Source organism: Methanosphaera sp. WGK6 (assembly GCF_001729965.1).
In the GTDB taxonomy this organism is placed as follows: Archaea; Methanobacteriota; Methanobacteria; order Methanobacteriales; family Methanobacteriaceae; genus Methanosphaera.
Genome location: NZ_JRWK01000003.1, coordinates 1 through 57,671 on the forward strand (window position 1 = coordinate 1; position 57,671 = coordinate 57,671).

The following is a 57,671-nucleotide window of genomic DNA, read 5'->3' on the forward strand; positions in this document are numbered from 1 at the left end:
TAATTTTAATCACATTGTAATCTATTTTTTTTTATTGAATTTATTTTTGAAGATATTTAATTCCAGTTGTATTTATTTTAGTAATGTTTGTTTTTTCTATAGATGTATCTGGTGTATAAGATAATGCAAATGCAGTATTACCTAACATAGCCATGGATGAACCTATGCTTTCTTCATCTAATATTTCTAAAATTTCTTGTAGTTCTGAGTTTATTAGTTGTGTGTCGTTGGCAAATATTCTTGATAATTTAATGAAATTAGTGATGTGTGGATTTGTTAAAATTCTTTTCAGTAAAATACTTCCACTTTTATTTATACGTTTTTGATGAAGGGGATTTTCAATAATTTCACTAGTTTCAAGTAAACCAATAGTTTTAGTTATAACATATATAGGGCGGGTGATTGGAATTTTATCAATTACTCCATATGATGGTGCACCTTCTTTTAATCTAATGACACAACCTCCATAAATTTCAGATATCACATCACCTAATCCACTTGATTGTGATATTTCAGCAAGATGGGCTATTTCACCTGCTTGTTTATATGTAATATTAATTCCAAGTAATACAGGTAATGTAAAACTAATACCTAATGCAAAACCAGCACTAGTTCCAAATCCTGCACTAATTGGTAATTTACTTTCATGATTAATAGTAATATCATATGAAGATAAATTTAAGTTATATTTCTTCTTAATAATTTCAATAGTTTTTAAACTTATTGTATTTAAAACTTCTTTCTTATTATTTGTATATATATTAATATTTCCAGTTCCATCACTAATTTTTGTATGGGTTATAACACCATCATCTAATGTAATACCAGCACCTTTTGATCCTTTTAAATAGGGATTATTGTTTGGAATAATTTCAAAAAAACCTGTAATATGTGCAGGTACAAATACTTTAATTTCATTAATCATATAATTATTTATATCTTTTCATATTCATAAATAAAATTATATAATAAAATTTTCATAAAATCATAGTAAAAGTAATTTAATAGAGGAAGATATAATGTCTGAAAATAAAAGAATAGATTTACATACTCATAGTATTTTTAGTGATGGTGAATTATTACCATCTGAATTAGTGAGAAGAGCTGATGTTTTAGATCATAAAGCAATAGCAATAACGGATCATGTTGATGCATCAAATATAGAAGTAGCAGCTCAAATAGCAAAAGCAGCAAATGATATAAGAGATTATTGGGATATTGATGTGATACCTGGGGTAGAAATTACACATACACCTCCTGAAGTAATTGATAAACTAGCAAATAAAGCAAGGAAGTATGGTGCTGAAATAGTTGTGGTTCATGGTGAAACACCAGTGGAGCCAGTAAAAGAAGGAACAAATAAAATGGCTGCAGAATCACCGTCTGTAGATATTATTGGACATCCTGGATTAATTACAGCTGATGAGGTAGAAATAGCAATAGACAATGATGTTTCTTTAGAAATAAGTGCTAGGGGTGGGCATTGTCTTGGTAATGGGCATGTAGCAAAATTAGGTTTAGAATTAGGAGCAAATCTTATTGTAGATACAGATACACATGCACCAGGGGATTTAATTACTTATGGATTAGCAGAAGTTGTAGCAAAAGGTGCTTCAATTCCTGAAAAAGAAGTTTCAAAAGTATTGAAAGATAATCCAGAAAAAATCCTTAAAAAACATGGATTATTATAATTTTTTTTATTTGTATTGTACCGTATATTTTAATAATATATCTTTATCAATAAGAGTATATGATTTTAGATTTAACTCAACACAGTTGTTCTTATTAAAACCTAAACCATCAACTAATGTTTTTGAATTAGAACCTCCAAGAATTTTAGAACCAATACAGATAGATACTTCATCTATTAATTCTTCTTTAAACATTGAAAAATTGAGGGTAGAACCTCCTTCTAATAAAATGCTTTTTATATTTAATTTATAAAGTTTATTTAGTGCTTGTTTTAAATCTACAGAATTGGTACCTGATATTATAATAGTACATTTTTCTTCTAATTTTCTAATTCTTTCTAATGGTGCTTTTTGAGATGCTATGATAATAGTTTCAGCTTGATTGTCTAATATTTTTGAATTAAGGGGGGTTCTTGCATTACTATCTATTATAATTCTGACAGGATTGTCTGTTTTTTCAGAAGGTATTTTATGGATTGTTAATTTAGGATTATCTACTATGACAGTATTTATACCAACCATTATCCCATCATATTTTTTACGTAATTGATGTACACGAATCAAATCATTTTTACCAGAAATTTTCATGGAACTATTTTCAGTTGCAATTTTACCATCAACAGTCATAGCAGAATTTAATAGAACATAAGGTTTCAAAATAATCACTCATAATTAACTTTCAATGCTTTTAATGTGTTGATAATATTTTCACCATTGCGAACAGCATTTATTAAAACTTCTTTAAATCCTTCTTTAATAAGTTCATCATTTTGAATAATCCATAAAATTAAATCAGGATGTTCTGTTAAAGTTAAGTTACTAAAAATAATTTCTTCAGGATTATTATTTGTATATATAGCAATATGTTTGTTATTTTCATACTTCACTGCTTTTATAGTAATTAATATATCTTCATTTTTTACACTAAAATAATCTCCAACTTCCACTATATCTATAACAGATTCTTCAATTTTTAATAAATCTTTCTGAATTTTAGTTTCATATTGATGTCTTTTATCAATATACATTTTTAACATGTCATTTATTTTCATAGTATCACTTTTATAAATTATACACTGTTTTAGCATTCTGTTCTGTTTGTTTTTCAATATCTATAAAATCAATATTCTTGGTACGTTCAATACGTTCGATTGTTTTCCTAATATTTAATGGTTGATTATTTTCTTCTTTTATTGGGGATAAATAAGGACTATCTGTTTCAGTTAACATATTTTCAAGAGGTACCTTTTTTATATTCTTTTTATGTTTTTTTGAAAAAAGAGCATTAGTTGCAAATGATATGTAATATCCATAATCTACAGCTTCCATTGCGGTTTCTTTTGTTCCACTAAAACAATGGAAAATGACATTTGGAATTTCAGTATATTTTTTTACAATATCTAAGGCATGTTGTTCTGCATTACGTACATGTAATACAATAGGCATATCATGTTCTGTTGCAATAGTTAAAAGTTTTTCAAAAACAGTATGTTGTCTTTTAAGTTCATTTTCTGAACGTTCTTTTGAAAAATCAAGACCTATTTCTCCAATAGCTTGTATATTGTCTAAATTATCAATAATTTGATTTATTGTTTTATTAATAGTTTCTTTATTGTCTTTTCCAGTATATTCTGGATGATACCCCATAGTTGTTTTTATAAAGTTCTTATCTGATTGGGATAATGTTAGTGATCGTTCATTACTTTCATAACTAGCTCCGGAATCAATTAAAAATTTAAATTCGGGTTTTGTATTTTTAATTATTTCATCTCGTGTATTATCAAAAATGGGGAAGTTTAAATGACAATGTGCATCTATCATATTTATACTCTCCTATTATCTTCCAAATCTTCTTTGTCGTTCTGTGTAAGATCTTATTGCTCTTAAAAAATCTACTTTTCTTAATTCTGGCCATAAACTATCTGTGAAATATAGTTCTGAATAAGATGATTGCCATAATAAAAATCCACTTAAACGTTCCTCTCCACTTGTACGAATTACAAGATTAGGGTCTTCTAATCCAGCTGTATATAAATTGTTATTTATTAATTCTTCTGTGATATCATCTGGATCTATTTTACCTTTTTTAACATCTCTTGCTATTTTTTTAAATGCATCTACAATTTCAACTCTGCCATCATAACCCATAGCAATATTAACTAATCTATCTTTGTATTCTTTAGTGGATTCTTCAGCATTTTTAATAGCATCTCTAACTTTTTCAGGAAATAAATCTAATTTTCCCACAGCTTTAAGACGTACTTTATTTTTATGAATTTTTTTATTTGTACTAATACTCAAAAAACTTTCAACAAACAAATCCATTAAATCAGATACTTCTTTTTCTGTTCGATTGAAGTTTTCTGTTGAAAAAGCATATACTGTTACTATATCTATACCTAAATCTATACACCATTCTAGGACATTTTCTAGAGTATCAACTCCTCTTCTATGTCCTTCTATAGCATTCATATTTCCTTGTATTTTTGAATATCGTCTATTTCCATCCATGATTATTGCCACATGTTTTGGCATTTTAGTTTTATCTAGATTTCTGGAGATATACCATTCATATAAGGAATATAATGGTTGTAGTAACATCATCTTTTTCAAACTCCCCTTTTTAAATTTTAATATATTATAATATGTCTTAATTCAAATAATAAATTTTTTCATTTTTTCAATGAATTAATAATTGTGGATACTAATTTAATTGAATTAACATACCCTTGTACGCTTTGTGAACGTGATGTGTCAATATATATATTTGGCTGTTTTAAGGTAATTGCACCATAACTTGTTACACCTGATACTAGAACTAAACTTCTAAAAATTATATTTCCTATAATACCGTCAGGAGCAACAATTATATTTACTTGATTTTTTATGGCTTCTTCAATTAATATGTAGTAATGTTTGATATCATAATCGTTTTTAAGTTCTTCTACTATAATATCACATTCACGAATTGTTTTATCTATTTTGGGACTACGACCTTTATCTTGTTTACGTCCTCCAGAAATAAGAGCTATTTTAGGAGTATTGCCTGTTTTTGATATAATTTTAGAACATTCTTTTATAATTTCTTTTTTTTCATCAATAGTGTCACATTCATCAATTCCAACAGGAGTTAACATGAATTTATGATTATTAATTTCAAGTATTGATGCACGAAATAGATTAGGATATTCTTTTTTAAGTTCTTTAATTACACTTGATTCAAGTGATCCTCTTATAACACCATCAATAGTGGGGTCATGAATATATTTAATTAAATCTTCATTAGTTTCTGCTATTTCAAAATCAAATGAAAATTGTTTTATAGCCTCTAATACATTTTTATTTTTTCCAAGTCCGATTGCAATCTTCATTTCTTTAAACCTATTATTTTTTTATATTTAATTTATATTACTTTTTTTCTAAAATAGATATTTAGTTAAGAAGTTAACATAATTTTATTTATTATTTTAATATTTAGAATTTTTATTAAAAATAGAAAAGAGGAGTGGAATGTAATTATTCTTATATATTTTTTAAAGATATTTCAATGGATTCAATAGTTTTATCAATATCTTCCATACTATGTGCACAGGATAAAAATGTACATTCATATTGGGATGGTGCAATAAATACTCCATTTTCTAATAAATTATGGAAATATTTTAAAAATCCTTTTGTATCAGTGGTTTGTGCTGTTTTATAATCATAAACTTCTTTATTTGTAAAATAAATTTGAGTCATAGATTCAACACCATTAACTTGATAATTAATGTCTAATTTATTTAAAATGGCTCTGATTTCATTACGGAAGTATTCTCCTTTATTATGTAAATCTTTGTAGAATTTATCATCTAATATTTTAAATGCAGTTAATCCACCATTAATTGACATAGGATTTCCACTAAATGTACCTGCTTGGTAGATAGTTCCACTTGGAGTGAATTGTTCCATGTATTCTTTTTTACCTGCAATAGCACCTATTGGGAATCCACCACCAAGAATTTTACCAAAAGTACATAAATCTGGTGTTACATTATAATATTTTTGAGCTCCACCTTTACTTATTCTGAATCCAGTAATTACTTCATCAATGATTAATAAAATATCATTTTCTTCAGTTATTTCACGTAAAAAAGTCAAATAATCATCTTTTGGTGGAACACAACCTATATTACCCATAATGGGTTCTATAATAATGCATGCAATTTCTTCTTTATTTTCTTTGATGATTCTTGTTAATTCATCTTCATCATTAAATGGTACAAGTATTGTATTTTTTGTAGTGTCTTCTGGAATTCCTGGAGAATCTGGCTTTCCAGCAGCTCCAGAACCTGATTTAACCAGTACAGCATCATGAGCTCCATGATAAGCTCCTTCAAATTTAATTATTTTATTACGGCCAGTTATTCCTCTTGCTAAGCGTATGGCACTCATGGTAGCTTCAGTTCCAGAATTTGTAAATCGAACCATTTCTGCAGATGGAACACGTTTAATCACTTCTTTTGCAAGAGAAATTTCTTTTTCAGAAGGTACTCCATAATCAGTTCCTAATTGTAATTGTTTTATTGATTCTTCAACAATTGTTTCATTTGCATGACCAAATATTATAGGGCCATAACCTAAACAATAATCTATAAATTCATTACCATCTTCATCATATATTTTTGATCCTTTTGCACGTTTTGCAAAAAAAGGATATGGTTTATATGCACGTATTGGTGAATTAACACCTCCGGGTAAATAGTTCACTGCTTCTTCGTATAATTTTTTAGATTTATCGAAATTCATAAGATGTCTCCTAATCTTTTTTCCTAATATTTAATAGTGAATTTATAATTGCTACAGCAATAGGTGTTCCACCTTTAGGGCCTGTAGTTATAGTGTAAGGAATATTTGTTTGAGATAATGCTTCTTTTGAATCAGCTGCTCCTACAAATCCTACTGGAACTCCTGCAATTGCTTTAGCATCCATTTGACCTTCTTCAACCAGTTTTATAACTTCAAATAGTGCAGTTGGTGCATTACCTATAGCAACAACTCCTTTAAATCCATCATCTGCTGCAATTCTCATAGCTGCTGCGGAACGAGTGATTTCTTCTTTTTTAGCAAGTTTAATAGCTCTTTCATCTCTAATATAACACATTACTTTACCATTATATCTAGTAATTCCTGATTTAACCATATTAATGTCTGTTAATATGTCTTCATTATTATCAAAACAATTTAGTGCCGTTTCAACAAATGTTGGTGATATTTTAACAAGTTTTGCATATTCTGGATCTGCTGTAGAATGAACAACACGTTCTACAATATCTTTTTCTTCATATGTTAAATTTTTAGTTTCATCATCTATCAGTGATTTAATAATTTCTCTACTTTTATTAGCAATATCATAACCTGGTTTTGTTGATGCTCCCATATTATACATGAATTTCACATCCTTTCAAGTATTAATCTTGATTTTTTATAATTCTATAATTATATATTATAAGCTATATTTTAAATATTATAATATACTAATTAATTTAAAAATAATAGTATATTGAAAAAAAATTAAGAAAGATATAATAATTTTTGGATTTATTTTTAAAGAAACTTTTTTGATAATATGATAATATTAAGACGTAATAAAAAAATAGTAGAATTGTATCCTATAGGTTCTGCAAAAGGTGCATTAAATAATCAGAGAAAACCTCTCTTTTATAGTTATTTTAAACTTCAAGAAATCGATGGAAAAATAAGACCACAACGTTTCATTATACAACAAGATAATATAGAAACATTAAAATCACCTAAGGATGTTATTAGAACTTTAAGAAAACAAAATGTTTTATTAGCTACTGAAGATGAAGAAATAGAATCTATGTTAAATTCACTAAATATTCCTTTTAAATTAACCCATATTTGTAGACATTGCACATTTGAAGGTAATATAACTATATTGAAGAAATCAGCTTCATATAATTTGTATGGTGAATATATATGTAAAAATTGTGCTGAAAAAGAAATTAAACGAGTAATGGACTTGAAAGGATATAATAAAGCTGCATTTCCTGGATTTAAAAAGTTATTGGAAAAAACTCATAATCTAGAAAAAGTTTTACAAATATTTAATCCTAAATTCAATCCTATTCAAAATGATGATTTAACAATTTATGATAAAATAACTGTTAAAAAAACAAAATATTCTAAAGTAAAGGTTAATCAACTTCCAATACCTAATAATTTCAAAAATATTTTATCAAAAAAAGTAAAACAGTTATTGCCTGTTCAAATTTTAGCATTAAAATCAGGACTTCTTGAAAATAAAAACTTAATGATTGTTTCAGCAACAGCATCAGGAAAAACACTTGTTGGTGAATTAGCAGGAATACCTAAGGCAATGGAAAATAAAAAATTCATATATTTAACACCTCTTGTTGCATTAGCTAATCAAAAATATAGGGATTTTAAAAAAAAGTATAAATCTCTTGGATTAAATGTGGCAATTAAAGTAGGTTCAAACCGTATAAAAGCTAAAGGTGAGTTAACAATTACTAATAAATCTGTGGAAAATGCAGATATTGTTGTAGCAACATATGAAGGTCTTGATTTTTTATTACGGTCAGGAAATCATAATCAATTAAAGAATATAGGGACTGTTGTAATTGATGAAATTCACATGCTTGATGAAGAAGAAAGAGGACCTAGATTAAATGGACTTATTAAAAGATTAATGAGTATTTTTCCAGATGCACAATTAATTGGATTATCAGCTACTGTTAAAAATTCTAAACAAATAGCTGATAATTTTGGAATGAAACTTGTGGAATATAAGGAAAGACCCGTACCTCTTGAACGTCATTTAATATTTACAAAAAATGAGTATGATAAAAAAGATTTGTTAGGTAGATTATCTAAGAAAGAATTTGATACGAAATCCTCTAAAGGTTATAGAGGTCAAACAATAATATTCACTAATTCACGAAAAAAAACACATAAAATAGCTCAACAAATTGAGAAAAAAGGAATAACAACTGCAGCATACCATGCAGGGTTATCTTACTCAAAAAAAGTTAAAATTGAAAAAGATTTTGCTAATCAAGATATTTCAACTGTTGTAACAACAGCAGCGCTTGCAGCAGGAGTTGATTTTCCAGCTTCACAAGTACTATTTGAAACATTGCGCATGGGAAATAAATGGTTAACTAGTAATGAATTTTCACAAATGTTGGGACGTGCTGGAAGACCTTCATTTCATGATATGGGGAAAGTTTATTTACTTCCAGAATTAGGTAAGGAATTTACTGATGGTTCTGAAGAAGAAATGGCTATACAATTATTGGATAGTGATGTGGATAATATCAAAGTGGAATATGGAGAAGATGATGCATATGAACAAGTATTAGCGGATATTTCCGCTATATATTGTGCAGATATTCATAAAATTAAAAAACGATATAATAAAATAGATTCACCTGTTTTATTTGATGAAGTAATTGATGTTTTGGTTGATAAAAAACTTATAAAAAATAAAAAAGGAGATAAATGGATATATTTACCTACAAAATATGGTCGAGCAGTATCAATATCTTTTTTAAACATATCTAAAGCAGAATACATTAAACAACATTTAAAAAAGGATCCATTAATAACTATTGAGAAAATTGAACCATTTATCAATGCATATTTAAGTAATAGATTGATGACTAGATTATCATCAGCATTAAAAACAAATATTAGTTCAAGACTATTTGCAGATTCAACAAGAGATATAATTACATCAGGTGAAGTAATAGCAAAACTAGATTCACAATATGTTGATAAATTAGTAGAATTACAAATGGATTTTTTATCCTGTAATTGTAAGGAAAGGCCATTTTGCAATTGTTTTGAAACAAATATTTCTGATAAAATTATACGACAAAGATTACATGGTTGGAGTCCAAATAGGATAAGTAAGTTTTTTATGACTAATTATAATATTCAAATATATTCTGGGGATATTTTCACATGGTTGGATCAAGTAATACGATCATTAGAAGCTATTTCGAGGATTAGTTTAGCTTTTAATAATAAAAAAACAAGTAATCAATGTAAACAATTAATTAAAAAAATAGAACTGGGTAAATAATCATAATAATGATTTAATATCTTTTATTATTTTTTTTTCAGCATTTTCTAATAGTAATTTACCTAGTTTTTCATCAACTACAAAACCTTCTTTTTCTATATGTTCTGCTTCTTTATTGATGATAGGTTCATTATCTCTTGCTAATTTAAGACCAACCATTCCTACTTCTGGATTTTTATTAAAATCATTATGTTCTTCTAGTCTAGTTTCATCAAGAAAGCCCAATACTTTCCCCATGGATAATTCACCAGTACATGCATGAGGACCTTCATTTTCAATTATAGAATTATTAAATATAATTTGAAGATTTGTTTCTTTTGAAATTATATCCATATCATTTATAATTTGATTATTGCCTCCATGTCCATTTACAATGATGACTTTTTTGATATTTAACTGTTCTTTACTATTTTTTAGTTGAGGTATTATTTGATTATAAATTAAATCATCTTTTGACAAATGAATTCCATGTTTCACATAGTCAAATTCAGTAGCAGCATAAAATATTCCTAAAAATGTAGCACCTGTTTTTGTAGCAACATTCAATGCTACATTTGCAGCAATTTTTGAATCAGTATCTATAGGTAATGCACTTCCATGGTTTTCTCTATGTGAACCTAAAGCTATTATACCAATTTCATGTATTTTTTCGGATAGTATTTTTCCTGAATTATATTTTAATTTAAACTTATTTTTGCTCATTACCTATCTTCCTATATTTCTAATTCCCATATTGGGTCTCCAACATAGTGTAAATTTTTAATAGCTTTTCCTTTATTATTTTCTATCATTTCTTGACCAGTAATCATACTAGTTCCAATAGCTAATGGTTTTTTATGTGTTTCATCAATTATAATGATTGTATCTCCTGGGACTATTGTTTTATCAGCATCAACAATTCCTGGTGACATAATATCTGCACCTTTTATTACAAAATTAATAGCACCCATGTCTACTACTGCATATTTTTCTGTGATTTCTAGATTTAATGTTGCTTTAAGTGTAGGTATAATTTTATCATCTGTCTGCATTAATAGAGGTTTTCCATCAATTAATAAAATATCAGGTAATTCTTCAATTTTAACTAGTTCTACTTGTGATTTTTTAGGTATAATTTCTCCATAATTTCCTAATTCTTTTTTAATTTCTTTTATTTTTTTATTTTTTAAGAAATTCCGTTTTTTAATTTTCAATTTGATAATCTCCAATTTTTATAATTTGTTATCATTTAAATAAGGTTATTTATTTTTGTCATCTGTTGTTTTAATTTTAAAATTATATTTTAATCATGTTTTTTATCAAAATATATTTTCTTTTTTCTATTTTTAATCAGTAAATTATATGTTATAGTATGGCTAAATATATTAGTAATGATAGATAATTATTTGTTTAATTATATGTATAGATACATTTAAATATAATTCGAAACAAATAAGAATATATATTATTGATAAGGTGATTAATAGTGAACGATCAAAAAAATAATAACAATACATCTAGACCATTAGATGCATTAGGACAAGCTTTAAATTCTCAAGTTCTTATTAAACTTAAAGGTGGAAAAGAATTCAGAGGAGCTTTACAAAGCTTTGATATGCATATGAATTTAGTAATCAATGATGCAGAAGAACTTGTTGATGGGGAATCTGTTCGTAGATTAGGCGTAGTTTTAGTTCGTGGAGATAACATAGTATACATATCACCAGGATAATTAATTAAAGGACACTTAGTAGTTTAAATCTATTAATATTAATCGTCCTTATTAGAAAATACTCTAATTATTTAATTAGTGAGTATTGAGGTATAACGATCGTATATCTAATAGAATAGAGGAACTTTTCTATTCTTCTTTTTTTACCTTTTTTTTGAAAAGGTTTATTATATTCATTTATTATTAAACAAATTAATATTGGAGGAAATAATAGTGAAAGGAACACCATCATTTGGGAAACGTAACAAAAAAAATCACATAAGATGTAGAAGATGTGGTAGGAATGCTTACAACCCAACTAAAAAATACTGTGCTTCTTGTGGATTCGGAAGATCCAAAAGATTAAGAAAATACAGTTGGCAAAACAAAAAACCTATAACAGGTAAAAGATTAAAATAGATAATTTATAATTTTCAATTTAAATTATCTTTTTTCATTATTAAACTATTTTTTTTTAAAATTAAATTTTATTTTCAATGGATTCCATATTTATTTTATAATATATTTATTTAAAATAGTAAAATTAGTATATTACTTTAAACAAATATAAACAATATAAAATAAGAAGTTGGAAATTTAGATAATTACATTTTTTTATTAAATTATAAATTAACTTAATAAATAGTGTATTGATTAATAACATTTTTCATAAAAAATTGTACATTATTTAACAAAAAATATAAGGCAGGTGTCATATATGGCAAACGTTAAAATCATAGAAACTGCATTACGTGATGCTCATCAATCTTTAATAGCTACACGAATGAGAACAGAAGATATGGTTCCTATATTAGAAGATATGGATAAAGCAGGATATTTTTCATTAGAAGCTTGGGGAGGAGCAACATTTGATACATGTATCCGTTTTTTAAATGAAGATCCATGGGAAAGACTTAGAACATTTAAAGAACATTTAACGAAAACTCCTATTCAAATGTTATTAAGAGGTCAGAACTTAGTAGGATACAAACATTATGCTGATGATGTGGTAAAAGAATTTATTGAAAAATCCTATGAAAATGGTGTAGATGTTTTCAGAATTTTCGATGCATTAAATGATTCACGAAATATGGAACAATCTATTAAAACAGCAAAAGCACAAGGAGCCTATGTTCAAGGAACAATAAGTTACACAATTAGTCCTGTACATACAATTGATAAATATGTTGAATTTGCAAAAGAATTAGAAGCTATGGATTGTGATGCAATAACTATAAAAGACATGGCTGGATTAATAACACCGGGTGTTGCAAAAGAATTAGTAACTACATTAAAAGAAGAGGTTGACTTGGATATAAATTTACACAGTCATTGTACAAGTGGTATGACTCTTATGAGTTATGAAGCTGCTGTTGAAGCAGGAGTAGATATGTTAGATACTGCAATATCTCCATTTTCTGGAGGAACATCCCAACCACCAACAGAGAGTGTAGTTGCAGCATTACAAGGAACACAATATGATACAGGTATTGATTTAAAAGTATTATCCCTGATAAAAGATTATTTCTCAGATTTAAATGAAAAATATAATGCTTTATTTGATCCATTAGCTTCTAAAATTGACGCTGATGTGTTAATTTATCAAGTTCCTGGTGGAATGTTATCTAACTTAGTATCTCAACTTAAACAACAAGATGCAATAGACAAATATCAGGATGTTTTAAAAGAAATACCTAACGTAAGAAAAGATTTAGGATATCCTCCATTAGTAACTCCAACAAGTCAAATAGTGGGTGTACAATCAGTGATGAATGTATTGATGGGTGAACGATATAAAAATATCACTAAAGAAGTAAAAGAATATCTTAAAGGATATTATGGAAGAGCACCTTCTGAAATCAATCAAGAATTATATAAAAAAGCTAATGGTGATGAAAAACCAATAACATGTAGGGCAGCAGATTTATTAGATCCTGAATTAGATGAAGCACGTAAAAAATTAGAAGCAGAGGGCTTAATGAAAAAAGAAGAAGATCTTTTAACATATGTGTTATATCCAACAGTTGGTGAAAAATTCCTTAAAGGAGAAGCTGTAGCAGAAGAAATACCAGAACCTAAAGTTGAATATACTGCTTCAAGCATACCTACATCATATGATGTTGAAGTTGATGGTGAAGTATTCAATGTCAAAGTATTACCAACAGGTTATATGGAGATGGAACCTTCATCCAAACAAATTAAAACATCTATTGAAAATGGTTTAACTTCAGCTATGCAAGGTATGATAGTTAAACTTAAAGTTAAAGTAGGTGATAAAGTAAATGAAGGAGATACAGTTGCAGTTCTTGAAGCTATGAAAATGGAAAATGATGTAAAAGCAGATAAAACTGGTCAAGTAACAGATATTTTCATTGCTGAAGGAGATACTGTTGAAAAAGATGATGTTTTAATGGTTATTGAATAATCATCTTTCTCTTTTTTTAAACTTTTTCTGAGGTTATTTTGTATATAAAATTGATGTGATGTTATTAAGGTATTTTGGAAGTTTACCATTTATTAATAATAATTCAATGTCAAATAAATCTTTTAATATTTTTCTACTATCAATTCCTAATGATGCTAGTGAATATCTTCTTATCTCAGGATGAATGCATTTATCATATATTTCTTTACAATTATGAGCACAATAATTACAAGGTCCACTTAAACTTTGGGCTTTCGTATAATTAGATTCATCTGCAATAACTTTATCTACTACTTTTTGTTTTTCTTTAAAGAAAGTTTCATTTAACAGATTATTTAATTCTTCTTTTGAATATTCATTAGAATAATCTTCTTTTTCAAATATTAATTGAGTAACAATAATATCAATATAATCAAAATTCAGAATATAATCCTTAACGTTAATATCAAGGGGTGAACAAGAATAATTAGAATTATATCTTGAACATTCTTTACAGTATCCTTGCACTATGTCCCAGTTATAAAATCGTTTATGAAATTCGGGGGTAGGTAATGTTTTATAAAATTTTTTAATTTTATAATTTATTTTATTCATTAAATTTTAGTCTCCTTATATTTCATATTCAGTAGGGTCATTAATATTTGCTTGAATAAATGCTCTTTTTCTTCTTTTACAGGATTCACAAACACCACAATGTTTTTCATGTCCTGTATAACATGAATAACTTAAATTCATGGGAGCATTATATTTTTTTCCAGTATTTACAATATCTTCTTTTGTCATATCAATCAAAGGAGCTTTTATTTTGATATTATCAAATGATCCATATTTTATAGTTTCATTAAATGCATTTAGATATTCTTTTGAGTTATCTGGAAATGTCCGGGCTTCTTCATAATCCCAACCAACTATTATTATTTCTGCTTTTATACTTTCAGCATAAGCTAATGCAATACTACAAAAAATAGTATTTCTTGCAGGAACCCATACTGATTTTGCAGTTTCTCTAGTAATATCTAAGTTATCTAGATCTTTCTCCAATATTTTTGGAATTTCATCATTTGTTGTCAGGGTTGAATTACTTATTTTATTAAGCCATGGTAAATCAATTATAATATGTTTCATATTTAATTTTGAACATATTTTTTTTGCATGACTTACTTCTTTTTCGAGACTTTGTTGTCCATAATTAAATGTTAGTGCTGTTAAATCATATTTTTCAGAATAAATAGATGTGGCTACAGTTGAATCTAATCCTCCTGAAAGAACAGTAATTCCTCTAGGTTTTGACATTTTTTATTCACTTCTTAGTTTTCTTTTATAGTCTTGTTCTACTATATTCATTAAATCTTTTATAGGGATATTTGTTTTATCAGCTATTTTTTTAATATCCTCATATTCTGGAGTACATTTTATTATTTTATCATCAATATATCCAATTTTAAATCTTATATTTTCAAGAGTATCATTAATATTTATTTCATGATAAACATTTTCTCTTGTTGCTACACCTCTATGGATTGTAGGTATCATACGAACACCTAATGTTCCAGTTTCTTCCATAATAATCTTAACTAAATGTTCTGCATCACTGTTGCGACTAATAACTTTTACAATATGGCCTGGTCTATTTTTTTTCATCATAGTAGGTATAATACTAACATCTCTTGCACCTTCACTAAGTAATTTATCATATAAATTACCTAAAACTTCTCCCGTTAATGTATCTATATTTGTTTCGAGTATTGTGATTGTATCTTTTTCAACTGTTGTTTCAGCATGGACTAATCGTAATGCATTAAGAACTTTTAAGTCTTTTTTACCAGCACCATATCCAATTTTCTTTTTAGTAAGATAGGGGTATGATGAAACAAATTCATCCGTGATATTAACAAGAATTGCACAGCCAGTGGGTGTTGCAAGTTCTGTGTTTTCAAGTCCACCTATTGTTGGAACATCTGTTAATATATTAAGGACTGCTGGGGCTGGGATGGGTAGTATTCCATGTTGTGTTTTAACAGTACCTTGTCCAGTTGCAACAGGTAATGCATATATTTTTTCTTCATCTAATTTAAGTAAATGATATGCATATGATGCTCCAATTATATCTGCAACAGCATCTGCACAGCCTACTTCATGAAAATGTAATTCATCTAATGTTTTTCCATGTACTTTAGATTCTGCTTGGGCTATTGTTTTAAATATTTTTTTAGATAATTTTATTGTTTTTGAAATAAGTGTATTGTTGGGATAATTTTCTTCTGTTATTTCATCAATTTTTTTTATAATTTCAGTATAGTGTCTAGGACTGTTATCTGTAGTTTGAATATTAGCATATGTGGATATAACTCCTGATTTGGATTTTTTATTTATTTCTATTTCAATATCTCCAAATTTTGTTGCATATGTGTTAATTACTTTTTTTATTTTTTTTCATCAGCACCTAAATCAATAAAAGCTCCTATAAACATATTTCCTGCTAAACCTGATGTTTGAGCATCTATTATTAATACCATTATTTATTCTCCATACTTCTTGTCATATATATATAATTAATTCTATATGCTATTATATATGTATTTTTCAATTTAAATTAATCATATGTTTATTTTCTTAAGTAAATTTGTATTTTTAAATAATAATTCAATAATAACTTTTTATCTGATTATTAATAAAGTATAAATTAGTATAAGTGTATAAAGAATGAATTAAGAATTAAAAGAGATGTTAGTTATGGAAATTAACATGAATGGGATAAAAACTTATGAGAAAAATAATGGATTAATTATAGAAAGTGAAGTACCATTATATATTTTAGCTAATCGAGAAAATTATGATTTTAAATATGCAACAAAATTTGATAATCATTATTATAATACTCCTGATTTGGAACGAATTGTTGTTCAAAGAAATGGTATAGTAATTATAAGTTCTGTAGAAAAAATTCAAAATAAATTTTTCACGAATATCAGTGTATTATTGGATGTTGAATTAGATAATTTAACTTTAATGAATATTTTTCGTACAGTTACAGAAACAATTTCAACAACATCATGGGATACAGATGCAATAGGTAAGGATAAACTTGATAATGAATTAGGTAATTTTTATAATACGATATTCATAGCTTGTAAATCTAAATCAGATGTACCATTACCTTTTGATATTTCATTATTTTATGAAATTAAGGAATTAGTTGATGAAGCCTTAAGAAAATCTTTAAATGCATTAGGTTATCCTAGAAATATTATAAAATACATGGAAGATATTGGAGTGACATTAGAAAATATGGAAGATGCTGCTATGGAATTAGTAGTTGGTGTTGATGAAGATGAAAAAATAATTAGGGAAAAATTTCGTAAACAATTATTACATTCATTAGAAGATATTAATGTTATCTCTTATTTGGTAGCAGCAATTAGATTAGAAGAAGATTATGAACATTACAGAATAAGGGAAGTAAATGTGGATGATGATCCAGCTTATTTATATATGGATGAAATAATGGGTATGGCTATAGCAAATCAAATAGCAGGTACTAAGGCAATTTTTAACTTTAAATTATATGATGAAAAAAAACCCGGAATTTTAAGTGTTTTAGGACCATCTGTGGATGATATAATTGGTGGTTTAATTGCAGGATGTATGTCCAAAATATTTGAACCTTAATTTTAAATAAGTGATAATATGAGTACAGAAAAAAATAATTTTAATAGAAAAGCAAAAGTTAATCCATCACTTAATGGATTTTTAGGATTAGTTTCATTTTCAACAAGAATTCCTATTAAACGGTACATAACTATTGAGGAAATGGCAAGTAGTGTTATAATATGGCCTTATATTGGTTTAGGTATAGGTATAATTGCAGCAATAATAGTATTTATATTAAATAATATTTTGGGTTTTACAAGTATACTAACAGCAACATTAATTTATTGTTTTTTAATATGGTTCACAGGTTTTAATCATGTGGATGGTGTCATGGATATGGGTGATGGGTTAATGGCTCATGGTGAACCTGAAAAACGATTAAATATTATGAGAGATTCTATGGTGGGTACTGGTGGAATAGCCACATTTTTTATTGTAGCAACAATTACAATTGCTGCATTATCTTCAATTTCTTTAAATTATATAATTCCTTCTGTTATTTTAATGGAACTGTGTGCAAAATTATCTATGGTAACATCAATGGTTTTTGGAAAAAGTGATAAAAAAGGTATTGGAGCAGAAATTAAAAAAGGAATGGACTACAAAGTATTAGTATTTACGATTATAATTTCATTAATAATAGGTTACTTTTTGCTAAAGATAACTGGAATATTTGCAGTTTTTGCATCAGTCATATCTGGTTTATATTTATCATCAATAGCTGATAAGAAATTTGGGTGTGTTACTGGAGATATATTAGGTGCATCTAATGAAATAGCAAGAGTAGTTTGTTTAGTATTCATAATATTGAATTTAAATTTAATGTTATTATAAAACTAATAATGGAGTTAATTAAATGATAACAGTTTTGAGATTAGATCATAGACTTGGAAGAGATACAAGAATTACAACACATGTATGTTTAACAGCAAGAGCTTTTGGGGCAGATAAAGTAATTTTAAGTGGTGAACGAGATAAACATATTATTGAATCTGCAGAAAAAGTTGTTGAAAATTGGGGTGGTGATTTTCAAGTAGAATATCGTAAAGCATACATGCCAGTAGTTAAAGAACATATAAAAATGGGTTATGAAATAATTCATTTAACTATGTATGGTAAACATGTGGAAGATGTTGTTCCTGAAATAAGAGATAATGGTAAAGATAAATTAATCATTGTTGGTGGTTCAAGAGTACCTACTGAAATTTATGAAGCTGCTGATTGGAATTTAAGTGTTACAAATCAACCACATTCAGAAGTAGCAGCATTAGCTATATGTTTACATTATATGATGGATGGTGATGAATTAAATACAATATATGATGATGGTAAAATGCAAATTATACCAAATAATGAACATAAGGAAGTAATTAAGAAAGAATAATCTTTTCCCTTTTTTCTTTATTATAAAATTAGTTATTAATATTTTCTAAAAAAAGAATAAGAATAGAACTCATCGTTCTATTTTGCCTTCAATGAATTCATTTACTTTTTCATGAGCAATATCGTCTGTGTATTGAACTGGTGGATGTTTCATTGTGTATGAAGAAATTGAAGTTAAAGCTCCACTAATACCTCTATTTAATGCTACTTTACAACATCTTATAGCATCAATTACACAACCTGTACTATTAGGACTATCTTCAACACTTAATCTTAATTCTATGTTCATAGGAACATCACCAAATGTTTTACCTTCCATACGTAAGAAACAAAGTTTGTTGTCTTTTTGCCATGGTACATAATCACTAGGGCCTATGTGAATGTCATCTTCTTCTAATCTATGACCTAATACGGATTGTACTGCTTCTGTTTTTGATTCTTTTTTGGATGCTAAACGATCATGATTTAACATATTTAAGAAATCAGTGTTACCACCAGTGTTTAATTGATAAGTTCTGTCTAATCTTACTCCTCTATTTTTGAATAAATTAGCTAATGTTCTGTGTGTGATTGTAGCACCTATTTGTGCTTTTATATCATCACCAACACATGGTATTCCTTTTGCACGGAATTTAGCTTCATATTCTGGATCACTTACTATGAAAATAGGAACACAGTTTATAAAAGCAATTCCTGCATCAAGAGCACAATCTGCATAGAATTTTCCTGCTTTTTCTGATCCTACAGGGAGATAGTTGACTAAAATTTCTGCACCACTTTCTTTTAATAATGTTACAATTTCTTCTTTAGTTTTTTCAGCTTCATCAGAAATAACAAATGTTGAATCATCTTTATAGTCTTTCATATGTGGTGCTACACCATCAAGAACATTTCCCATTGATACAGTTACACCTATTTCTTTCATATCTGGGTAGAATATTGTTGTACAGTTTGGTTTTGCATAAATAGCTTCACTCACATCTTTTCCAACTTTTCTTTTATCAATATCAATAGCTGCAACTACTTCTATGTCTGATGGTTTATATCCATCTATAGTCCAGTGCATTAATCCATCAACATCTTCCGCAGTTTTATTTTCATAATAGTAAATTCCTTGAATTAATGAACTAGCACAATTTCCAAGTCCAACAATTGCTATTTTAATTTTGTCCATTCATTACACCTTTGTTTTTTATCATGACTAAATTTGATAAGTATTTTTTTTATTAAATATTCAATGTTTTATTCATAAAATATTTTTTTTTAAAAATTAGTACTACTTATAGTATCTTTCTTTTTCTATATTAAATTAATGTAGATTAAATTTTAAATTTCAATAATTTTCCAGTGAACTTGTTATTTTAGCACTTATGTCATCAGCATAATGCAGTGCTTTTGCTTCAGAAGTTTTTGGATCTACAGGAGATCCCCAACCTAATGAAGTTTCACCATGATGACTTAATATGAGATGAATTAAGTTTATTTTCAAATCATCAGGAGCATTTATGTCGTTTAATATGTTTTCCACAAGATTAGATCCAATAAATATATGATCTAACATACGACCTTCATAAGTTATATCAATATCCTCAGTTTTATAAGAATATGTTTTTATTTTTCCGATATCATGTAATATAGCACCAGTTATTAATAAATCATAATTTAAATCTTCATATATCCTAGTTAAAGTTTTACATATTTCTATAACTTCATTGGTATGAATAAGAAGGCCACCTTTATAATTATGATGATGTATCTTAGCTGCAGGTGCACTTAAAAAATCGCTACATATTTCATCATTATCAAATAATCTATGTAATGTTTTTTTTAAATAAGGATTTTTAATTTCTTTAATTGTATTAAAGAGGTAATCTACATGACTTTCAAAATTTTCAATAGTTCTTATAAAATCTTTATCTTCATATTCACGTGTTTTATGTAATTTATTTATGAGGATGTTATATTTTCCTGAATTCGATGGGAATTCTTGAATTTTACCTACAATATTCCATACATTGTTAATTTCTATTTCTGTATATAGTTTAGATGATTGGTTAGAAAACATTCTGCCTTTAATTTGTCCTGTTTTATCTTGTAGTGTTAATTCAAGATATGGTTTATTAGTTTTTGATCGTTTCATTTCTTTATCTTTCACAAGAAATGAACTTATAATTTCCCGATCTTCACGAAAATTCTTAATAAAATCTTGTTCTTTTTTCTTCAATTTAGTATCCTTCGATTAGTTTTTTACTTATATCTATTTAGGTTTTAGTAATTATTAAAATTTTATTTAATTTTAGAAATATTTTTTTTTCTCTAAGTAGTGTTAGCCAAAAAATAAATTTTTTCATGTAAAATTTTCTTTATTTTACAATTGAAGCCGAAATAGGTATTATTTAAAATCAATTTTTTGTGAATATCTTAAAAGTCAATGACTTAATATTTTATTATCCTTAGATTAGATGTATTGTTCAATTCAAAGAGTAGGTTCCATTTTTTTTATAAATATAATCATAAAACTAATAATTATTGGGAAAAATACTAAATATAATATTAGTAATAATTCTGGATTAATAATGGCTCCAATTGTGGTAGTGGCTGCAATTATTATGATAAATATTATTACTGGGATAAGTACAGCTATAAACATGTATAATAACATGATTGAGTTTAATTTTTTTGAATATTCTTCATATTTAATTTTCATATTTCTAGAATTTTCACGTGCTATAATATTTAATGTATTTGCTAAATTACCTCCATTATTTAATGTTCTGATGATTTGATATATTACTTTATCTAGAATTTCAATATTGGTTCTTTTGGATAAATTATTAAATGATTCAATATAATTAGTTCCATATTGTATTTCATTTAATGTGATTTTAAATTCATTTGATAATTCTCCGTAATTACTATTTGATAAATTTCTCATTGAATCAAATAATCCTATTCCTGCTTTTAATTCTATTGATAATTGTCTTAAAGCAAAGGGTAATTCTTTTATTATTAATTCACGTTTTTTATTTTCTTTTATTTTAGGTAATTGTTGTTTATATAAGAATATTAGTATGATAAATAGAATGATTTCTAAACTTAAAGTTGTATTAATAAATATAAGAATTATACTTATAATTATAATAATTAAATATATTTTCTTTTCTTTTTCAATGATAATTGCTTTATTTTTTAGTAATTCTTTATTTATATTGTCTTCTATTATTTGATTTCTTGTTTCTGTTCTTTTTATTCTTTTTTTATTTATTATTTGACTATATAATAAAATAGTTAAAGAACCAATTTTAATTAATATTTTCTGAATCATTTCTTGGATAGTAGTTATTAATATATTCTTGTATGTTCATTGTTTCTTCAATAAAATTCTCTAAATATTTTTTTCGTTTTTTAATTTCATTATTAATGTCATTATAGCTAATACCACTTAACGTTGCAATTTTTTCCAAAGCATTACAATGTATTGCATCATATGTAAGATTATCTTTATTGGGGTCATATTCAAATATTTTATTTAATTGTATTTTATCTGTTTCCATTCCTACAATTTCAGCAACTTCTGTTATTCGTCTGACAACACCTTTTTGAGGATGATATATTCTATTTTGCATAATAATAAAATCTATGGAATTAATCATAATATTTGGAACATTCATGGGTGGGTTAATTAGGCGAGTTATTGTTTCTTGTGCTGAATTTGAATGTAATGTTCCCATTCCAGAATGACCTGTATTTAATGCACTAAATAATGTTATTGCTTCTTTAGAACGAACTTCTCCTATTATAATTCGATCAGGACGTTGACGTAAGGAGTTTTTTAAAAGTAAATTCATAGTAATTTCACCCTTATTTTCTATATTTGGTGGTTTTGTTTCAGTACGGATTATGTGGTCATGGGGTATTTGTAATTCTAATGTATCTTCTATTGTGATTATTCGTTCATGGGGTGGTATGAATGAGGTTAGTGTGTTGAGTGTTGTTGTTTTTCCAGAGCCTGTACCTCCTGATATTAAAATATTTGATGGTTTAACATTTAATCCTTCTATAACAACCCATAGAAATGCTGCTAGTTCGGAGGTGATTGTATTCATATTTATTAGGTTAATTATATTATATGGATCTTTTCTAAATTTTCTAATAGTTAATGTAGGACCATCTGGTGTTAATGGAGGTATTGTTGCGTTTATTCTGCTATTGTCTTCTAATCGTGCATCAAGTAATGGTGTTTGTTTGTCAATTTTTCGTTGGATATTGTTTGCTATTTTTTCAATTATTTGGCGAATTTCTGGTTCTTTGAGTATGATGTCTGTTAGCATCATGCCTTTTGTTCTATGATAAACGTATATGGGCTTGTTTGGTCCAATTATCATAATTTCTTCTAGTGCATCATCTCTTAGTAAGTTGTCAATTTCTCCATGGCCTTTCAAGTCATTTAATAATTTATTTTTAATATTTTCATTTGTTGTATGGTCATTAATTATATTATATAATTCTGTTTTTTCTATAATTAAATTATTTTCTTGTATTTTTGATTTAATTAGTTTTTCTTTTATTTCGTTGTATAATTTGAATTCTTCATTATTTAATGAAGGTATTTTTTTTGAAGTATATGTTGGTAAATATTTTTTTTCTTTCATAATTTATTATTACAAATATATAATTTATTATTACCTTTTTATAAAATTATGTATTATATAAAAATTAAATATTAATTTATGAAATGTAATTGTGATACAAATTGTATTGATTCTAAAGATAATATATTACAGAATATTAATGATTATTATGCACCCTGTAAGGATTGTTTTACTAAAACATTAAAAAAATCAATACCTATTAAACGGCAGATAAAATTAAATGAATTTGATAATACTTCATATAAATGTGCTTCTTGTGGAAAAAGACATATTGATTTTGTAATGGCCAATATACTTAAATTTTTAATTTCAAATGATTTATTATCGTCTAATAGTTCTATAAGAAATGTAGGTACACCTTTAATAACGCCAGCATTACCTTTAGATGAATCACCTTTTTTATCAGAAAATTCATTAGTTTTAATAATAAATAATATTAATGAAAAAACAGCTAAAGAAATATATGTTAATGTTCCGGAAGTAAAAGCAGTTATTAAGGGGGATGTTAATAAAATTGTGGGTCAAGTTGATGAGAATAGTGAAATATATCACTATGAATTATTAGCTGGTTGTGATATACGATGTGATATTCAACCAACTGATTTTGGAAATATATGTATTTTCAAAAAACAATCAGAAATTCATATTGAATATCCTAAGGTTAAATCACAAAAAATTATAGATGTTGACAATGTGTTAGATAAATATGATAATCCTACTGTAATTGATGCTATGTGTGGTCCAGGAACACTTGGAATTTATGCTATTATGAAAAATGCTAAGAAAGTATTATTTAATGATATTTATTCATCTGCTATAGATACAACAAAAGTTAATCTTGATGTAAATCAAATTTCTTCAGATAAATATAGTATAACTAATAAATCTATTCAAGATTTAATAAAATGTATTGATAAAAAATATGATGTGGGTTTTATAGATGCATTTCCTGGAATGAAAACGGATGATTTGGAAAATTCTTTGAAAAAAGTATGCAATGAAGTAATTATAATTTAAATTAATCCTAAATATATTAAAATAGATGGTATTATTAATATACCCATCAAATTACTTTTACTTAAATCAAGGCTATTTGTAAGAATTCCTAAAGCAATACTTGTAATATAACAAAGTATAACGTACCATATACATCCATTAGTAAATATTGTGAATAATATAATTAAACAAGTTATACTAATAATTATAATAATATTTATTTTTTTATAATTTATTTGTTGGATATGTTTAATTAAATAATCTCCTATTTTAATAGAAATAATACAAGCTATTGAAACACTAATTAAACTAACAAAAATAAAAAATATGATATGATATATTGTGATATTCTGAATTAAAATATTAACATAAACACTTATTGCACTTCTAGGATTACTTATTAAATAAATAGCAAGTAATGAAAATAATGTATCAGATACATTAACACCACTATTAGTTACTAAAAAATCTTCAGAAGTTATATTTTTACTAAATGTTAAAATTTGGGCTAGTAATGTTCCTTGAGCTGGACCTAATCCTGGTAAAAGACCTAAAATACATCCTGATATACTTCCAGCGAATACTGATTTTTTAAATTTTGAATCAAGAACTATGCTTCTATTCTTATTTTGAGGAGGAATATTTGAATTATTATTTATACTGTAAATTAGATTACTTATACTAAATGCTCCTGATAACATACAAAGTAATCCTAAATTACTACCTAAATTACTGGTTAATATTACAATTCCAAGAATTCCTGAAATTAAAAAAATAACAACACTTGCTAAACAAGTTATCATAGTTCTATTTGTTTTATAAATTATAATCATCATAGCTATAATTAAAAAATAAGCAATATATTCTTTTAAATTATTATATACTAAGGGTAATATTATAAATAATATTGGCATAGTAACTATCAAAGAAATTATTGACCCATATCCACCAAAACTAATTAGACGTATAGCTTTTCTACCTTTACCATTAAGTAATAATTTATGTCCTGGTTGTATACTTAAAATAGTATCTTCATTTGGAACTCCGAGTAATAGTGAAGGAATAAATTCTAACATGGCATGAGTTAATGAAATTGCAACGAAAAATGTACAAAGAACTAATGCTGATGTATTTTTAAGTAATTTTGAGGATATTGAAAAAATAATAATACCTACTGTATTTACATGAAGTCCTGGTATAATTCCTGTAATTGTTCCGAAAATTATTCCTATAATTAATGCTAAAAATATTGTTATCATAATAATGAATTAATACTATTTATTAAATTAGTAATACTTATAATTTATGAAAAATAGAATGAAATTAAATTTTAAATTTTTATAAAAAAAAGTTGATATGTTATGTAAATATCAGTGATATTTACATTAATCTTCTAACATCAGTTACTTCTACGGATTGTACTTCATCAAGTGCAGCTATTGCTTCTTCTGCAGGTTCAGTTCCACCTTCACCATCATCAACTACAATAGTAACATTTAATGCAACTAATCCAAAACCTATTGGTTCTTCAGCAATGTTTTCAAATGCTTCGTCATCAACTGCATTTTCAATTGCTTGTTTTAATGCTTCTAAGTCTACTTCTGGACTTTCAGGCATTACTTTTAAAATTGCTGCTACATCAGACATTATATTTTTTCTCCTTAAATTTTTATTAATTTTGTTTAAAGAACTTAAGGTCCTTTAAATCCACATTCGCATGTATATTCATGTCCAAAAGTTCTACATTTAGGACATCTGTAAATCACTGCATCACATTCTGGGCAGTGGAATTTAACATATTCATCGATTGGTGAAATTTCTTGTTTACAAGAAGTACAAATCATTTTTTCTGCCATGTTATTTACCTCCTATATATGTATAAATATTATTCATTGTATAATCACTGTTTAAATGAGCTAGCACCCTATCAGGGTATTTGCCATTCATTATATAACAGTCTAAATGATAATCAATTAGTAATTTAGGTAGACATTTATCTACTGAAGTTTCTTCAAAAAGTAATAGTTTATTTGCACTTATTTTTTTAATAAGTTTTTTGTTATTTGAGAAAATGTTACCGCTATATATACCATCTACATTTGTTAATATTAATAGTTTAGCATTTATTCGATGTGCTATCCAACAGGCTATAGAATCACTAGTAATATTCCAACTATGTTCAAGAGGATCTTCTTTTTTTAAAAGGTCATATGTTAATAATAATGGTATTTTATTATTTTTATGAGCTTTAGAAATGTCCTCTATTTTTTCTATTAAAAGTATATCTTCATTTTTATCAGCAATAAGTTTTCCAAGAATATCCATGCACTCAATAGCTGTCCAATGATTAGTATCATTTGAAAATGAGTATTCTTGGTTAAATTCTCTTAATTTATTTGCTAAAGCACCACCACCATTTACAAGTACAATTTTTTCCCTTGATTTTTTCAATGTATCACAGAGATCCTTAATATATTTTGGAAATAAACTTCCACCAATTTTAATAACCGTTGTCATTTTATTAAAAACACATCCATTATAATAATTTTAAATGACCTGTTAATTTATCTATTTCATCATCAGGTCCAGGACCAATACCTAAACATGTTCTAGTTGATGGTTCTATTTGTGTATGTCCAGCATCAGTTATCAGACAACAAGTTAAATTAGTTTCTTTAACCAGTGTATGTAACTTAAGTAATTCTTCTTCGGAGGATATTTTTAAAACAACTTTTTTTTGTCCAGTAAATTCCCATTTTCTAATATTTTCCTTATCTGATTTTTTATAACAACCTAAACATGCATGACATGCTTGGGCAGCTATTTTTCCTTTACCCATCTTTAAATCGGTTCTCATAACTATAACTTGTTTCATAGAATACCTCTCTAGAATATCATATTTTTAGGTCGTAATCTATTACCTATACGTGATGTATCTACACTAAATACTTCCATACCTGGAACAATCACACGTACTGTTGGAATATTAATTTTTCGTGTTAAATCCACATAATATGCATCATTAATTCCTGATTTTTTTAATAAATCTAATGTTATTTCAATATCTTCTTTAAATGAATTTTTAGATTTATTAGGCATATTTTCAAGATTTATTTTATGCTCTGATTCTCTAAACCAATGTTTATTTAAACGTTTCATACGTTCATAACCTGTATCTCTAAGTAAATTAGCACGAGTAGTATCTTCACGAGTTCCATGAATTTGTGTTGCTCTACTTTGGGCTACTTCTGTAATCGCACGAATGACTGCAATATTTGGATCAAGATGGGTTCCAATACCTAATGTTAATAAAGCAGGATCTTTTAGAGATAAATCTTCTGAAACAGCACCTATTGTAGGAATATCATTATCACTTGTTAAATCAATTAATTTAATAAAAACATTAGCTTCTCTGAATTTTTCTAATAATTCTACAATATATTGATTAGAAGTATTTTCACAAGTAATTTCAGGTTTATTTTCTTTAAATGCTTCAAATAAACTCCATGCATCTCTTTCAACAACTTCCATAAGTCCATGAAATATGGCTTCTTCTATTGAATTACCTGAAGCTAATCCATTTGTGTTAGATAAGCAAATGTGATGGATATTTTCAGTAGTATATGGGTGGTATACTACATTAGATGGGATGTATAGTTTACTTCCATTTTTTATAGAATATCCTTCAACCCATTCAAGTTCTTCATCATGGTATGTATCACGAGGTAATATTAATGTTTCAGGATTAAGACAATCACTTGAATTATATTTTTGGATAATAGTGTTTTCATTACCTTGTATTTCTGCAGAATAACGTTCTACTGCTTCCATTATTGATGAAACTTTTGCATGTATTTCAGTAGGGCCTTTTCCAGCATAAATACTAACTGCACCTTCTTGTGCAAGAGGTCTAACTGATGTAAATACAGGGATTTTAATTCTATCTAAATGGGTTATATTGGATGTTCTAGTTAAACCAATATCTTTTGTTATTTTAGAAATATTTTCCAAAGTTCTTTCTGGATTTATTGTTCGGTGTGTTGATTTTTTATATTTAACAGGTGATTCGTTTAGCATGTTAATCAGATTAAATAATTTATTTTTTTATAATTCTTTTTATTATATAATAAGTTTTGTTAATATTATTTTTTATTTTTTTATATAATTTGGATGGGTGATAATTCTTAAAATAAAGTTCATAATTAAACAATACATCTATATTTAGGATAATCCTATTAGTTTATAAAATTTTACATAGTGTATAGATAAACTACTATTAAAAAAAATAGTGATAATGTATCAGCATTATATTTTATTAAAAAAGTGTAAAGGGGGATTTTAGTTTTAGAAGAATGTTATTGTACGTGATATGAATGTTAGTATTCCTGAAATAATAATTGTTGTAAGCCATAAAGGTATATTCCATTTCATTACTTTTGAACCATCAAGTGTAGGTATTGGTAATAAATTGAATAATGCAAGGAAACTATTTATGTGGAATCCTATTGAACAAGTTAATGCTAAATATATCATTAACATATTATTTAAAGTAACATATGGTTGAATAATAAGACCTATTCCTAAAAATAGTACTGCTAATATAATATTGATTAGAGGTCCTGCAACAGAGATAATACCATTTTCTCTATCACTAATAAATCCTGTGTAAGGTCCAATATAAACAGCACCGGGTGCTAAAAAGATAAATCCCATAAATGCAGTTATCACAGCAAGTATTAATCCATAATTCCATTTTCTAAATTCTGCAAAAAAACCATAGTGTTGTGCTGTAATCTTATGTCCTAATTCATGTAATATAAAACTTAATCCAACAGTAACTAAAGTTATAGGAATTAGTATAATAAACATATCCCACGTACCATTACTATAGATATATGCAAATAGTAAAGTTATGACTATGATTGATATTATTAAATCTTTAATTTCTATTTTTGAAAATGTTACCATATTATCAACTACTTTTCTTTTTAAGTATAACTATATTATTTTTACTATTATATAATAATTTTTTAATAATTGTTTTTTTATATTATAAACTATAGTTAGAAAAAAATTCAGTTTATTAAATTATTATATTAAACCGAGGAGATACTTTGAAAAATGAAGAAATATTAAATCAATTAAAAGAAGAAAATATTGATTCTATGTTCGTATACAAACCAGAAAATATTAAATATATCTCTGATTTTTATCCATCTAGCTTTGCATATCTTATCATTGGTGAAGAACCTGTATTATATGTTAATAGTATAGATAAAATTGATGCAGAAGAACAATCAACTATAGAAACAAGAGATATTCGAAAATTAGGGGAATTAAAAGATCTATTAAATGGAACTATTGCTGTAGAAAGTTCTCTTGATTTTGAATTCTTAAAATTTTTAACAGATGACACCAATTTACTTAAATTGTCTACAGTACTTGAAGACCAAAGAAAAACTAAAACAAAAGAAGAAATAACTAAAATAAGAAATTCTATTGGGATTGCATCAAATGCAATTAAGGAAATTGATTTCACAAGTACTGAAAAATATGCTGCAGCATCATTGGAATTTGATATGACTATTAATGGATCAATCAAACCTGCATTTGATACAATAGTTGCTTCAGGTAATCGTTCAAGCTCACCTCACTCTGAAACATCAATGAATCGTGTGGAAACACCTATTGTTGTTGATTGGGGTGCAAAATATGATCATTATTGTTCTGATATAACAAGAACATTCGTAGATTCTGAAAGACAAGAAGAAATTTGGAATATTGTGCTTGAAGCACAAAAAGCAGCAATAAATACTATTTCACCAGGTGTTAAATTAGCTGATGTTGATAAAGCAGCAAGAGATGTTATAACTGAATATGGTTATGGTGAATATTTTATACATAGTACAGGTCATGGTTTTGGTTTGGATATTCATGAAAATCCCAATTTATCTTTTAATGCTGAGGGGGTTTTAGAAGAAAACATGATTGTTACAGCAGAACCAGGTATTTATATTCCAGGGGAATTTGGTGTACGTATTGAAGATGATGTTCTTGTTAAAAAGAATAATGAGGTATTAACTAAAAATTTGGATAAAAAATTAGAATTTAATTTATAATTTCTCGTTTTCTTTTTTTTTAAAATTTGAGTGTTCTCCAAAAATAAGTTTATTTATGTAAAATTCTCTTTATTTTACAATTGAAATAATACTTATATTTATCAAAAGTTAATTTTTGAATTTTGGTAGATATCTATTTTATATATTAGTTTAAGTAATACATTTAATTATAAAAAGTATTACTATGGAAAATAAAATAATGGATATGATAAGTAATTTTGTAAAAATAAGTATATCTGAAGATAAATTAAACATAATACAAAATAATCTGATAACTATTGGATTTTATGTTGAAATTGAATCTTTGATTTCATGGGTGATTTTGTTTAGTTTTGTTATTTTTTTATTAAGTTTAATTGTTATATTTATTTTTGGATATTCAGTTCTGATTTTAATTTTATCATTACTACCTTCAATTTTAAGTTTAATTTATTTTTTATATAAATTTGAACAACGAAATGATAAATTGGATGAGGAGTTACCTGATTTTTTACGTCAACTATCTTCCTTATTAAAAGTAGGATTAGGTCTTGAATCAGCATTAAATGAATTATCTGAACATAATACTAATACTCCTTTAAATAATGAAATTAGGCGAATAATGTTAGAAATACAATTTGGGAAATCATTTGATAAAGCATTGTTGGATTGTGGTGATAGGAATAATGTGGATAATTTAAAACATGTTATTCAAATAATAATTTATAGTAAAAAATCTGGAGGAAATTTAGCTGATATATTAGAAGATATAGCTGATGATTTAAGTGAAATAATTTTGTTAAAAAAAGAACGAAGAGCAAATGTTATGATGTCTGTCATGTTTCTAATAATATCTTCAGTTGTTGCTACACCATTTGCTTTAGGTATGATTAGATTATATTCTGATTTCATAGGATATTTGGGAAGAACTAATTCATTAATATCAGTAATACCTATTGCTAGTTGTGGTTATATAGTCATACATTCTATTTTAGTAAGTGTTTTACTGGGAATTATATTGTATTCTAATATTAAGAGAGGAATAAGATATATTTTTGTTATAATGCCTGCTTCATTAATTGTATATTATTTATCACAGTTAATTTTTAAAAGTGTTCTTGGATTAAGTGGTTTATCATGAATATATTTAATGATAATTCTGGTCAAATTTCTGCTGAATTAATTTTATTGCTTGCAGGTGTATTTATTATCGTATTATTATTTGTGAATATATATCAACAATACCTAGTTTCATTGGATGTTGAAATTAAAAATAATGAATTAAATAACTTACTAGATAAAATTGATGATATAAATAATCATATAAAATAAATAAAAAAAGGTGGGATAATTAGTTAGTCTTGGATGTATTGATCTACAAGATTTCTTGTTTCATTTAAAGCAGTTACATCTATATGTTGAGGTAGACTTCCTAGTTCTCCTTCAACATCTTTTAATATGCCTTCTCCAGCACCTAAGAACATACCTTCACTACTGGTTCCCATAAATGCACTTGGTGGTAGTAATGCCACGGCTATTCGATCATTATCTTTAACACTCAAATCATTTGTCACAACAGTAATTGCTCTTTTACCTAGATTTACATTACAAATCATAAGTGTATCTGTTTGAGGGTGTTTACTTACACTAACTAATTCTCCTACTTGTATATCTACACCAATTACTGGATCATCTATTTCTCCAAGCATTAATCTATTAGGTAATCCACGTATAGTGTTAAAAAAGAATTTCATTTTAGATAAAGGTAGTTCTAGTTTTTCACGTTCGTCTCTATTTAGTTCAGATAAAAATTTCTTAGAATAATCTTCACCACCTAGATTTTCTATTATTTCATCCACTGCTTTCAATAAATTATCCATTTGGGGAGTTTTTGTAATTTCTTCAGGTGAAATATATGAATAGTATAATGTTTGAATGTCTGGATTCATATTTTTAGCTAGAAGTCGAACTTGTTTTTTATTCCATGATCCTCTTAAGTTAGATCCTTCAACTACTCTAATAAATTGTTCTATTGCTTTTTCAGCTACTTTTAATCTATAATCTTTACTTGTATCCCACATTTTATCTCTCAATTAAATTATTTATTGTTAATCTTATGTATATAATTTATTTTTTTTAATTTATATTGTTTTTAATTTTTTTAAATAGTTATATGTTTAATTAAATGTTAATCATAATTATTTATTGTGGTTGGAAGTTATTTTTATATAATATGTTAAACATATATTTAATAGATTAGAAATTATTATTTGATAAATTTCAAAAAAGGGATATTAAACCAATATAATTAATATTAAATCGTATCTCAAATTCAACATTGAAATAAATACATTTGGTGAAAATATGGTAAACTTATCTACATTTTATAACTTAAATATTTACAACACAGAAGGAAAATACATAGGTAAAGTAAGCGAAGTAGTATTAAATATTAAAAAAGGAAGAATTTCTTTTTTCAAAACAAAAGCATTAACAGAAGACAATAGGAATGTTGGTTTAAGAGATGTTTTAAGAAATTCAATGAGACTTGTACCTGAAGAAGAAGAAATGAATCAAGTTAGAACTGAAGGAATAATTGATATACCTTATGAAATGGTTGTAGCTGTGGGTGATATTATTATTATCGATCATAATAAATTAGCACAGTATCAATCAGCACAACAACAAGCAAGTAAAGTTAACTCACAAAAAATATCACAACCTAAAAAAACTATGCCTAAAGCTAATTAAGAGGTATTTTAATGAAAATAGGGATAATGGGCTGTGGATCAATTGCAAATACATTGATAAATTTTCAATTAAATGGAAAATTAAATGTTAAATTAGCATATTTTTATGATTTAAATAAAGATAATGCAATAAAATTATCAAAAAAAGTTAATGGTAATGTAGTTAACACAATCGATGAATTAATTGAGAAATCTGATTTAATTCTAGAATCTGCAGCTCAAGGTGCTGTTCGTAATTCAATGCCTCAAATATTAGAAAGTGGGACTGATGTAATTATAATGAGTGTAGGTGCATTATTAGATTCTGAATTTAAAAATAAATTAGAATCAATAGCTGAAAAGAATAATGCAAGAATATATTTACCTACTGGAGCAATCACAGGTATTGATACAGTAAATGCAGCTACTATGGATAAAGTTGAATCAGTTTCTTTAATTACACGTAAACCACCTTTATCATTAGGTGTTGAATTAGATGATTCTGAAGAAAAAATATTATTCGAAGGAAAAGCATCTGAAGCAGTTAATAAATTTCCTAAAAATATTAATGTATCCTCAACATTAAGTTTAGCATCTGGAATTGATGCTGATGTTAAAATAATAGCGGATGCATCTGTAAAAAATAATACACATGAAATTCATCTTAAAGGTTCTTTTGGAGAATTAGTAACAATTACTTCTAATGTAAGTAGTCCTGATAATCCTAAAACAAGTATGTTAGCTGCTTTTTCAGCAGCAAGTTTATTGAATAAATTATCTAAAACAATCCAAATTGGATCATAATATTTTTAATCAAATGTTAAGATTTTTTATCTTACTTCTTTTTTTTATTTAATACTTTTTTTTTAAATTTTTTACATGGTGATTTTATTGAAAAAATATGAACAATTTTCACAATTAAAAATAATAAATGATTTACCAATTATCCTACGTATTGATGGACGTTCCTTTTCAAAATATACAAAACAATTAAAGTTAAAAAAACCATTTGACATAAGATTAATGGATATATTTATAAATGTATCTAAAGATTTAGCTAATGAATTTAATACAAAATATATCTACACATTTTCTGATGAGATAAATATTTTATTGGATGAAATTCCATTTAATGGTCGTGTTGAAAAAATTGATTCAGTAATTTGTTCATATATAACCGCATCTTTTATGAAACATTTGTTTTTAAATAATGATAAATTTGATATAGATGTAACTACATTAAAACCAGTTTCTTTTGATTCAAGAATAATTATAACTGCAAATCATCAAAAAGACTATTTTAAATGGCGTCAAGATGAAGCATGGCGTAATTGTTTAAATTCATATGCTCAAGCTACTTTAAATAAAAGTAATTCTAGTAATGAGACCGCTAATATATTATATAAACTAAATAAATCAGAAATTCATGAATTATTATTTGAACATGATATTAATATAGCACACGTACCCACATGGCAAAAAAGAGGTGTGGCTATATATAAGATAAAAAAAGAAATTGAAGGATATAATCCAAAATTAAACAAAAAGACTATATCTACAAGAAATAAAATATATGTAGATAAGGAAGTAACATTAATCAAATAATTTAACTAGCTTATTGGAGGAAAAATATGAGTATTAATAACAGACTCACTAAACTTTTAGGTAATGATAAAGAAATAAAAGAAGTACAAGTGGATCAAAAAGTCATCGATGAAATAATAAAAATAGCAATGAATGCTGATCCCAAGGAATATGTTGCTTTATTATCGGGTAGTATAAATAAAACTATTTTAAAAGTCACAGGTTTAATATTTTTACCTTTTGAAGCTTCAGATACAAGTGCAGTTATGCAAGTTTTCATGATGCCAATGACAACAAATGCTGTTGGATCAGTACATAGTCATCCAGGACCAAGTGCTCAACCATCAAATGCTGATTTAACATTCTTTAGTAAAAATGGATATTTTCACATGATTATATGTAGACCATATACTGTAAACACTATATGTGCTTATGATGCATATGGAAATAGTTTGCCTTTCACAATCACTGATTTAGGTGATGAAGTTGAAATTAAACAATGGGATGAAATAGATATTGACAAGGAATTATTTGATGAAGATTTATTAAATGAACTATATGAATTAGAAGAAGAGGAATCAAAAAATATGACTAATGAAAATAATTTTGAAAATAGAACTATCACGTCAACAGATTCTATAAATAATAATGAATCAAAACAACCTGCAATGATTAATCTAGAATTTGAAGTGAATGGACAAATAATTAATCGACAGTTACCGTTACCACCAGAATATGAACCTGGTGATGATGTGGAGGTGGATGTTCGTACAGATAAAACACCTGGAGATTCTATTGATGAAATTGTGTTAAATGTTAAAAAATCTAAGAAAAACTTAGAAAAACAGTTAAACGAAGTTAACTCAATAACTACAAAATCATCTCAAGAAATTGATGATGAAATTAAAAAAATGGAATCTGAAATAGAAGAACTAAAAAAAGAGAATGAGCGTTTAAAAAATAGTTAATTTTTTTTCTTATTAATATTTTTTTTTAAAAAAATGAAATGGGATGGGAAATTAATTTATAATTTCACTGATTTCACAAAATCAATATATTCTGTTTCTTCAAGTTTTGAAACTACTTCTTCAGTTATTTCTTGATCTACTTTAATAACCATTACAGCTTCGCCACCTTCTGATTTTCTACCAACTTTCATTTCAGCAATATTTATTTTATAATCTCCTAATACATTGCCAATTTTTCCAATGGTGCCTGGTAAGTCAGTGTATTTTACAATACCCATTAAACCTTCAAATGTTAAATTAATATCATAATCATCAATGGATATTATTTTAAGTTCATTGTTTTCAACAGTTCCTTCAATAGTCATTTCTTTGTCATCATATTTTACAGAAATTTTTATAGTAGCATCATATTTTCCACTATCTTCTGTTTCACCTTCTGTTACTTTAACACCTCTTTGTTTTGCAACAGATTTAGCATTTACTGAGTTTACTGGTTCTGTTAATATAGGATTTAAGAATTCTTTTAATAATTCACGGGTTAATGGTTCTTTAGCTCTACCTGAAATTTCACCACTATATACTATGTTTAATTCAGATATGTTTGCAGTGGTTGTTTGTACTAATATTTGACCTAGTTTTTCTGTTAATTTAAAGTATGGTTTTAGTTTTTGAAATGTTTCAGAATCTACTATGGGCATGTTCAATACGTTACTTGGTGTTTCGCCATTTATTACTTCTTTCACTTGTTTTGCAACAATTATGGCAGCATCACGTTGTGCTTCTTTTGTAGATGCAGCAATGTGGGGTGTTAAAACTACATTGTCTAGTGTTTGTAGTGGACTTTCTTTTAAAGGTTCATTTTCATACACGTCAAGTCCTGCTTTTAGTTCTGGTCTTTCTTTTAATACTTCATAAAGATCATCTTCATTTATAATTCCTCCTCTAGCACAGTTGAGGATTATTGCATGATCTTTCATTTTGTATAATTGGTCTTTAGAAATTAATCCTTTAGTTTCAGGTGTTAAAGGAACGTGGATTGTCATCACATCAGAAACTTCTATGAGTTTTTCAAATTCTACTATTTCTACACCTAAGTTTTTAGCTACTTCATCAGATATATATGGGTCGTACACTACTACATCCATTTCGAAAGCTTTTGCTCTTTTTACAACTTCACTTCCGATTCTTCCCATACCAATAACACCGAGAATTTTATTTTTTAATTCCATTCCCATGAATTTACTTTTTTCCCATTTTCCTGATTTAACAGATGCATCTGCTATTGCTATTTTTCTACTTAATGATAACATTAAACCCATAGCATGTTCAGCTACTGTTATTGATGTGGATTGTGGTGCATTCACTACTAAAATTCCATTATCTGTTGCAGCTTGTACATCTATATTATCTACACCTACACCTGCTCTTGCAATAATTTTTAGGTTTTTAGCATTTTCTATAACTTCTTTGGTTACTTTGGTTCTACTTCTAACAATTATTCCTTCGTATTGGTCAATTGTTTCTAATAATTCTTCAGGTGTTATTGTAGGATTATTTACAATTTCGGCAGATCCTTCTAAAACTTCTACACCTTTTTCATTAATTTTATCAGCTACTAATACTTTTGACATGTTTTGTCTCCTTTCTATATTAATTATCTTGATTTGTTGGATTTATTGTTTCCATCATAAAATTTAAGAAAATAAAGTAATTTAAACCTCTGATTATTTTATTTGTTTTAAAAAATATGGGTTTAATATTCAATTATTAGATATGTTTTTTTTATTATAAATATAATTATGTTAAGTGGATTTTTCTATAGGATTTATTAATTAATATAGTAGTATATAGAAAAATATTATTAAAAAAAATGAGGTTTGTAGAATGACATTTAGTGAAGTAATATTGGGTAGTTCTCCTTTTCTTTTTGCACCCCAATTTGGACATAGAACAAGATTATATGAATTAGATTTTCAGAATCAACCTGAAAATATTGCTGAAATATTAGATAAAGTATATGAAATGGGGGTTCATGAAATTTTATTAAAACAATCTAATGATTTAGTAAAAGCATTAGATATTTCTGAATCAAATGGTAATGAATGGAATGTTATTGGAATGACTGATAGAACTAATTTTGATGATGATCTTGAGTTATTTAGTAAATATAATACATCTACAGTTATATTGGATGGTATATTTGTGGATGAATCTATTAAAGAAGATAATTATACTATTATTTCTAATTTGCTTAATGAAATACGAAATAATGGTTATGTTCCTGGAATTGAAACAAGAACTCCTTTTAATAATTTGCCTTTAATTTCTAATTCTGATATAATTGATGATTTTGATGTTTTATTATTTCCATTAAATTTTTATGGTTATATGATGGATTGTAATTTCTTAAATAATGAGAATAAGGATAAAATAAATATTTTGCTTAAAAATATGGATAAGAAAATTATTGCTAATAGAACTTTAGCTACAGGTATTCTTAAACCAAGAGAGGCTTATGATTTTATAAAAGATATTGATTATTTAGATGCTGTTTGTGTAGGACTTGCTAAAGTAAGTGAAGCTGAAGAAACATTAGGTATAATTAATGAAGTTAAATCATGAATGTTCAGCTTCTTTTTTTCTTTCTTTTATTAATTTTAATAGGTCTTCAATTTTATTCATATCTTTAAGTTCCCATGTATATATAACGGGTGTTTTATTAATAAAATCTTTTTCTTGTTTATGTTCTAATACAAACAAAGCATCATTTTCTGTGATGGAGGAAATATCTTCTGTTTGATGTGCAATTTGTTTTAATTTGTTTTCATTTCTATTACGTTCCATATTAGTAATGAGAATATTATTATTTTTGGCTTGTTTATTAATTTCTTTGGTAAGTTTTTCTATTTCATCTAGTTTACTTTCTAATTTTTGTCTAAGTTTGGTTAATTCTTTGCTAGCATGTTGTTGTTCGGATATGGCATCAAAAGGTGTTTTATTTGATGTTTTCACATCATATCCTAGTTTTATTAATTCTATTGGTTCTTGTATTCTTTTATCTAAAGAATTAATATTATCTGATTCTAGTAAGTTAATTGAAAGAGTTATGGGACTGTTTAAAACTTCTTCTAATTTAAGTGCGGTTTCAGGATATGTTTGTGAATTACCTTGTTCATATCTATATATTGTTTCTCGAGATACATGACTAATATCTGCAAGTTCTTTAAGTGATAAATTTTTCTTCTCACGTAACTCTTTCAATAATTTTCCATTAATCTTAACATAATATCCACCACGTTTAGCAAATAATTCTGGATGAATATTATTTACTATAATATTACATAATGTTTGAGGTGAAATTGCCGGAATTTCATATCTTTCATATACAATATCTTCTTCAAGATAATTATGTTTTGATTTAAATCCAATAATCATAGGACTTGCTAGAAAGGTTCCTGCTACTTTAGATAATTCCTCTGCTTGTGCTGCTGTTAAACTATCAATATTAACTAGAATTTTTAGTATGATTAGAATATCATCTTTCCTAGCTAATATATCAAAACAACTTCTATCATATATATCTGATGTTTGAAAACCATATGTTGTAAGTAATGTATTTACATCATTTAATATATTTTCACGATTAATTTGGAAATTATCTATTTTCATAATATATAATATATATTTTTTCTTATAAAAATTATAATAGAGAAAAATACATTTTTTTATTATGGAGAAAATACTTTGAATTCAGAAAAATCAATAAAATTACATGTAGGTATTGATGATACAGATTCTGCAGAAGGAATGTGTACTACATATTTAACCTGTATTATACTTAGAAAACTAGAAGAACTAGGAATTAAACCTTTAGATTATCCTAGGTTAATAAGATTAAATCCTTTCGCACGTTATAAGACAAGAGGTAATGGAGCATTATCTTTTGTTGTTAATTTAACTTCAGAAGAAGTAGAATTAGTGGAAAATATAGTTTTAGAATATGTTGAAAAATATGCTATGTTTGATGGAATTAACACAAATCCTGGTGTAATATTCTATGAAGGTGAAGTGACTGAGGAAATGAGACAGTATGCAAAATCCGCAATATATTCTATATATACTATAGAGTATGCTGAAGAATTTGCTAAAAAAATAGGTGCAAAATATCATAAATTCAAGAAAGGTAGAGGTATTATTGGAGCAATAGCTGCAATAAGTATTGAATTAACTGATCAAACATTTGAATGTCTAGCATATAGAATACCTGAAAATTATGGGACAAAAAGACAATTGGATGATGAAAGTATTTTTTATATGAATGAACAAACATATCCTGAAACATTTGATAATATAGATATTGAAGAAAACTATGCAGCAATAGAACCACATACACCATGTCCTGTATTATATGGTATAAGAGGAAATACTCCTGAAATAGTAGAAAAAGCACATAATTTGGTAAAATCATATGAAGAAATTCAAGATTACTGTATTTTTAAAACAAATCAACATACTGATATGCATATTCAATATAATGTTAAAATAAAAGATATGGTAAATACAGGTTGTTATTCATTTGATTGTCAAGTTATACAAGCACCATATGATATTGAAGGAGGACATGTCTTTTTTAAAGTAAGTGATGGGACAGATGTACTGGAATGTGCTGCATTTGAACCAACTAAATCATTTAGGGATATTGTCCGAAAACTTTGTGTAGGTGATAAATTAACAATATATGGTGGATTAAATGATAATCATACATTAAATATCGAAAAATTTAAGATAAACGAGATAGAACCACAATATACTTATAAAAATCCTCTATGTGAATGTGGAAAACGTATGAAATCAGCAGGTAAGAATAAGGGATTTAAGTGTCCAAAATGTAGTAAAAGATTAAGGGATGCTGATAAAATTAAAGAACCTATTTCACGAGACATTGAGTGTGGGTTTTATGAAGTACCAACAGAAGCTAGACGTCATTTAGCAAAACCAATAATAAGAATAACTACAGGTGCAGATAAAATATTATCTAAAAAATATTAATATGCACCATCACTCTTTTTCATTTTCAAAATTACTTTACACATTATCATAAAAAAATTTTTCAAGAGGATTAATGTTTTAGATATGATTATACTAAATAATTATAAAATTATATAACTAATAACATCAAATATATATTCTTATAAGATATATTTTTATGAACTGATTAGAATTTTTCATAGGTATATTTCAACAAATCTATGTTAAATTTTAAGTTCTCATGTCTATATTGAGGTGATACTTGGTTAATTAAAAATTTTAAACTAAATTTATTAATACAATCTTTATACTCATGTATTTGATAAAATAAAATTTTTAAAATCAAATTCAATTTATTTTAAGAGTATAATAATATAGAAAAAACAGGTCATATAAAGGGTGATTTACGAATGGCAAATATTTCTGAAGCTATCGGTTCTATCAGACAAGCCGAGTCTGAAGCAGATAGTATGATAGAAGAAGCAAATAAAAAATCAACTGAAATGATCCAAGAAGCTCGTGTAAAAGTAGATTCTAGTATTGAAGCAGCAAAAGATGAAGCTCAAGATGAAGCTAAACATATTTTACTAGCTAAAGAAGAAGAAGCAGGTAAAGAAGCTGTAATCATTACAAATCAATCTGAATCTGACATTAAAGCATCCTTAAGAGGATCCGAAAATAATGTGGATGACGCAGCTGAAATAATAATTGAAACTGTATTATAGGGGTAATACTATGTTTAGGTCAGCAAGAATGCAAAAATTAAGCATAGTAACTTTGAATCAATACACTAAACCAGTAATAGATATTCTTCACGAAAGAGGAGTCATTCAAATTGATGATTTATCTGAAGACATCCAAAATAAAGAGGAATATTCCGGATTAGATGTATCTAAACAAGACCTAGTTGCTAGCAGAATAGCATCATTATCAATGAAATGTAATAGTATCCTTGATACATTAAAATCTGCAGAGCAATCAAAAAGTATGGTTGATGTTATTAAAGGATTTATCAGCCCTAAAGAAATCATTGCTAAAGACGTGGAAGATATCTCTTCTGAAGAATTAGCAGATAAGGCTGAAGAAATTATCAGTAAAGTTGATGCAGTTCTCAGTCCAATTGAGTCACGTATGAATGAAATTGGAACTGAAGAAACAAAATATAAAGACTCTTTAAATGTTGCAACTCAATTAAGTAGTTTCGATATAGACTTTGCATATTTACAAGATACAAAATACACAAAAGTTATATCTGGTAGAATACCTGCAGAACATTTATCTGAAGCTAAATCAAAAATTGAAGAAGTAACTGAAAGAGTTGAGATATTTGAAGGTTCATCAAATTCAGACTCTGATGTAGTATACACACCAATAATTATTGTATCTGCAACTGAATTTGAAGAAGAAATATCTGGTGTACTTAGACGTTTAGAATTTGAAAAATTAGATGTCACTGGTTTAAGTGGTAAATCTGATGAAATAATCGAAGCATCTAAAAGTAAACTAGATGAATACAAAAATGAAAGAAAACAATGTTTAAAAGATATCAGAGAAGTTAGTCAACGTTCTAAAGAACATTTACTAGTAATAAATGAACAATTAGAAGTTGAAAAAGAACGAACTGAAATCTATTCACACTTTGGTGAAACTAGCACTACTAAAATGTTTAAAGCTTGGGTAGTCAAAGATGATGTTGAAGAAACTTTATCATTAATTGATGAAATCACTGATGGTCACAGTATCATTGAAGTAGAAGATCCTACTGAAGAAGAAATCGATGAAAATAAAGTTCCAGTAAAACAACAAAACCCTGGTTTTGCAAAACCTTACGAATTATTAGTAAATATGTATGCTACACCAAACTATAAAGACATAGATCCTACAATCATTATGGCTATATGTTTCCCATTTTTCTTCGGTTACTGTTTAACCGATGCTTTCTATGGAATAATCCTAGCTATTGTAGGAGGAATATTATATACAGGTATGGGTAAATCAAGTAAAACTTTCAAATCATTTGGAGTAATTCTCGTACAAATGGGTTTATGGACAGTATTACTGGGTCTGTTAACTGGAGGTTTCATGGGAGACTTTATACCTAGGTTTATAATGGGTGACTCAAGTGCAGCATTACCTACAGTAATTCCTGATATTAATGCATTCGCACATCCAGAAAATATTTTAATCTTAGCACTTGCTATAGGTTTAATACACCTTAATATCGCATTTATCTTTGGTATTATTGATAATCTTAAAAGAAGTAATTACAAAGAAATGTGTGGTGGACAATTATGTTGGATTATAATTGAATTATCAATTTTAGTTTACTTAATTGCAGGATTAATACCATTCCTAGTAGTATTAGTAATTGGTTTATTAGTATTATTATACGGTGCAGGTCCAATGGGTGTAATGGATGTATTTGGATTTATTGGTGATGTATTATCATACTCCAGATTATTAGCATTATGTCTATCTACTGGTGGTATTGGTATGACTGCTAACTTATTATGTGAATTATTATCTGGAATGATTCCATATGTTGGTATCATTATAGGTATATTAGTATTCTTAGCAGTACACTTATTTAACATTGCATTCCAATCAATGGGTGCAGCTATACACTCTTTACGTTTACACTTTGTAGAGTTCTTCGGTAACTTCTATGAAGGAAGTAGTGAACTTTTCGAGCCATTCAAGGCAGAAAGAACTTATACTAAAATAAAAAAATAATCATATTTTAGTTATATTTATTTAAAAAAAAATTATTCAAAAAAAATTAAATTTCATTAAATTGGAGGAAAATAACATGGCAGCAGAATTAGCATTAGGTTCAGCCCTAGCTGCAATTGGTGCAGGAGTAGCAGTAGGATTTGCAGCATTAGGTTCAGGTATCGGTCAAGGTATCGCATCTTCCTCAGCAGTAGGTGCAGTAGCAGAAGATTCCAGTATGTTTGCACAAGGTTTAGTATTTACAGCTATTCCTGAAACTCAGGCTATCTACGGTTTCCTTATCGCTATCTTATTATTAGTATTCTCAGGAATTATGGGAGGATCTCCATTAGGAGTAACATCAGGTTTAGTAGCAATTGGTGCAGGAGCATCCGTTGGTTTCGGTGGTCTTGGTTCAGGTATGGGTCAAGGTATTGCATCTTCCGCAGCAGTAGGTGCTGTAGTAGAAGAACCAAGTATGTTTGCACAAGGTTTAGTATTTACAGCTATTCCTGAAACTCAGGCTATCTACGGTTTCCTTATCGCTATCTTATTATTAGTATTCGGTGGAATACTCGGAGCATAGATTTAAAATATAAAGGCATTCTAGCCTTTTAAAAATTTTTGGAGGAACATAGATGAGCGTTGGAGCAGATAAAATAATATCAAATATAAAAGCAGATGCTCAAGCAAAATCTGATGAAATAATCTCCAAAGCAACATCTCAAAGTGAAAAAATAATTGCAGATGGAGAAATTCAAGCTCAAAACGAAAAAGAAGAAATTCTTACTTCCGCTAAAAAACAAGCTGAAATGAAATACCAACAAATTATTTCAGAAGCAAAAGTAAGCTCAAGAAGAAAAGAATTAGAAGCTCGTGAAGAGTTAATTGAAAAAGCTTTTAGAGTAGCATCAGAAAAAATCGAAAAACTAGCATCTGAAAATTCCGCAAATTATGTGGAATCTTTAAAAACAATGATTAAAGATGCTTCTATACAAGTAGGCGGAAATCAACTTGAAATACTCGTAAGAGCAGATGATGTTGATAACGTAAAAGCTATGATTGATGAAGTATCTGAATATGTTACAAAAGAAACTGGTAAAGAAACTTCTTTCATCATAGGAGAACCAATAGATGTTATTGGTGGAGCAGTTGTAAAAACTGTTGATGGTGAAGTAGAAGTAAAAAATACCATAGAAGCACGTATGCTTCGATATAGAAAACATCTAAGATCAGAGGTTGCTAAAAAACTATTTAGTTAGACGGAGGAGAATTAAATGGAAGAAAGCATTACAGGATTAATAACATCTTTCGGATTCTCTCCTGAGTCATTCATTGCATTATTAGTTGTGGTACTTGCTGTAATTGGAGCAATAATTGTAGTAATAACTTTCAGACCTTTAATGGAATATTACCCATATACTTATCCTAATGCTAGGGTAAGAGCAAAAATAGGTAAAATATTTAATGAAAAACAAATCACAGAATTAGCTGAATCCGAAACTCTTGATGAAGTAAAAAACTACTTAAGAGGACACAAAGATTATGCAAAATTTGTTGACAAATACCCAATTGAACAAGCTTTAGATGCAAATTTAGCTGAAACATATGATTTATTAGCAAGAATTGCTCCTAAAGATTTAAAACCAACATTTGATTTAATGTTAGATCAATGGGATATTAAAAACATTAAAAGTGTGTTAATTGCTAAAGAAGCAAAATTAAACGATGAAGAAACTCGTGAATTATTAGTACCTTATGGTGTATTAAAAAACCAGCAAGATAAATTACTTGAAGCAAACACTGTTCAAGATTTAATTGTAGCTCTTGAAGGAACACCATACTCAAGAATACTAGAAGATGCTTTACCTGATTTCAATGAAAATAAAACATTATTAACATTAGAATCAGCTTTAGATAATTACTACTATGAAAGATTACTAGCAAAATCAGCAAGTCAAGCTGATGATAACACTAGAATGTTACACAGTTACATAGGAACTAAAGTAGATATAGCTAACATAAAAGTTATCTTAAGAGCAAAAGCTGATAATCTTACATATGATCAAATTAATCCATATGTTATAAACAGTGGATATCAATTACGTGATTGGAAACTTAAAGAATTCATGGAATCAGAAGATATGAATTCACTATTAAGCAGTATTGAAAGTTCAGAATATGGTAGTATCATTGTAGATCACATACCTGAATTTAATGCAACACAATCTATCACAGTATTTGATGAAGCATTAGATACATATGAAAGAAAAATGGCAGAAAATATCTTTAAGAAACAACCATTTGGTGTAGGTCCAATAGTAGGTTTCATGAATAAAAAAGAAATTGAAATTAAAAATCTTAAAATTATTGCAAGAAGTAAAAAAGGATCTGCAATACCAAGTTCCGAAATTAAGGAGATGTTATTATGAAAAATGATATAGCTATAATGGCAGATCCAGATACCGTAACTGGTTTTATGTTAGGTGGAATCAAAAGTGGATTCCCAGTACATAATAAAGATGAAGCACAATCTACTTTAAAAGAATTAGTAGATAATGAATACTCTATCATTATCACTACAGAAAAAATTGGGGATGAATTAAGAGACGATATTACAAAATATACCGGATCTAAAGCATTACCAATGATAATAGAAGTACCTGATAAGTCAGGCTCACACAAAAGAGAAACTGACCCAATGAATGAACTTATTAAAAGAGTTATTGGGGTTGAGATGGTAAAATGATCACAGGAAAAATTATTAAAATTGCAGGTCCGGTTATTATCGGTGACGGTATGCGAGGTACCCAAGTACACGAAATGGTTCGTGTAGGTGACATCGGACTCATAGGTGAAATTATTGAACTTCACGGCGACACAGCTACAGTTCAAGTTTACGAAGAAACTGCTGGTATTAAACCAGGAGAAAAAATTGAAAGTACTGGTGGTCCACTCTCAGTAGAATTAGGTCCAGGTATACTTAAAGCTATCTATGATGGAATTCAAAGACCATTAGATGAAATTAAAGCAGTATCTGGAGACTTCATTCCTAGAGGGGTCGACGTACCAGCACTAGACAAAACAAAAGAATGGGAATTTAAACCTACAGCAAGTGTAGGCGACAAAGTAAATGGTGGAGACATCATTGGTACAGTAGATGAAACATCTGCTATTGTACACAAAATTATGATACCACCTACAATATCTGGTACAATTAAATCAATTGTAAGCCAAGGTAAATACAACATTGTTGAAGACATCGCAGAAGTTGAAACTGAAAACGGTGTAGAAACAGTTCAAATGATGCAAGTATGGCCTGTTCGTGTAGGAAGACCTTACGTAGAAAAATTAGATCCAGATGTACCACTTATAACTGGACAAAGAGCACAAGATACTTTCTTCTGTCTTGCAAAAGGTGGAACATCAGCTATGCCAGGACCATTCGGTTCAGGAAAAACTGTAACACAACAACAATTAGCTAAATGGGCAGATGCTGATATAGTAGTATATATTGGATGTGGAGAACGTGGAAACGAAATGACTGAAGTACTTACCGAGTTCCCTGAATTAGAAGACCCTAAAACAGGAAATCCATTAATGGACAGAACAGTTCTTATCGCAAACACTTCAAACATGCCTGTAGCAGCTAGGGAAGCATGTGTATACACAGGAATTACTATTGCAGAATACTTCAGAGATATGGGATATGATGTAGCACTTATGGCAGACAGTACTTCAAGATGGGCAGAAGCTATGAGAGAACTTTCTGGACGTCTTGAAGAAATGCCTGGTGAAGAAGGATATCCTGCATACTTAGCTTCAAGATTAGCACAATTCTATGAACGTGCAGGAAGAGTAACTACAATTGGTGCTCACAAAGCAGAAGCATCTGTAACAGTAGTTGGAGCAGTATCACCTCCTGGTGGTGACTTATCCGAACCTGTAACTCAAAACACTTTACGTATTGCAAAAGTATTTTGGGCATTAGATGCATCACTTGCAGACAGACGTCACTTCCCATCTATCAACTGGTTAAACAGTTACTCACTTTATGTTGATAGTATTACCAACTGGTGGAACACTGAAATCGGTGCAGATTGGGGTGAATTAAGAAACACTGCTATGGCTCTTTTACAAAAAGAATCAGAACTTAACGAAATTGTACAATTAGTTGGTCCTGATGCATTACCTCAAAAAGACCAAGTTACACTAGAATCAGCACGTATGTTAAGAGAAGACTTCCTTCAACAAAACGCATTTGATGACACAGATACATACTGTTCACCATCAAAACAATACAATATGCTCAAAACTATCTTACTTTACAACACAACAGCACAAGCAGCTTTAGCTGATGGTGCAGATGTAACTAAACTTGTAAACTTAGATGTAAGAGTAGATCTTGACAGAATGAAATATGTACCTGAAGATGAATTTGATGCAAAAGTTGAAGATATAAGAAATCGTATAACTAAAGAATGTAGTGAGGCTGGACAATGAATGATGTAGATATTAAAACAAGAGAATATACTACAGTAACAGAAGTTTCAGGACCTTTAATGGTTGTTCAAGGTGTAGAAGGTGCAGCATACAACGAGATTGTAGAAATTGAAACACCTTCTGGAGAAAATAGAACCGGACAAGTTCTTGAAGTACAAAATGATATTGCAGTAGTTCAAGTATTCGAAGGTACCAGTAACCTTAACACTGAATCAACAAAAGTTCGTTTCACTGGTGAAACAGCAAAAATAGGTTTATCCACTGATATGTTAGGAAGAATTTTCAATGGTATTGGTAAACCAATCGACGGTGGACCAGATATTATTCCTGATGTAGAATTGGATGTAAATGGTTCTCCAATGAACCCAGCTGCAAGACAATTCCCTGCTGAATTCATTCAAACTGGTATTTCTACCATTGATGGAATGAACACCCTTGTACGTGGTCAAAAATTACCTATCTTTTCAGGTTCTGGATTACCACACAATGAACTTGCAGCACAAATTGCAAGACAAGCAAAAGTACTTGCAGAAGACAGTGAATTCGCTGTAATCTTCGGTGCTATGGGTATTACTCACGAAGAAGCAAACTTCTTCATGAATGAATTTGAACAAACAGGAGCTCTTGAAAGAGTAACCGTTTTCATGAACTTAGCAGACGATCCTGCTATTGAAAGAATCATGACTCCTAAAATGGCTTTAACAACAGCAGAATACTTAGCATTTGAAAAAGGAATGCACGTATTAGTAATTCTTACAGATATTACAAACTATTGTGAAGCATTAAGGGAAATTTCTTCAGCACGTAACGAAGTACCAGGACGTAGAGGTTACCCTGGTTACATGTACACTGACTTAGCAGGTATGTATGAACGTGCAGGACGTATACGCGGTAAAGATGGTTCAATTACACAAATGCCTATTCTTGTAATGCCACAGGATGATATTACTCACCCTATTCCTGATTTAACAGGATATATTACAGAAGGACAAGTAGTACTTGGACGTGACTTAGACAGAACAGGTATTTATCCACCTGTAGATGTATTACCTTCATTATCAAGATTAATGAGTGGGGGTATTGGTGACGGACGTACTCGTGAAGATCACAGTGGAGTTTCAGACCAATTATATGCAGCATATGCAGAAGGTCGTGACTTACGTGATTTAACAGCTGTAGTTGGAGAAGAAGCTTTAACTGACCGTGACAGAAAATTCTTAAGATTTGCTGATGAATTTGAAGATAAATTTATCAGACAAAGTAAAGATGAAGACAGAGGTATTGAAGAAACTCTTGACTTAGGTTGGAAATTATTATCCATCTTACCTACAACTGAACTTAAACGTGTAAAAGATGAACACGTTGAAAAATATTTACCTACTGGTGAAGAAGAAACTGAAGAATAAGAATAATCTTTTTTATTCTTTTTATTTAGAAGGTAAATATATAAGTGAAGGGGGCTAGAAGATGGCAAATGAAAAATTGGATGGAGTTAATCCAACACGAAATGAACTTCTTAATCTAAAAGACAGAGCTAAACTGTCTACAAAAGGTCATAGTCTTCTTAAAGAAAAAAGAGATGCTCTTATTAAGGAGTTTTTCGAAATTCTAGACCGTGTTCAAGGTTCCAGAGATGAAGTTGAAAAGAAATTAGCATTAGCTTATTCAGAACTAAACAAAGCTCAAATAGACATGGGAGATATGGCAGTTAAAAGAGCAGCTTTATCTGTTAGAGAATCAATTGAACTCGATATAAGTTCTAGAAGTATTATGGGTGTTTCTGTCCCTGTTGTGAATAGTCATGCTACTCATAATGATGTAATTAGCAGAGGTTATGGTTTTGCTGGAACTTCTGCAAACTTGGATATTGCAGCTAAGGAATTTGAAGAATCTATTAAGATTATCATTGAACTTGGTGAAATTGAGAAAACAATTATTATGTTAGCTCAGGAAGTAGAAGCAACAAAAAGAAGAGTAAATGCTTTAGAGCATGTAATTATTCCTCGTATTAATAATACTATTTCATTTATTGAAATGCGTTTAGAGGAAATGGAAAGGGAAAGCTTTGCACAACTTAAAGTTATTAAGAAAAACATTGATGCAAGGGAATCTGAATAATTTCATGGATTTTCCATGATTATTCTTTTTTTTAACCTTTTTTCTAGTTTTTAACTAATTCTTATTTTATTTTTATAATTAAATTTATTTTAGAATTATTTTTCATGGAGTTTTGATTTTACATATTTAATTACTTAAATACTTATCTTATTATTTACATAAATTATTTTAATTATTTAATTCTAAATTTTAAAGGTTGTATTATTATTACTAAGATATTAATTGTTGGATCAAATACTCGTGCATTATCTAAGTCACTTAAAAAATTAGGATATGTTGTTTATGCAACAAGTTTTTATGATTTAATAGATCAAAGAGATTTTGTTGATAAATTATTAGTACCTTCTGGAAATAGTTTTAATTTAAGGGATTTAGAAAATATTGCTTTGGATTTTGTTAATGAAGTGGATTATATTATATGTACAAGTGATGTTGATGTATCTCGTTTTCCTAGAAATAAGATTATAGGTAATGTTGATACTGATTTTATTAATAATAAATATAAGCTTTTTAAACTTTTACATAAAAACTTTTTATTGCCGGATACTTATAAATTAGATACTATTGGTGAAGCTAAGGAAATTGTTAAAAATTTTCCGGATAAGGAATTTATTGTTAAACCAATATATGGGACTGGTGGTATGGGTATTGGTTGGTTTAATGATGATATGGAAGTAAATTGTTCTTTTTTACTTCAGGAATATATTCAGGGTAGTTCTATAAGTAGCTCTTTTTTATCATATTCTAATCATGATATTACAATGGTTTCTGCTTCTGATCAAATTATTGGTTCTAATAGTTTAGGAGCTAGTGATTTCAGTTATTGTGGTAATATAACACCATATGTTAATTATAATGATAAACTTTTAAATATTTCTAGGAAGATTTCTAAAATGTGTAAATTGGTTGGTTCTAATGGTGTTGATTTTATTTTGAATGATAATAAGGTGTATGTTATTGAGGTAAATCCTAGAATTCAAGGTACTTTTGAGTGTTTGGAACGTAGTTTTAATATGAATATGGCTGAAGCTCATATTAATGCTTGTAAAAATGTTCCTGTAAATATACCTAATGTTCAAAAGTTTGCTGTTAAATTAATTCCATATGCTATTAAATCAGGGTATTATGGTTTATTTAATAGTTCTTATGTTCATGATATATCTGAATGTAATTATTTGTTTAAAAAAGGAGAACCTCTAGCTACTATATTAACTGATGATAGAATTTTAGAAAATGCTATGAGTAGAGCACAACAAGTACAAAAATTAGTATATAATTCATATATTTCAAAAAAAGAGAAAAGTTAATTATATTATTCCGAATTCAATAAGTATAAACATAAATACACCAAATGCAATTAAAAATGTAGATATTATTAAAATTCTTGTGTATATTTTAAATAGTTTTACTTTTCTTTCTGGATCTTCATCTAAGTATTCTTTTAAAACATTTTCATAAGCCATATAACAATACACTCCTTATTTATATTATTGTAATTGTTATATAAAATAATTTAGTTTTTTTTTATAAAGATAAAATTTTTAAAATAAGTTTTTTATAAATAGTAGTCCCGAGCGGAGTCGAACCGCTGTCCCCGGTTCCAAAGACCAGGAGGATTGCCACTACCCTACGGGACTATCAAATGTTGTACTTCAAGTACAATATAAACTTTGTAATATGTTATATATATACTTTATGGTTTACTTTTTGTCTCTTAAAATTATTTATTTTACTAAAATTAATGATTTTTAATCCTATTATTTATATGTTACGACTATATATTTAAATACTTATTAATATATAACATTAGGTAAGGATTTAAAATAGATTCTTAAATTTCAGAGCTTATTAATTTTTTTTTAAAGTAAAAAAAATTGATTATCAAATAAAAAAAATCAGAATATTAAGTTATGTAATTTTATTAAATTATATAAAATATATGACTTACTTAATCGAATTAATAATTCATATTTTGGTTTATTATGAGGAGGCGGTAAGATTAAGCGAAATTTAATTTTGATTTTCTTAGTAGCTGTAATCATTAGTTTAAGTACAGTTTCAGCAATAGATTCTAATGTAACATCAAACGAGGATTATAGTAGTTCTATTGTTAATTCACATGGTACTTCTGAAATATTAAACAGTTCTTATGATAATACAAATACTAACAAATCAAATATTGAATCAATCAATGATAATTTAAGCAATGAATCTAATTTAGTGGATACTAATAATTTACTAGTAACAAACACGACATCCAGTAATCAAACGAATAATAATGGTTTAACTTCAAGTAATTTAAACAAAAATTCCTTAAAAACAAGCACAGATACAAAATCAAATATAACTTTGGAAATGAACTCAATTGAAGCACATCCCCATGAAACAATAACTTTTAATGCAACAGTTAAATCTAATAATTTAACAGCATTAGAAAATCAAGCAGCTGTCTTTAAAATAAATGGAAATACTATTGGAAAAACAAAAATACAGGATGGAAAAATATCCTTAACTTATACAATTCCATTATGGTCTGCAAAAACATATAATTTAACAGTTAAAGTAGGGGATACATTAACTACTTATGGTACTGAATTAAGTAAAACATTAACTATTAGTAAAAATAATGTTTCTATAACAACTACATATAAAAATATATCATCTAATGTAATGATAACTGTTTATATAAAAGATAGTTATGGTTATGCATTAAATGATACAAAAGTAGCTTTTAAAATAAATGGAGTAACTATTGGAAGTAATAGAACAAATAATGGGTATGCATATATAAATTATACAATATCTGATACTACTAAATCATATGTATTAACAGTAATATCTGGTGAAAGTAGTTTTACAAATACTAAAACTATTAATAATACTATAAAACTCAATAGTACAGTTGTAAAAAGTAATTCAATCATTGATATGGTGAGTTTATTTTTTGTCAAATCAAATAATAAAATAAATTTAACAGCTAAAATCTTTGATTCAAAAGGAGTTGCTGTAACAAGTGGTAAATCTTCATTTAAAATTAATGGAAAAACTATTGGAACAGTTAATGTAACTAATGGTGTAGCATCAATTTATTATGATACTACTGGTTTATCAACAGGTATTTATAATATATCTGTTGTTTATGGTGGAAATAGTGTTTTAAATGAGAGTAAGGCAAATTCTGTTTTGCGAGTTCAAACAACATTATCTAAATATACATACAGTCAAATAATAAAAAAAGCTAATGATACAAAAACATTCATTGAAAAAAATGGTAGATTACCTAATTATATTACAGTAGGTACTGATAAATTATCACCAAGTGATTTTTTATATTTACTATGTGAAATTTATGCAGGTAATAGTTCATTTTATTCAGGTAACTTTGTACAAAATAATGTGTCTGTAACATCAGGTGTAGGTAGTAAAATTTATAAGGCAGAATATATCTCTTTAGCAAAAACTATTGTAAATTGTTATGCAATTAATGGTAGAAATCCTAAATCTATAAAAGTAAGTGATAGTATTTCTATGAGTTTCAATGATACTGTTTACTTATATTCTAGAATTGTTGCATATACTTATAATAAAGGTGTAGATTCAAATTATGCAGTTCTTATTGATGTAAGTAGTATTGGTGGAAGTAACAATAATAGTAACACGACTAATAATAATACAGGAAATATGGGTTCTGTACCTTCTGGTTATGAACAATATGTTGTAGCTACTACAAACTGTGAAGTAAATGCAACAAGTATTTATAATGCTATGCTAACTGCAATAAGTGGAGTTTCAGGAACATATAATCAAGCTAAGGCAATATTTAATTATGTAAATGATCATACTGATTATAGTGGTTATTATAATACAAGATATGGTGCAGTAGGTACTTTATCTAGGGGATATGGTAATTGTGTTGATATGGCACACTTAGTGATAGCTATGGCACGTACTGCAAATATTCCTGCACGTTATTGTCATGCAACTTGTTATTTCCGTAGTGGATTAGTTACAGGACATGTATGGGCTGAACTTTACGTTAATGGTGTTTGGTATAAATGTGATGCAACATCTGCATCAAATACATTTGGTAATATAGTAAACTGGAGTAATTCTGGAAGTGTAACTCGATATATATCATTACCATTCTAAACTCTTTTTATTTTTTTTAATTTTTATCTATTTTTATTTTAATCTAATTATTTTGAAATTTTTTCTATATATTATATAATAAGATATAATAAACTATAGAACTTAGTTAAAACATAATAATTAATAGGAAATATAATACTTATTAATATAAAATTAGTTCTTAATAATTAGAATAGCTTTTTTCTTTTTTCAAAGTATATAATTAACTATTTAATTGAATTATATTATATAATAAGAACTGGGGGATTAATATTGAAATTTAGTTTGGAATTACTTCCTAATGAACCAATATCTAATATAATTGAAATAATAAAAACATCAGAAGATATTGGATTTGAAAATCTATGGATAACTGATCACTATAATAACAGGGATGTATTTGAAGTTTTAGCTATTGCAGCATATGAAACAAGTACTATTAAAATGGGTGCTGGAGTGTCAAATCCCTATGTTCGAAATCCCGTAACAATTGCTGCTGCAACATCTACTCTTGATGAAATATCTGAAGGTAGAGCATTAGTGGGAGTAGGTCCTGGTGATAAGGCAACAATGGAAACACTAAACTTATCTTGGAAAAAACCATTAAAAACAGTAAAGGAAGCTGTAAATACTGTACGAACATTATTAAATGGTGGTAAATTAGAACAAGGGGCTTGTTTAAGTGGAACTTTAAAAATTCAAGATAATATTCCAATATATATGGCAGCTCAAGGTCCTAAAATGTTAGAAGCATCAGGGGAAGTTGCTGATGGGTCATTAATTAATGCATCAAATCCAAAAGATTTTGAAATAGCAATTCCATTAATTAATAATGGTTTAAATAAATCATCCATTTCAAAAAATAAATTTAATTATGCTGCATATACAGCATGTAGTATTGATGAAGATATGAATAAGGCATATGATAATGCAAGAATAGTAGTAGCTTTTATTCTTGGTGGAGCACCTGAAGTTGTATTAAAACGTCATGATATTTCACTGGATATAGCAGCTCAAGTTAGGGATTGTTTATCAAAATATGATTTTAAACGAGCAGTTTCATTAATTACTGATGATATGGTTAATGCCTTTGCAGTCTGTGGTAATCCTGAACAAATAATGAATAAAATAGAAGTTCTTCAAGAATTAGGAGTTAATGAATTTGTAGTAGGTTCTCCAATAGGTAAAGATAGAGTAAAATCATTACGATTGTTGGAGGATATTATTAATTCTTTTAATTAAAAAATAAGTAAAAAGAGGATTAGGTATGGAAGTACAAGTTATAAATAAACAAATAAGAGAACATTCAATTGAAAATATTAAAAACAAAATGGAAAGAAAAAAAATAAAAAACCATTACAAGCTTATGCTGCAAGTTGGGCTAATGAAGATAGATTATATGATTCAGTAGGTTATACAATTTTTATAGTACTTCCTACTTCTGGATGTGAATGGGCTACTAAAAGTGGTGGATGTACTATGTGTAGTTATATAGCAGATTCACCATTATGTGAAATAGGTGATGATGAGTTAATTGAAATATTTGATAATGAATGGGATAAACAGTTAAATAAAACAGACATAACCTCACATGAAAATGTTGCAATAAAACTTTTTGTATCAGGTAGTTTTTTAAATAATAATGAAGTAGATAAAAAAGTTCAAGAACATATCTTCAATGAATTTAATAAATATGACAATATAAAAGAAGTAATTGTTGAATCAAAACCTGAATTCATTAATGAAGATTCACTTAAACGATTGGGTGCTCTAATTCCTAATAAAATATTTGAAATTGGTATTGGTCTTGAGACTTCTAATGAAGATACTCGTTTAAATAAAATTAACAAAGGTATAACAAATGCATCCTTTGAAAAAGCAGTTAACATAATAAATAATATAACTGGATATGATATCCGTGCAAAAGCATACTTACTTGTAAAACCAATATTATTATCTGAAAAAGATGCAATTAAAGAATCTATTGAATCAGCTACTTATGCAAAAGAAGTAGGTGTGAAAAGATTAGCATATTGTCCATCAACAGTACATGGTGGTACATTAATGGATTATTTATGGAAAAGAGGATCATATAATCCTCCATGGATTTGGAGTACTGTGGAAATAATAAAACAAGTTCGAAATAATGTGGATTTGCCTATGATAATGGATACTGCAGGTTTTGGAACAAGAAGAGGGCCATTTAATTGTAAAAAATGTAATGCAAAATTAAAAAGTTTAATAATTGAATCTAATTTAAAACAAGAAATTCCTAAAGAATTAGATGAGTTCGCATGTGAATGTAAAACAAAATGGGAAGCAGATCTTGAATTTTCAGAGATACTAAATACAACAACAAATCCTAAAGCTTAAACTAATTTTAATAAAAAGAGGTAGGGGAATTTTTATTCTCCTAAAATTTCTTTAATATCTTCTTCTGGTGTTGAAATTAATTTTAAATCAAAAGTTTTAACTAAAATATCGAGTATTGGTTTATCAATCCATGCAGGAAGAATAGGGCCAATATGTATATTTGTAAGACCAAGAGCTAATAAACTCCAAAGAATTGACACAGCTTTTTGTTCCATCCAACTTAATACAAATGTCACTGGTAAATCATTTAAGCCCATATCAAATACTTCAGTTAATGCCATTAAAATTTCAGCTCCTACTATAGCATCATTACATTGACCTAAATCAATTAATCTTGGAATTCCATCAATATCTCCAAGGTCTAAATCATTAAATCGGTATTTTCCACAACCTACTGCTAAAATCACTGTGTCTTCAGGTAATTGCTTTGCAAATTCAGTGTAATAGTTCATTTCTTTTTTGTAAGGAACATCGCAACCACCCATCACAAAGAATTGTTTTATTTTACCTCTAAGTACGGCTTCTTTAATTTTATCAGCAAGAGATAGGACTGTTGTTTTTCCAAATCCTGTTGTATATGTAGTTTTTTCTTCTTCTTTAAGTTCTGGTAGTGATAATGCTTGTTCTATAACTTCTGAAAAATCATAATTATCAATATGTGGTATGTTGGGTAATTGTACAATACCTGTTGTATATATACGGTCTGCATATTCATCTGCAGGTATAAGTCCACAATTAGTTGTTACAATTACAGGTATTTTATATTTGGTGAATGTTTCTTTTTGATCAAACCAGGGTCCACCAAGTTGACCTTTCAAATGTTCGTATT

62 protein-coding genes and 1 tRNA gene (1 of these 63 running past the window's edge) are annotated in these 57,671 nt (G+C 27.6%); 32 read left to right on the plus strand and 31 right to left on the minus strand.

Annotated elements, in window-relative coordinates:
• Positions 1-40: 40 nt before the first annotated feature.
• Positions 41-925: a pantoate kinase gene (locus tag NL43_RS02010; RefSeq protein WP_069592381.1), complete on the minus strand. Its 885-nt coding sequence runs from the start codon at positions 923-925 to the stop codon at positions 41-43.
• Positions 926-1,019: 94 nt separating this feature from the next.
• Here NL43_RS02010 and NL43_RS02015 point away from each other — a divergent pair, with 94 nt between their 5' ends.
• Complete coding sequence (locus NL43_RS02015) at positions 1,020-1,691, plus strand: histidinol phosphate phosphatase domain-containing protein (protein WP_069592382.1); 672 nt, start codon at positions 1,020-1,022, stop codon at positions 1,689-1,691.
• Between the two features lie 6 nt (positions 1,692-1,697).
• Here the strand turns inward: NL43_RS02015 and NL43_RS02020 are convergent, their stop codons facing one another.
• The 7 genes from NL43_RS02020 to NL43_RS02050 all read right to left on the minus strand — a co-directional run bounded on the left by NL43_RS02020 (position 1,698) and on the right by NL43_RS02050 (position 7,119).
• Positions 1,698-2,348: a 2,5-diamino-6-(ribosylamino)-4(3H)-pyrimidinone 5'-phosphate reductase gene (locus NL43_RS02020; protein WP_069592383.1), complete on the minus strand. Its 651-nt coding sequence runs from the start codon at positions 2,346-2,348 to the stop codon at positions 1,698-1,700.
• A 5-nt stretch (positions 2,349-2,353) separates the two neighbouring features.
• On the minus strand, positions 2,354-2,743 hold the full coding sequence (locus NL43_RS02025) for a hypothetical protein (RefSeq protein ID WP_143741305.1): 390 nt from the start codon (positions 2,741-2,743) through the stop codon (positions 2,354-2,356).
• 10 nt (positions 2,744-2,753) lie between these two features.
• Positions 2,754-3,512: a TatD family hydrolase gene (locus NL43_RS02030; protein ID WP_069592385.1), complete on the minus strand. Its 759-nt coding sequence runs from the start codon at positions 3,510-3,512 to the stop codon at positions 2,754-2,756.
• A 15-nt stretch (positions 3,513-3,527) separates the two neighbouring features.
• Positions 3,528-4,295 (minus strand): polyprenyl diphosphate synthase, encoded by a 768-nt coding sequence (uppS, locus tag NL43_RS02035; RefSeq protein ID WP_143741306.1) that lies wholly within the window; start codon positions 4,293-4,295, stop codon positions 3,528-3,530.
• 68 nt (positions 4,296-4,363) lie between these two features.
• Positions 4,364-5,062 carry a methanogenesis marker protein Mmp4/MtxX gene (gene mtxX / locus NL43_RS02040; RefSeq protein WP_069592386.1) on the minus strand — a complete coding sequence of 233 codons (699 nt, stop codon included), beginning with the start codon at positions 5,060-5,062 and terminating at the stop codon, positions 4,364-4,366.
• 151 nt (positions 5,063-5,213) lie between these two features.
• Complete coding sequence (gene hemL, locus NL43_RS02045) at positions 5,214-6,479, minus strand: glutamate-1-semialdehyde 2,1-aminomutase (protein WP_069592387.1); 1,266 nt, start codon at positions 6,477-6,479, stop codon at positions 5,214-5,216.
• Between the two features lie 10 nt (positions 6,480-6,489).
• On the minus strand, positions 6,490-7,119 hold the full coding sequence (locus tag NL43_RS02050) for a cobalt-precorrin-8 methylmutase (RefSeq protein ID WP_069592388.1): 630 nt from the start codon (positions 7,117-7,119) through the stop codon (positions 6,490-6,492).
• Between the two features lie 180 nt (positions 7,120-7,299).
• Between NL43_RS02050 and NL43_RS02055 the strand changes: the two genes are divergently transcribed.
• Positions 7,300-9,804, plus strand: coding sequence for a DUF5814 domain-containing protein (locus NL43_RS02055; protein ID WP_069592389.1), 2,505 nt, complete (start codon positions 7,300-7,302; stop codon positions 9,802-9,804).
• On the opposite strand, the gene arfB is transcribed toward NL43_RS02055, so the two are convergent.
• Entirely contained in the window at positions 9,805-10,506 is a 702-nt protein-coding gene (arfB, locus tag NL43_RS02060) for a 2-amino-5-formylamino-6-ribosylaminopyrimidin-4(3H)-one 5'-monophosphate deformylase (protein ID WP_069592390.1), read from the minus strand. It abuts the gene before it with no gap.
• Between the two features lie 11 nt (positions 10,507-10,517).
• Entirely contained in the window at positions 10,518-11,003 is a 486-nt protein-coding gene (locus NL43_RS02065) for an RNA-binding protein (RefSeq protein ID WP_084790357.1), read from the minus strand.
• A gap of 266 nt (positions 11,004-11,269) precedes the next feature.
• On the opposite strand from NL43_RS02065, the gene NL43_RS02070 reads away from it, so the two are divergent.
• The 3 genes from NL43_RS02070 (at position 11,270) to oadA (ending at position 13,919) form a co-directional block, all read left to right on the plus strand.
• Positions 11,270-11,515, plus strand: a complete 246-nt coding sequence (locus NL43_RS02070; RefSeq protein ID WP_069592392.1) for an LSm family protein — start codon at positions 11,270-11,272, stop codon at positions 11,513-11,515.
• Between the two features lie 210 nt (positions 11,516-11,725).
• A complete protein-coding gene (locus NL43_RS02075) occupies positions 11,726-11,914 on the plus strand; it encodes a 50S ribosomal protein L37e (RefSeq protein ID WP_198923181.1) in 189 nt (62 codons plus the stop codon).
• A 298-nt stretch (positions 11,915-12,212) separates the two neighbouring features.
• On the plus strand, positions 12,213-13,919 hold the full coding sequence (oadA, locus tag NL43_RS02080) for a sodium-extruding oxaloacetate decarboxylase subunit alpha (protein WP_069592394.1): 1,707 nt from the start codon (positions 12,213-12,215) through the stop codon (positions 13,917-13,919).
• Positions 13,920-13,952: 33 nt separating this feature from the next.
• On the opposite strand, the gene NL43_RS02085 is transcribed toward oadA, so the two are convergent.
• Genes NL43_RS02085 through NL43_RS08405 form a run of 4 tightly spaced genes read right to left on the minus strand, consistent with a single transcriptional unit; the run spans position 13,953 to position 16,435 of the window.
• On the minus strand, positions 13,953-14,513 hold the full coding sequence (locus NL43_RS02085) for a DUF2284 domain-containing protein (RefSeq protein WP_069592395.1): 561 nt from the start codon (positions 14,511-14,513) through the stop codon (positions 13,953-13,955).
• A gap of 15 nt (positions 14,514-14,528) precedes the next feature.
• Positions 14,529-15,212, minus strand: coding sequence for a 7-cyano-7-deazaguanine synthase QueC (queC, locus tag NL43_RS02090; protein ID WP_069592396.1), 684 nt, complete (start codon positions 15,210-15,212; stop codon positions 14,529-14,531).
• Positions 15,213-15,215: 3 nt separating this feature from the next.
• Entirely contained in the window at positions 15,216-16,346 is a 1,131-nt protein-coding gene (gene larC, locus NL43_RS02095; protein WP_371325640.1) for a nickel pincer cofactor biosynthesis protein LarC, read from the minus strand.
• Complete coding sequence (locus tag NL43_RS08405; protein ID WP_241776199.1) at positions 16,343-16,435, minus strand: nickel insertion protein; 93 nt, start codon at positions 16,433-16,435, stop codon at positions 16,343-16,345. Before NL43_RS08405 ends, larC begins: the two co-directional genes overlap by 4 nt.
• 217 nt (positions 16,436-16,652) lie before the next feature.
• Between NL43_RS08405 and NL43_RS08125 the strand changes: the two genes are divergently transcribed.
• From NL43_RS08125 to NL43_RS02110, 3 genes are read left to right on the plus strand one after another with little or no spacing between them, the layout of a single operon-like run.
• Entirely contained in the window at positions 16,653-17,588 is a 936-nt protein-coding gene (locus NL43_RS08125) for a phosphatidylglycerophosphatase A (protein WP_241776200.1), read from the plus strand.
• A gap of 18 nt (positions 17,589-17,606) precedes the next feature.
• Positions 17,607-18,404: an adenosylcobinamide-GDP ribazoletransferase gene (cobS, locus tag NL43_RS02105; protein WP_069592397.1), complete on the plus strand. Its 798-nt coding sequence runs from the start codon at positions 17,607-17,609 to the stop codon at positions 18,402-18,404.
• Positions 18,405-18,426: 22 nt separating this feature from the next.
• Entirely contained in the window at positions 18,427-18,954 is a 528-nt protein-coding gene (locus NL43_RS02110; protein WP_069592398.1) for a hypothetical protein, read from the plus strand.
• 69 nt (positions 18,955-19,023) lie between these two features.
• Here NL43_RS02110 and NL43_RS02115 read toward each other — a convergent pair whose 3' ends face one another.
• The 4 genes from NL43_RS02115 to NL43_RS02130 all read right to left on the minus strand — a co-directional run bounded on the left by NL43_RS02115 (position 19,024) and on the right by NL43_RS02130 (position 23,605).
• Positions 19,024-20,127, minus strand: coding sequence for an inositol-3-phosphate synthase (locus tag NL43_RS02115; protein WP_069592399.1), 1,104 nt, complete (start codon positions 20,125-20,127; stop codon positions 19,024-19,026).
• A gap of 159 nt (positions 20,128-20,286) precedes the next feature.
• On the minus strand, positions 20,287-21,177 hold the full coding sequence (locus NL43_RS02120; protein WP_069592400.1) for a 3'-5' exoribonuclease YhaM family protein: 891 nt from the start codon (positions 21,175-21,177) through the stop codon (positions 20,287-20,289).
• 252 nt (positions 21,178-21,429) lie between these two features.
• Positions 21,430-22,278, minus strand: coding sequence for a type II secretion system F family protein (locus tag NL43_RS02125; RefSeq protein ID WP_069592401.1), 849 nt, complete (start codon positions 22,276-22,278; stop codon positions 21,430-21,432).
• The gene (locus tag NL43_RS02130) at positions 22,256-23,605 is read right to left on the minus strand and encodes a CpaF family protein (protein WP_069592402.1); all 1,350 of its coding nucleotides are present in this window, start codon (positions 23,603-23,605) and stop codon (positions 22,256-22,258) included. Before NL43_RS02130 ends, NL43_RS02125 begins: the two co-directional genes overlap by 23 nt.
• Positions 23,606-23,683: 78 nt before the next feature.
• Here NL43_RS02130 and NL43_RS02135 point away from each other — a divergent pair, with 78 nt between their 5' ends.
• Positions 23,684-24,622: a 50S ribosomal protein L11 methyltransferase gene (locus NL43_RS02135; RefSeq protein WP_069592403.1), complete on the plus strand. Its 939-nt coding sequence runs from the start codon at positions 23,684-23,686 to the stop codon at positions 24,620-24,622.
• Here NL43_RS02135 and NL43_RS02140 read toward each other — a convergent pair.
• The 7 genes from NL43_RS02140 to NL43_RS02170 form a co-directional block, all read right to left on the minus strand.
• Positions 24,619-25,860 (minus strand): tripartite tricarboxylate transporter permease, encoded by a 1,242-nt coding sequence (locus NL43_RS02140; protein WP_069592404.1) that lies wholly within the window; start codon positions 25,858-25,860, stop codon positions 24,619-24,621. The two genes, NL43_RS02135 and NL43_RS02140, sit on opposite strands and share 4 nt — an antisense overlap.
• Before the next feature lie 121 nt (positions 25,861-25,981).
• Positions 25,982-26,248: an elongation factor 1-beta gene (locus NL43_RS02145; RefSeq protein ID WP_069592405.1), complete on the minus strand. Its 267-nt coding sequence runs from the start codon at positions 26,246-26,248 to the stop codon at positions 25,982-25,984.
• A 44-nt stretch (positions 26,249-26,292) separates the two neighbouring features.
• A complete protein-coding gene (locus NL43_RS02150; protein ID WP_069592406.1) occupies positions 26,293-26,457 on the minus strand; it encodes a zinc finger domain-containing protein in 165 nt (54 codons plus the stop codon).
• Position 26,458: 1 nt separating this feature from the next.
• Positions 26,459-27,118, minus strand: coding sequence for a hypothetical protein (locus NL43_RS02155; RefSeq protein ID WP_069592407.1), 660 nt, complete (start codon positions 27,116-27,118; stop codon positions 26,459-26,461).
• 19 nt (positions 27,119-27,137) lie between these two features.
• Positions 27,138-27,476, minus strand: a complete 339-nt coding sequence (pth2, locus tag NL43_RS02160; RefSeq protein ID WP_069592408.1) for a peptidyl-tRNA hydrolase Pth2 — start codon at positions 27,474-27,476, stop codon at positions 27,138-27,140.
• A gap of 11 nt (positions 27,477-27,487) precedes the next feature.
• Positions 27,488-28,678, minus strand: coding sequence for a YcaO-related McrA-glycine thioamidation protein (locus NL43_RS02165; RefSeq protein ID WP_069592409.1), 1,191 nt, complete (start codon positions 28,676-28,678; stop codon positions 27,488-27,490).
• A 267-nt stretch (positions 28,679-28,945) separates the two neighbouring features.
• Positions 28,946-29,569 (minus strand): metalloprotease, encoded by a 624-nt coding sequence (locus tag NL43_RS02170; protein WP_069592410.1) that lies wholly within the window; start codon positions 29,567-29,569, stop codon positions 28,946-28,948.
• A 146-nt stretch (positions 29,570-29,715) separates the two neighbouring features.
• On the opposite strand from NL43_RS02170, the gene NL43_RS02175 reads away from it, so the two are divergent.
• The 3 genes from NL43_RS02175 (at position 29,716) to NL43_RS02185 (ending at position 32,031) form a co-directional block, all read left to right on the plus strand.
• Positions 29,716-30,720 (plus strand): aminopeptidase P family protein, encoded by a 1,005-nt coding sequence (locus NL43_RS02175; protein WP_069592411.1) that lies wholly within the window; start codon positions 29,716-29,718, stop codon positions 30,718-30,720.
• A 184-nt stretch (positions 30,721-30,904) separates the two neighbouring features.
• Entirely contained in the window at positions 30,905-31,840 is a 936-nt protein-coding gene (locus NL43_RS02180) for a type II secretion system F family protein (RefSeq protein WP_084790342.1), read from the plus strand.
• On the plus strand, positions 31,837-32,031 hold the full coding sequence (locus NL43_RS02185; protein ID WP_069592413.1) for a class III signal peptide-containing protein: 195 nt from the start codon (positions 31,837-31,839) through the stop codon (positions 32,029-32,031). The genes NL43_RS02180 and NL43_RS02185 overlap by 4 nt, the downstream gene beginning before the upstream one ends.
• A gap of 23 nt (positions 32,032-32,054) precedes the next feature.
• On the opposite strand, the gene NL43_RS02190 is transcribed toward NL43_RS02185, so the two are convergent.
• Positions 32,055-32,780: a tRNA-binding protein gene (locus NL43_RS02190; protein WP_069592414.1), complete on the minus strand. Its 726-nt coding sequence runs from the start codon at positions 32,778-32,780 to the stop codon at positions 32,055-32,057.
• Between the two features lie 283 nt (positions 32,781-33,063).
• Between NL43_RS02190 and NL43_RS02195 the strand changes: the two genes are divergently transcribed.
• From NL43_RS02195 to NL43_RS02210, 4 genes are all read left to right on the plus strand, one after another.
• Positions 33,064-33,450: a PRC-barrel domain-containing protein gene (locus NL43_RS02195; RefSeq protein WP_069592415.1), complete on the plus strand. Its 387-nt coding sequence runs from the start codon at positions 33,064-33,066 to the stop codon at positions 33,448-33,450.
• Positions 33,451-33,461: 11 nt separating this feature from the next.
• Positions 33,462-34,232, plus strand: a complete 771-nt coding sequence (locus tag NL43_RS02200; RefSeq protein ID WP_069592416.1) for an aspartate dehydrogenase — start codon at positions 33,462-33,464, stop codon at positions 34,230-34,232.
• 87 nt (positions 34,233-34,319) lie between these two features.
• Positions 34,320-35,033, plus strand: a complete 714-nt coding sequence (locus NL43_RS02205) for a tRNA(His) guanylyltransferase Thg1 family protein (RefSeq protein WP_069592417.1) — start codon at positions 34,320-34,322, stop codon at positions 35,031-35,033.
• A 26-nt stretch (positions 35,034-35,059) separates the two neighbouring features.
• Positions 35,060-35,980: a Mov34/MPN/PAD-1 family protein gene (locus tag NL43_RS02210; RefSeq protein ID WP_069592418.1), complete on the plus strand. Its 921-nt coding sequence runs from the start codon at positions 35,060-35,062 to the stop codon at positions 35,978-35,980.
• Between the two features lie 56 nt (positions 35,981-36,036).
• Here the strand turns inward: NL43_RS02210 and serA are convergent, their stop codons facing one another.
• Positions 36,037-37,611, minus strand: a complete 1,575-nt coding sequence (gene serA, locus NL43_RS02215) for a phosphoglycerate dehydrogenase (protein ID WP_069592419.1) — start codon at positions 37,609-37,611, stop codon at positions 36,037-36,039.
• A 253-nt stretch (positions 37,612-37,864) separates the two neighbouring features.
• Here serA and NL43_RS02220 point away from each other — a divergent pair, with 253 nt between their 5' ends.
• Positions 37,865-38,602 carry a hypothetical protein gene (locus NL43_RS02220; RefSeq protein ID WP_069592420.1) on the plus strand — a complete coding sequence of 246 codons (738 nt, stop codon included), beginning with the start codon at positions 37,865-37,867 and terminating at the stop codon, positions 38,600-38,602.
• Here the strand turns inward: NL43_RS02220 and NL43_RS02225 are convergent.
• Complete coding sequence (locus NL43_RS02225; protein WP_069592421.1) at positions 38,597-39,649, minus strand: transcriptional regulator; 1,053 nt, start codon at positions 39,647-39,649, stop codon at positions 38,597-38,599. The genes NL43_RS02220 and NL43_RS02225 overlap by 6 nt on opposite strands.
• Before the next feature lie 75 nt (positions 39,650-39,724).
• On the opposite strand from NL43_RS02225, the gene NL43_RS02230 reads away from it, so the two are divergent.
• The 11 genes from NL43_RS02230 (at position 39,725) to NL43_RS02280 (ending at position 51,648) form a co-directional block, all read left to right on the plus strand.
• On the plus strand, positions 39,725-41,029 hold the full coding sequence (locus NL43_RS02230) for a DUF1743 domain-containing protein (protein WP_371325638.1): 1,305 nt from the start codon (positions 39,725-39,727) through the stop codon (positions 41,027-41,029).
• Positions 41,030-41,418: 389 nt separating this feature from the next.
• Positions 41,419-41,733, plus strand: coding sequence for a hypothetical protein (locus NL43_RS02235; protein ID WP_069592422.1), 315 nt, complete (start codon positions 41,419-41,421; stop codon positions 41,731-41,733).
• Positions 41,734-41,743: 10 nt separating this feature from the next.
• A complete protein-coding gene (locus tag NL43_RS02240) occupies positions 41,744-43,741 on the plus strand; it encodes a V-type ATP synthase subunit I (RefSeq protein WP_069592423.1) in 1,998 nt (665 codons plus the stop codon).
• 76 nt (positions 43,742-43,817) lie between these two features.
• Positions 43,818-44,306, plus strand: a complete 489-nt coding sequence (locus NL43_RS02245) for a V-type ATP synthase subunit K (RefSeq protein WP_069592424.1) — start codon at positions 43,818-43,820, stop codon at positions 44,304-44,306.
• A gap of 52 nt (positions 44,307-44,358) precedes the next feature.
• Complete coding sequence (locus tag NL43_RS02250; protein ID WP_069592425.1) at positions 44,359-44,982, plus strand: V-type proton ATPase subunit E; 624 nt, start codon at positions 44,359-44,361, stop codon at positions 44,980-44,982.
• A gap of 15 nt (positions 44,983-44,997) precedes the next feature.
• Positions 44,998-46,152, plus strand: a complete 1,155-nt coding sequence (locus NL43_RS02255) for a V-type ATP synthase subunit C (protein ID WP_069592426.1) — start codon at positions 44,998-45,000, stop codon at positions 46,150-46,152.
• Positions 46,149-46,469, plus strand: coding sequence for a V-type ATP synthase subunit F (locus NL43_RS02260; RefSeq protein ID WP_069592427.1), 321 nt, complete (start codon positions 46,149-46,151; stop codon positions 46,467-46,469). Before NL43_RS02255 ends, NL43_RS02260 begins: the two co-directional genes overlap by 4 nt.
• A complete protein-coding gene (locus NL43_RS02265; protein ID WP_069592428.1) occupies positions 46,466-48,223 on the plus strand; it encodes an ATP synthase subunit A in 1,758 nt (585 codons plus the stop codon). Before NL43_RS02260 ends, NL43_RS02265 begins: the two co-directional genes overlap by 4 nt.
• Positions 48,220-49,629, plus strand: coding sequence for an ATP synthase subunit B (locus NL43_RS02270; RefSeq protein ID WP_069592429.1), 1,410 nt, complete (start codon positions 48,220-48,222; stop codon positions 49,627-49,629). The genes NL43_RS02265 and NL43_RS02270 overlap by 4 nt, the downstream gene beginning before the upstream one ends.
• A gap of 61 nt (positions 49,630-49,690) precedes the next feature.
• On the plus strand, positions 49,691-50,341 hold the full coding sequence (locus NL43_RS02275; protein WP_069592430.1) for a V-type ATP synthase subunit D: 651 nt from the start codon (positions 49,691-49,693) through the stop codon (positions 50,339-50,341).
• A gap of 386 nt (positions 50,342-50,727) precedes the next feature.
• On the plus strand, positions 50,728-51,648 hold the full coding sequence (locus NL43_RS02280; RefSeq protein ID WP_158005540.1) for an ATP-grasp domain-containing protein: 921 nt from the start codon (positions 50,728-50,730) through the stop codon (positions 51,646-51,648).
• Here NL43_RS02280 and NL43_RS08340 read toward each other — a convergent pair whose 3' ends face one another.
• On the minus strand, positions 51,649-51,804 hold the full coding sequence (locus NL43_RS08340) for a hypothetical protein (protein ID WP_198923179.1): 156 nt from the start codon (positions 51,802-51,804) through the stop codon (positions 51,649-51,651). It lies immediately after the preceding gene.
• A gap of 102 nt (positions 51,805-51,906) precedes the next feature.
• A tRNA-Gln gene (locus tag NL43_RS02285) sits at positions 51,907-51,978 on the minus strand.
• 379 nt (positions 51,979-52,357) lie between these two features.
• On the opposite strand from NL43_RS02285, the gene NL43_RS02290 reads away from it, so the two are divergent.
• The 4 genes from NL43_RS02290 to NL43_RS02300 all read left to right on the plus strand — a co-directional run bounded on the left by NL43_RS02290 (position 52,358) and on the right by NL43_RS02300 (position 56,842).
• Positions 52,358-54,490 carry a transglutaminase domain-containing protein gene (locus NL43_RS02290; protein ID WP_069592432.1) on the plus strand — a complete coding sequence of 711 codons (2,133 nt, stop codon included), beginning with the start codon at positions 52,358-52,360 and terminating at the stop codon, positions 54,488-54,490.
• A gap of 252 nt (positions 54,491-54,742) precedes the next feature.
• A complete protein-coding gene (locus NL43_RS02295) occupies positions 54,743-55,711 on the plus strand; it encodes a 5,10-methylenetetrahydromethanopterin reductase (RefSeq protein ID WP_069592433.1) in 969 nt (322 codons plus the stop codon).
• Between the two features lie 25 nt (positions 55,712-55,736).
• Positions 55,737-55,880: a hypothetical protein gene (locus NL43_RS08410; RefSeq protein ID WP_241776201.1), complete on the plus strand. Its 144-nt coding sequence runs from the start codon at positions 55,737-55,739 to the stop codon at positions 55,878-55,880.
• Positions 55,881-55,894: 14 nt separating this feature from the next.
• The gene (locus NL43_RS02300) at positions 55,895-56,842 is read left to right on the plus strand and encodes an archaeosine biosynthesis radical SAM protein RaSEA (protein WP_241776203.1); all 948 of its coding nucleotides are present in this window, start codon (positions 55,895-55,897) and stop codon (positions 56,840-56,842) included.
• Between the two features lie 32 nt (positions 56,843-56,874).
• Here NL43_RS02300 and hcp read toward each other — a convergent pair whose 3' ends face one another.
• A protein-coding gene (gene hcp, locus NL43_RS02305) for a hydroxylamine reductase (RefSeq protein WP_069592434.1) crosses the window boundary here: on the minus strand, positions 56,875-57,671 show its 3' portion. 505 nt of this gene lie beyond the right edge of the window; only the last 797 of its 1,302 coding nucleotides appear in the window; its start codon lies off the right edge, out of view — the gene reads right to left on this strand; the stop codon is at positions 56,875-56,877.

Coding starts and splice junctions, on each gene's coding strand:
- NL43_RS02010 (WP_069592381.1), bottom strand. CDS start 925: ATGATTAATGAAATTAAAGTATTTGTACCTGCACATATTACAGGTTTT.
- NL43_RS02015 (WP_069592382.1), top strand. CDS start 1,020: ATGTCTGAAAATAAAAGAATAGATTTACATACTCATAGTATTTTTAGT.
- NL43_RS02025 (WP_143741305.1), bottom strand. CDS start 2,743: ATGAAAATAAATGACATGTTAAAAATGTATATTGATAAAAGACATCAA.
- NL43_RS02030 (WP_069592385.1), bottom strand. CDS start 3,512: ATGATAGATGCACATTGTCATTTAAACTTCCCCATTTTTGATAATACA.
- uppS (WP_143741306.1), bottom strand. CDS start 4,295: ATGATGTTACTACAACCATTATATTCCTTATATGAATGGTATATCTCC.
- mtxX (WP_069592386.1), bottom strand. CDS start 5,062: ATGAAGATTGCAATCGGACTTGGAAAAAATAAAAATGTATTAGAGGCT.
- hemL (WP_069592387.1), bottom strand. CDS start 6,479: ATGAATTTCGATAAATCTAAAAAATTATACGAAGAAGCAGTGAACTAT.
- NL43_RS02050 (WP_069592388.1), bottom strand. CDS start 7,119: ATGTATAATATGGGAGCATCAACAAAACCAGGTTATGATATTGCTAAT.
- NL43_RS02055 (WP_069592389.1), top strand. CDS start 7,300: ATGATAATATTAAGACGTAATAAAAAAATAGTAGAATTGTATCCTATA.
- arfB (WP_069592390.1), bottom strand. CDS start 10,506: ATGAGCAAAAATAAGTTTAAATTAAAATATAATTCAGGAAAAATACTA.
- oadA (WP_069592394.1), top strand. CDS start 12,213: ATGGCAAACGTTAAAATCATAGAAACTGCATTACGTGATGCTCATCAA.
- NL43_RS02085 (WP_069592395.1), bottom strand. CDS start 14,513: ATGAATAAAATAAATTATAAAATTAAAAAATTTTATAAAACATTACCT.
- queC (WP_069592396.1), bottom strand. CDS start 15,212: ATGTCAAAACCTAGAGGAATTACTGTTCTTTCAGGAGGATTAGATTCA.
- NL43_RS08405 (WP_241776199.1), bottom strand. CDS start 16,435: ATGGTATTAATAATAGATGCTCAAACATCAGGTTTAGCAGGAAATATG.
- NL43_RS08125 (WP_241776200.1), top strand. CDS start 16,653: ATGGAAATTAACATGAATGGGATAAAAACTTATGAGAAAAATAATGGA.
- cobS (WP_069592397.1), top strand. CDS start 17,607: ATGAGTACAGAAAAAAATAATTTTAATAGAAAAGCAAAAGTTAATCCA.
- NL43_RS02110 (WP_069592398.1), top strand. CDS start 18,427: ATGATAACAGTTTTGAGATTAGATCATAGACTTGGAAGAGATACAAGA.
- NL43_RS02115 (WP_069592399.1), bottom strand. CDS start 20,127: ATGGACAAAATTAAAATAGCAATTGTTGGACTTGGAAATTGTGCTAGT.
- NL43_RS02125 (WP_069592401.1), bottom strand. CDS start 22,278: ATGATTCAGAAAATATTAATTAAAATTGGTTCTTTAACTATTTTATTA.
- NL43_RS02130 (WP_069592402.1), bottom strand. CDS start 23,605: ATGAAAGAAAAAAAATATTTACCAACATATACTTCAAAAAAAATACCT.
- NL43_RS02135 (WP_069592403.1), top strand. CDS start 23,684: ATGAAATGTAATTGTGATACAAATTGTATTGATTCTAAAGATAATATA.
- NL43_RS02140 (WP_069592404.1), bottom strand. CDS start 25,860: ATGATAACAATATTTTTAGCATTAATTATAGGAATAATTTTCGGAACA.
- NL43_RS02145 (WP_069592405.1), bottom strand. CDS start 26,248: ATGTCTGATGTAGCAGCAATTTTAAAAGTAATGCCTGAAAGTCCAGAA.
- NL43_RS02150 (WP_069592406.1), bottom strand. CDS start 26,457: ATGGCAGAAAAAATGATTTGTACTTCTTGTAAACAAGAAATTTCACCA.
- NL43_RS02155 (WP_069592407.1), bottom strand. CDS start 27,118: ATGACAACGGTTATTAAAATTGGTGGAAGTTTATTTCCAAAATATATT.
- pth2 (WP_069592408.1), bottom strand. CDS start 27,476: ATGAAACAAGTTATAGTTATGAGAACCGATTTAAAGATGGGTAAAGGA.
- NL43_RS02165 (WP_069592409.1), bottom strand. CDS start 28,678: ATGCTAAACGAATCACCTGTTAAATATAAAAAATCAACACACCGAACA.
- NL43_RS02170 (WP_069592410.1), bottom strand. CDS start 29,569: ATGGTAACATTTTCAAAAATAGAAATTAAAGATTTAATAATATCAATC.
- NL43_RS02180 (WP_084790342.1), top strand. CDS start 30,905: ATGGAAAATAAAATAATGGATATGATAAGTAATTTTGTAAAAATAAGT.
- NL43_RS02185 (WP_069592413.1), top strand. CDS start 31,837: ATGAATATATTTAATGATAATTCTGGTCAAATTTCTGCTGAATTAATT.
- NL43_RS02190 (WP_069592414.1), bottom strand. CDS start 32,780: ATGTGGGATACAAGTAAAGATTATAGATTAAAAGTAGCTGAAAAAGCA.
- NL43_RS02195 (WP_069592415.1), top strand. CDS start 33,064: ATGGTAAACTTATCTACATTTTATAACTTAAATATTTACAACACAGAA.
- NL43_RS02200 (WP_069592416.1), top strand. CDS start 33,462: ATGAAAATAGGGATAATGGGCTGTGGATCAATTGCAAATACATTGATA.
- NL43_RS02210 (WP_069592418.1), top strand. CDS start 35,060: ATGAGTATTAATAACAGACTCACTAAACTTTTAGGTAATGATAAAGAA.
- serA (WP_069592419.1), bottom strand. CDS start 37,611: ATGTCAAAAGTATTAGTAGCTGATAAAATTAATGAAAAAGGTGTAGAA.
- NL43_RS02220 (WP_069592420.1), top strand. CDS start 37,865: ATGACATTTAGTGAAGTAATATTGGGTAGTTCTCCTTTTCTTTTTGCA.
- NL43_RS02225 (WP_069592421.1), bottom strand. CDS start 39,649: ATGAAAATAGATAATTTCCAAATTAATCGTGAAAATATATTAAATGAT.
- NL43_RS02235 (WP_069592422.1), top strand. CDS start 41,419: ATGGCAAATATTTCTGAAGCTATCGGTTCTATCAGACAAGCCGAGTCT.
- NL43_RS02240 (WP_069592423.1), top strand. CDS start 41,744: ATGTTTAGGTCAGCAAGAATGCAAAAATTAAGCATAGTAACTTTGAAT.
- NL43_RS02245 (WP_069592424.1), top strand. CDS start 43,818: ATGGCAGCAGAATTAGCATTAGGTTCAGCCCTAGCTGCAATTGGTGCA.
- NL43_RS02250 (WP_069592425.1), top strand. CDS start 44,359: ATGAGCGTTGGAGCAGATAAAATAATATCAAATATAAAAGCAGATGCT.
- NL43_RS02255 (WP_069592426.1), top strand. CDS start 44,998: ATGGAAGAAAGCATTACAGGATTAATAACATCTTTCGGATTCTCTCCT.
- NL43_RS02260 (WP_069592427.1), top strand. CDS start 46,149: ATGAAAAATGATATAGCTATAATGGCAGATCCAGATACCGTAACTGGT.
- NL43_RS02265 (WP_069592428.1), top strand. CDS start 46,466: ATGATCACAGGAAAAATTATTAAAATTGCAGGTCCGGTTATTATCGGT.
- NL43_RS02270 (WP_069592429.1), top strand. CDS start 48,220: ATGAATGATGTAGATATTAAAACAAGAGAATATACTACAGTAACAGAA.
- NL43_RS02275 (WP_069592430.1), top strand. CDS start 49,691: ATGGCAAATGAAAAATTGGATGGAGTTAATCCAACACGAAATGAACTT.
- NL43_RS08340 (WP_198923179.1), bottom strand. CDS start 51,804: ATGGCTTATGAAAATGTTTTAAAAGAATACTTAGATGAAGATCCAGAA.
- NL43_RS08410 (WP_241776201.1), top strand. CDS start 55,737: ATGGAAGTACAAGTTATAAATAAACAAATAAGAGAACATTCAATTGAA.